Source organism: Bradyrhizobium sp. KZN70725, assembly GCF_055264925.1.
Genome location: NZ_JBUYWT010000016.1, coordinates 55,674 through 110,622, shown reverse-complemented (window position 1 = coordinate 110,622; position 54,949 = coordinate 55,674). Strand labels below are relative to the sequence as shown.

59 protein-coding genes (2 of these 59 only partly in view) are annotated in these 54,949 nt (G+C 64.3%); 32 read left to right on the top strand and 27 right to left on the bottom strand.

All coding sequences use genetic code 11. The features are described 5' to 3' along the window. The 7 genes from ACZBJS_RS17850 to ACZBJS_RS17820 all read left to right on the top strand — a co-directional run. Positions 1-232, top strand: the end of a protein-coding gene (locus tag ACZBJS_RS17850) for an enoyl-CoA hydratase/isomerase family protein (protein ID WP_168858655.1). 575 nt of this gene lie to the left of the window's left edge; the window shows 232 of its 807 coding nt (coding positions 576-807); the start codon falls outside the window, past its left edge; its stop codon occupies positions 230-232. Positions 233-273: 41 nt separating this feature from the next. Beyond that, complete coding sequence (locus tag ACZBJS_RS17845; RefSeq protein WP_316397487.1) at positions 274-2,142, top strand: AMP-binding protein; 1,869 nt, start codon at positions 274-276, stop codon at positions 2,140-2,142. Positions 2,143-2,273: 131 nt separating this feature from the next. Next, positions 2,274-3,401 (top strand): acyl-CoA dehydrogenase family protein, encoded by a 1,128-nt coding sequence (locus tag ACZBJS_RS17840; RefSeq protein WP_316397486.1) that lies wholly within the window; start codon positions 2,274-2,276, stop codon positions 3,399-3,401. A 117-nt stretch (positions 3,402-3,518) separates the two neighbouring features. Further along, a complete protein-coding gene (locus ACZBJS_RS17835) occupies positions 3,519-4,766 on the top strand; it encodes an acyl-CoA dehydrogenase (RefSeq protein WP_076832542.1) in 1,248 nt (415 codons plus the stop codon). A gap of 133 nt (positions 4,767-4,899) precedes the next feature. Further along, on the top strand, positions 4,900-6,150 hold the full coding sequence (locus ACZBJS_RS17830) for an acyl-CoA dehydrogenase (protein ID WP_057016278.1): 1,251 nt from the start codon (positions 4,900-4,902) through the stop codon (positions 6,148-6,150). Positions 6,151-6,250: 100 nt separating this feature from the next. Beyond that, positions 6,251-6,964, top strand: coding sequence for a nitroreductase (locus ACZBJS_RS17825; protein ID WP_057016277.1), 714 nt, complete (start codon positions 6,251-6,253; stop codon positions 6,962-6,964). 75 nt (positions 6,965-7,039) lie between these two features. Next, positions 7,040-7,450, top strand: coding sequence for a hypothetical protein (locus ACZBJS_RS17820; RefSeq protein ID WP_057016276.1), 411 nt, complete (start codon positions 7,040-7,042; stop codon positions 7,448-7,450). A 213-nt stretch (positions 7,451-7,663) separates the two neighbouring features. Here ACZBJS_RS17820 and ACZBJS_RS17815 read toward each other — a convergent pair whose 3' ends face one another. After that, a complete protein-coding gene (locus ACZBJS_RS17815) occupies positions 7,664-8,662 on the bottom strand; it encodes a helix-turn-helix transcriptional regulator (protein WP_316397482.1) in 999 nt (332 codons plus the stop codon). A gap of 82 nt (positions 8,663-8,744) precedes the next feature. Here ACZBJS_RS17815 and ACZBJS_RS17810 point away from each other — a divergent pair, with 82 nt between their 5' ends. After that, positions 8,745-9,392, top strand: coding sequence for a glutathione S-transferase family protein (locus ACZBJS_RS17810; protein ID WP_168857591.1), 648 nt, complete (start codon positions 8,745-8,747; stop codon positions 9,390-9,392). Between the two features lie 14 nt (positions 9,393-9,406). Next, positions 9,407-9,841, top strand: a complete 435-nt coding sequence (locus tag ACZBJS_RS17805) for a DUF6157 family protein (RefSeq protein WP_057016273.1) — start codon at positions 9,407-9,409, stop codon at positions 9,839-9,841. Positions 9,842-10,040: 199 nt separating this feature from the next. On the opposite strand, the gene ACZBJS_RS17800 is transcribed toward ACZBJS_RS17805, so the two are convergent. After that, positions 10,041-10,826, bottom strand: a complete 786-nt coding sequence (locus tag ACZBJS_RS17800) for an enoyl-CoA hydratase/isomerase family protein (protein WP_076832869.1) — start codon at positions 10,824-10,826, stop codon at positions 10,041-10,043. Between the two features lie 14 nt (positions 10,827-10,840). Further along, positions 10,841-11,953: a cyclic nucleotide-gated ion channel gene (locus ACZBJS_RS17795; protein ID WP_057016272.1), complete on the bottom strand. Its 1,113-nt coding sequence runs from the start codon at positions 11,951-11,953 to the stop codon at positions 10,841-10,843. Positions 11,954-12,270: 317 nt separating this feature from the next. Between ACZBJS_RS17795 and ACZBJS_RS17790 the strand changes: the two genes are divergently transcribed. Beyond that, complete coding sequence (locus tag ACZBJS_RS17790) at positions 12,271-12,939, top strand: Crp/Fnr family transcriptional regulator (RefSeq protein ID WP_016847460.1); 669 nt, start codon at positions 12,271-12,273, stop codon at positions 12,937-12,939. Between the two features lie 29 nt (positions 12,940-12,968). After that, entirely contained in the window at positions 12,969-13,838 is an 870-nt protein-coding gene (locus ACZBJS_RS17785) for a DUF6537 domain-containing protein (protein WP_082653713.1), read from the top strand. A gap of 115 nt (positions 13,839-13,953) precedes the next feature. On the opposite strand, the gene ACZBJS_RS17780 is transcribed toward ACZBJS_RS17785, so the two are convergent. From ACZBJS_RS17780 to ACZBJS_RS17770, 3 genes are read right to left on the bottom strand one after another with little or no spacing between them, the layout of a single operon-like run. Beyond that, the gene (locus tag ACZBJS_RS17780) at positions 13,954-14,172 is read right to left on the bottom strand and encodes a hypothetical protein (RefSeq protein ID WP_057016270.1); all 219 of its coding nucleotides are present in this window, start codon (positions 14,170-14,172) and stop codon (positions 13,954-13,956) included. A 51-nt stretch (positions 14,173-14,223) separates the two neighbouring features. Continuing rightward, positions 14,224-14,436: a hypothetical protein gene (locus tag ACZBJS_RS17775; RefSeq protein WP_316397474.1), complete on the bottom strand. Its 213-nt coding sequence runs from the start codon at positions 14,434-14,436 to the stop codon at positions 14,224-14,226. 25 nt (positions 14,437-14,461) lie between these two features. Continuing rightward, on the bottom strand, positions 14,462-14,653 hold the full coding sequence (locus ACZBJS_RS17770) for a hypothetical protein (RefSeq protein ID WP_016847464.1): 192 nt from the start codon (positions 14,651-14,653) through the stop codon (positions 14,462-14,464). A 307-nt stretch (positions 14,654-14,960) separates the two neighbouring features. Here ACZBJS_RS17770 and ACZBJS_RS17765 point away from each other — a divergent pair, with 307 nt between their 5' ends. The 3 genes from ACZBJS_RS17765 to ACZBJS_RS17755 all read left to right on the top strand — a co-directional run bounded on the left by ACZBJS_RS17765 (position 14,961) and on the right by ACZBJS_RS17755 (position 16,594). After that, positions 14,961-15,167, top strand: a complete 207-nt coding sequence (locus ACZBJS_RS17765) for a hypothetical protein (RefSeq protein WP_057016269.1) — start codon at positions 14,961-14,963, stop codon at positions 15,165-15,167. Between the two features lie 92 nt (positions 15,168-15,259). Continuing rightward, entirely contained in the window at positions 15,260-15,622 is a 363-nt protein-coding gene (locus ACZBJS_RS17760) for a PRC-barrel domain-containing protein (protein WP_316397473.1), read from the top strand. Between the two features lie 210 nt (positions 15,623-15,832). Continuing rightward, positions 15,833-16,594, top strand: coding sequence for a Crp/Fnr family transcriptional regulator (locus ACZBJS_RS17755; protein ID WP_057016268.1), 762 nt, complete (start codon positions 15,833-15,835; stop codon positions 16,592-16,594). A 256-nt stretch (positions 16,595-16,850) separates the two neighbouring features. On the opposite strand, the gene ACZBJS_RS17750 is transcribed toward ACZBJS_RS17755, so the two are convergent. Then, positions 16,851-18,260 carry a TAXI family TRAP transporter solute-binding subunit gene (locus ACZBJS_RS17750; protein ID WP_057015986.1) on the bottom strand — a complete coding sequence of 470 codons (1,410 nt, stop codon included), beginning with the start codon at positions 18,258-18,260 and terminating at the stop codon, positions 16,851-16,853. On the opposite strand from ACZBJS_RS17750, the gene ACZBJS_RS17745 reads away from it, so the two are divergent. The 3 genes from ACZBJS_RS17745 to ACZBJS_RS17735 all read left to right on the top strand — a co-directional run bounded on the left by ACZBJS_RS17745 (position 18,259) and on the right by ACZBJS_RS17735 (position 19,612). Further along, on the top strand, positions 18,259-18,498 hold the full coding sequence (locus ACZBJS_RS17745) for a hypothetical protein (protein WP_316397470.1): 240 nt from the start codon (positions 18,259-18,261) through the stop codon (positions 18,496-18,498). The two genes, ACZBJS_RS17750 and ACZBJS_RS17745, sit on opposite strands and share 2 nt — an antisense overlap. A gap of 187 nt (positions 18,499-18,685) precedes the next feature. Beyond that, positions 18,686-19,039, top strand: a complete 354-nt coding sequence (locus ACZBJS_RS17740) for a DUF3307 domain-containing protein (protein WP_016847469.1) — start codon at positions 18,686-18,688, stop codon at positions 19,037-19,039. 171 nt (positions 19,040-19,210) lie between these two features. Continuing rightward, the gene (locus ACZBJS_RS17735) at positions 19,211-19,612 is read left to right on the top strand and encodes a hypothetical protein (RefSeq protein ID WP_316397468.1); all 402 of its coding nucleotides are present in this window, start codon (positions 19,211-19,213) and stop codon (positions 19,610-19,612) included. A gap of 7 nt (positions 19,613-19,619) precedes the next feature. Here ACZBJS_RS17735 and ACZBJS_RS17730 read toward each other — a convergent pair whose 3' ends face one another. Together ACZBJS_RS17730 and ACZBJS_RS17725 are read right to left on the bottom strand one after the other, a co-directional pair. After that, entirely contained in the window at positions 19,620-19,946 is a 327-nt protein-coding gene (locus tag ACZBJS_RS17730; RefSeq protein WP_057015988.1) for a YkgJ family cysteine cluster protein, read from the bottom strand. After that, positions 19,946-20,644 (bottom strand): helix-turn-helix transcriptional regulator, encoded by a 699-nt coding sequence (locus ACZBJS_RS17725; protein WP_229191038.1) that lies wholly within the window; start codon positions 20,642-20,644, stop codon positions 19,946-19,948. The genes ACZBJS_RS17730 and ACZBJS_RS17725 overlap by 1 nt, the downstream gene beginning before the upstream one ends. Positions 20,645-20,850: 206 nt before the next feature. On the opposite strand from ACZBJS_RS17725, the gene ACZBJS_RS17720 reads away from it, so the two are divergent. Together ACZBJS_RS17720 and ACZBJS_RS17715 are read left to right on the top strand one after the other, a co-directional pair. After that, the gene (locus ACZBJS_RS17720) at positions 20,851-21,084 is read left to right on the top strand and encodes a hypothetical protein (protein ID WP_225160897.1); all 234 of its coding nucleotides are present in this window, start codon (positions 20,851-20,853) and stop codon (positions 21,082-21,084) included. Positions 21,085-21,148: 64 nt separating this feature from the next. Next, positions 21,149-21,880, top strand: a complete 732-nt coding sequence (locus ACZBJS_RS17715; protein ID WP_316397466.1) for a glutathione S-transferase family protein — start codon at positions 21,149-21,151, stop codon at positions 21,878-21,880. 75 nt (positions 21,881-21,955) lie between these two features. Here the strand turns inward: ACZBJS_RS17715 and ACZBJS_RS17710 are convergent, their stop codons facing one another. Next, positions 21,956-22,591 (bottom strand): pyridoxamine 5'-phosphate oxidase family protein, encoded by a 636-nt coding sequence (locus ACZBJS_RS17710; protein ID WP_316397464.1) that lies wholly within the window; start codon positions 22,589-22,591, stop codon positions 21,956-21,958. A 118-nt stretch (positions 22,592-22,709) separates the two neighbouring features. Here ACZBJS_RS17710 and ACZBJS_RS17705 point away from each other — a divergent pair, with 118 nt between their 5' ends. Then, on the top strand, positions 22,710-23,600 hold the full coding sequence (locus ACZBJS_RS17705) for a LysR family transcriptional regulator (protein WP_463438940.1): 891 nt from the start codon (positions 22,710-22,712) through the stop codon (positions 23,598-23,600). On the opposite strand, the gene ACZBJS_RS17700 is transcribed toward ACZBJS_RS17705, so the two are convergent. Both ACZBJS_RS17700 and pobA read right to left on the bottom strand, forming a co-directional pair. After that, a complete protein-coding gene (locus ACZBJS_RS17700) occupies positions 23,597-24,052 on the bottom strand; it encodes a PaaI family thioesterase (protein ID WP_057015993.1) in 456 nt (151 codons plus the stop codon). The two genes, ACZBJS_RS17705 and ACZBJS_RS17700, sit on opposite strands and share 4 nt — an antisense overlap. 265 nt (positions 24,053-24,317) lie before the next feature. Continuing rightward, a complete protein-coding gene (gene pobA, locus ACZBJS_RS17695) occupies positions 24,318-25,487 on the bottom strand; it encodes a 4-hydroxybenzoate 3-monooxygenase (protein WP_463438939.1) in 1,170 nt (389 codons plus the stop codon). Between the two features lie 268 nt (positions 25,488-25,755). Between pobA and ACZBJS_RS17690 the strand changes: the two genes are divergently transcribed. The 9 genes from ACZBJS_RS17690 to ACZBJS_RS17650 all read left to right on the top strand — a co-directional run bounded on the left by ACZBJS_RS17690 (position 25,756) and on the right by ACZBJS_RS17650 (position 34,862). Beyond that, positions 25,756-26,778, top strand: a complete 1,023-nt coding sequence (locus ACZBJS_RS17690; RefSeq protein WP_076832508.1) for a TRAP transporter substrate-binding protein — start codon at positions 25,756-25,758, stop codon at positions 26,776-26,778. A 172-nt stretch (positions 26,779-26,950) separates the two neighbouring features. After that, positions 26,951-27,517, top strand: coding sequence for a TRAP transporter small permease (locus tag ACZBJS_RS17685; protein WP_057015996.1), 567 nt, complete (start codon positions 26,951-26,953; stop codon positions 27,515-27,517). A 6-nt stretch (positions 27,518-27,523) separates the two neighbouring features. Next, positions 27,524-28,840, top strand: a complete 1,317-nt coding sequence (locus tag ACZBJS_RS17680; RefSeq protein WP_057015997.1) for a TRAP transporter large permease — start codon at positions 27,524-27,526, stop codon at positions 28,838-28,840. Between the two features lie 4 nt (positions 28,841-28,844). Next, on the top strand, positions 28,845-29,306 hold the full coding sequence (locus tag ACZBJS_RS17675; RefSeq protein WP_076832505.1) for a DUF3237 domain-containing protein: 462 nt from the start codon (positions 28,845-28,847) through the stop codon (positions 29,304-29,306). A gap of 331 nt (positions 29,307-29,637) precedes the next feature. Beyond that, positions 29,638-30,432, top strand: coding sequence for a crotonase/enoyl-CoA hydratase family protein (locus tag ACZBJS_RS17670; protein ID WP_316397458.1), 795 nt, complete (start codon positions 29,638-29,640; stop codon positions 30,430-30,432). Continuing rightward, positions 30,429-32,300 (top strand): feruloyl-CoA synthase, encoded by a 1,872-nt coding sequence (locus tag ACZBJS_RS17665; RefSeq protein WP_463438938.1) that lies wholly within the window; start codon positions 30,429-30,431, stop codon positions 32,298-32,300. The genes ACZBJS_RS17670 and ACZBJS_RS17665 overlap by 4 nt, the downstream gene beginning before the upstream one ends. Positions 32,301-32,320: 20 nt before the next feature. Continuing rightward, entirely contained in the window at positions 32,321-33,082 is a 762-nt protein-coding gene (locus ACZBJS_RS17660) for an SDR family NAD(P)-dependent oxidoreductase (protein ID WP_168857600.1), read from the top strand. A gap of 62 nt (positions 33,083-33,144) precedes the next feature. Further along, positions 33,145-33,564: an acyl-CoA thioesterase gene (locus ACZBJS_RS17655; protein ID WP_316397456.1), complete on the top strand. Its 420-nt coding sequence runs from the start codon at positions 33,145-33,147 to the stop codon at positions 33,562-33,564. A gap of 146 nt (positions 33,565-33,710) precedes the next feature. Then, a complete protein-coding gene (locus ACZBJS_RS17650) occupies positions 33,711-34,862 on the top strand; it encodes an ABC transporter substrate-binding protein (protein WP_463438937.1) in 1,152 nt (383 codons plus the stop codon). A 125-nt stretch (positions 34,863-34,987) separates the two neighbouring features. Here the strand turns inward: ACZBJS_RS17650 and ACZBJS_RS17645 are convergent, their stop codons facing one another. The 4 genes from ACZBJS_RS17645 to ACZBJS_RS17630 form a co-directional block, all read right to left on the bottom strand. Then, complete coding sequence (locus tag ACZBJS_RS17645) at positions 34,988-35,383, bottom strand: endonuclease domain-containing protein (RefSeq protein ID WP_316397454.1); 396 nt, start codon at positions 35,381-35,383, stop codon at positions 34,988-34,990. 241 nt (positions 35,384-35,624) lie between these two features. Then, positions 35,625-36,356: an ABC transporter ATP-binding protein gene (locus ACZBJS_RS17640; protein ID WP_057016004.1), complete on the bottom strand. Its 732-nt coding sequence runs from the start codon at positions 36,354-36,356 to the stop codon at positions 35,625-35,627. After that, positions 36,353-38,122 (bottom strand): branched-chain amino acid ABC transporter ATP-binding protein/permease, encoded by a 1,770-nt coding sequence (locus ACZBJS_RS17635; RefSeq protein ID WP_316397452.1) that lies wholly within the window; start codon positions 38,120-38,122, stop codon positions 36,353-36,355. Before ACZBJS_RS17635 ends, ACZBJS_RS17640 begins: the two co-directional genes overlap by 4 nt. A 5-nt stretch (positions 38,123-38,127) precedes the next feature. Next, on the bottom strand, positions 38,128-39,168 hold the full coding sequence (locus ACZBJS_RS17630) for a branched-chain amino acid ABC transporter permease (protein ID WP_316397450.1): 1,041 nt from the start codon (positions 39,166-39,168) through the stop codon (positions 38,128-38,130). A gap of 179 nt (positions 39,169-39,347) precedes the next feature. Here ACZBJS_RS17630 and ACZBJS_RS17625 point away from each other — a divergent pair, with 179 nt between their 5' ends. Further along, positions 39,348-39,866, top strand: coding sequence for a MarR family winged helix-turn-helix transcriptional regulator (locus tag ACZBJS_RS17625; RefSeq protein WP_028336531.1), 519 nt, complete (start codon positions 39,348-39,350; stop codon positions 39,864-39,866). A gap of 90 nt (positions 39,867-39,956) precedes the next feature. On the opposite strand, the gene ACZBJS_RS17620 is transcribed toward ACZBJS_RS17625, so the two are convergent. Continuing rightward, positions 39,957-40,442, bottom strand: a complete 486-nt coding sequence (locus tag ACZBJS_RS17620) for an adenosine-specific kinase (RefSeq protein ID WP_076832491.1) — start codon at positions 40,440-40,442, stop codon at positions 39,957-39,959. 314 nt (positions 40,443-40,756) lie between these two features. On the opposite strand from ACZBJS_RS17620, the gene ACZBJS_RS17615 reads away from it, so the two are divergent. Further along, positions 40,757-41,926: a saccharopine dehydrogenase family protein gene (locus ACZBJS_RS17615; protein ID WP_463438936.1), complete on the top strand. Its 1,170-nt coding sequence runs from the start codon at positions 40,757-40,759 to the stop codon at positions 41,924-41,926. A 51-nt stretch (positions 41,927-41,977) separates the two neighbouring features. On the opposite strand, the gene ACZBJS_RS17610 is transcribed toward ACZBJS_RS17615, so the two are convergent. Continuing rightward, entirely contained in the window at positions 41,978-42,703 is a 726-nt protein-coding gene (locus ACZBJS_RS17610; protein WP_168857608.1) for a phosphorylase family protein, read from the bottom strand. Between the two features lie 212 nt (positions 42,704-42,915). Between ACZBJS_RS17610 and ACZBJS_RS17605 the strand changes: the two genes are divergently transcribed. Continuing rightward, positions 42,916-44,145, top strand: a complete 1,230-nt coding sequence (locus ACZBJS_RS17605) for a GNAT family N-acetyltransferase (protein WP_375166581.1) — start codon at positions 42,916-42,918, stop codon at positions 44,143-44,145. Here ACZBJS_RS17605 and ACZBJS_RS17600 read toward each other — a convergent pair. From ACZBJS_RS17600 to ACZBJS_RS17560, 9 genes are all read right to left on the bottom strand, one after another. Beyond that, entirely contained in the window at positions 44,142-45,425 is a 1,284-nt protein-coding gene (locus tag ACZBJS_RS17600; protein ID WP_463438935.1) for a glycerate kinase type-2 family protein, read from the bottom strand. The genes ACZBJS_RS17605 and ACZBJS_RS17600 overlap by 4 nt on opposite strands. Before the next feature lie 22 nt (positions 45,426-45,447). Beyond that, entirely contained in the window at positions 45,448-46,680 is a 1,233-nt protein-coding gene (locus ACZBJS_RS17595) for an ABC transporter substrate-binding protein (RefSeq protein ID WP_316397442.1), read from the bottom strand. A 264-nt stretch (positions 46,681-46,944) separates the two neighbouring features. Next, positions 46,945-48,171: an ABC transporter substrate-binding protein gene (locus ACZBJS_RS17590; RefSeq protein WP_463438934.1), complete on the bottom strand. Its 1,227-nt coding sequence runs from the start codon at positions 48,169-48,171 to the stop codon at positions 46,945-46,947. Positions 48,172-48,325: 154 nt separating this feature from the next. Further along, positions 48,326-49,552 (bottom strand): ABC transporter substrate-binding protein, encoded by a 1,227-nt coding sequence (locus ACZBJS_RS17585; protein ID WP_076832477.1) that lies wholly within the window; start codon positions 49,550-49,552, stop codon positions 48,326-48,328. 280 nt (positions 49,553-49,832) lie between these two features. Beyond that, complete coding sequence (locus ACZBJS_RS17580; RefSeq protein WP_057016012.1) at positions 49,833-51,059, bottom strand: ABC transporter substrate-binding protein; 1,227 nt, start codon at positions 51,057-51,059, stop codon at positions 49,833-49,835. Between the two features lie 118 nt (positions 51,060-51,177). Further along, entirely contained in the window at positions 51,178-52,407 is a 1,230-nt protein-coding gene (locus ACZBJS_RS17575) for an ABC transporter substrate-binding protein (RefSeq protein ID WP_028338101.1), read from the bottom strand. Between the two features lie 29 nt (positions 52,408-52,436). Then, complete coding sequence (locus ACZBJS_RS17570) at positions 52,437-53,453, bottom strand: branched-chain amino acid ABC transporter permease (protein ID WP_057016013.1); 1,017 nt, start codon at positions 53,451-53,453, stop codon at positions 52,437-52,439. 2 nt (positions 53,454-53,455) lie between these two features. Beyond that, positions 53,456-54,334: a branched-chain amino acid ABC transporter permease gene (locus ACZBJS_RS17565; RefSeq protein WP_028339071.1), complete on the bottom strand. Its 879-nt coding sequence runs from the start codon at positions 54,332-54,334 to the stop codon at positions 53,456-53,458. Positions 54,335-54,347: 13 nt separating this feature from the next. Continuing rightward, a protein-coding gene (locus tag ACZBJS_RS17560; protein WP_038384532.1) for an ABC transporter ATP-binding protein crosses the window boundary here: on the bottom strand, positions 54,348-54,949 show its 3' portion. 112 nt of this gene lie beyond the right edge of the window; 602 of the gene's 714 nt are visible here — the last part of the coding sequence; its start codon lies off the right edge, out of view; the stop codon is at positions 54,348-54,350.

The window sequence follows — 54,949 nt, the reverse complement described above, 5'->3', positions numbered from 1 at the left end:
CGCCGATCTTGATGCTGCGGCCAATCCTTATGTCGAGGCGATGATGACGGCCTCGCCGGTCGGTCTCCGCCTCTCGAAGGAATGCATCAACATGAGCGTCGATGCCGGCTCGATCGAGGCCGTGATTGCGATGGAGGATCGCAATCAGGTGCTGTGCAGCCGCTCGGAAGATTTCCAGGAAGGCATCAGGGCCTTTCTCGAGAAACGAAAGCCTGTCTATATCAGGCGCTGAGAACAGATCCTCAAAAGGACAAGAATTCCGGGAGACGCAAAATGGATGGAGACGCGGCGATGCTGACGAAACCTGCCTTTCGCAAGGTGGATTGGCTCGCACGTGACATCGCGGTCGAGCGGCGCGGTGACGGCACCGTCGTCCTGAAGTCGCGGATTCCGCTCCAGGCCTACGAGACGCATATTCCGGCCTATCTCGCCAAATGGGCGGCGCAGGCGCCGGAGCGGATCTGGCTCGCGCAACGCGGTGGTCCCGACCGGCAATGGCGCAAGGTGTCCTATGGTGAAGCCAAGCGCACCGTCGATGCGCTGACGCAAGGCCTGCTCGATCTCGGCGTCGGCGACGGCCGGCCCGTCGCGATCCTCTCGGGCAATTCTATCGAGCACGCGCTGATGACGCAGGCCGCGATGCAGGCGCGGCTGCCGGCCGCGCCGGTGTCGCCGGCCTATTCGCTGATGAGCCAGGATCATCTCAAGCTCAAATACCTGTTCAACCTGATCAAGCCGGCCGTCGTGATGGTGCAGGACGGCCCGACTTTCGAGAAGGCGCTCAAAGCGATCGATCTCACCGGCATCACGGTCGTCCACGTCCTGCGTCCCTGCGAGGGCATCACGAGCGCGGCCTTTGCCGACCTCGCGGCAACGCCGGTGACGGCTGCGGTCGGCGAGTCCATCGCGAAGATCACGCCCAGGACCGTCGGCAAGCTGCTGTTCACCTCGGGCTCGACCGGCATGCCCAAGGCCGTCATCAACACCCAGGAGATGATGTGTGCCAACGCGGCGATGATGATGCAGGTGCGCCCGCGTGAAACGGAGGGACCGATCGCGACGGTGCTCGACTGGATGCCGTGGAATCACACCATGGGCGGCAACGCCGCGTTCAATCCGGTGCTGGTCGATGGCGGCACGCTCTATATCGACGACGGCCGGCCGATGCCGGGCCAGCTCGAGGAGACCATCAGGAACCTGCGCGAGGTGTCGCCGACCTATTACGCCAACGTGCCGGCCGGCTATGCGGCGCTCGCCGCCGCGATGGAGAAGGACGAGGCGCTGTGCGCGAGCTTCTTCAAGAACCTCTCGATCATGGCCTATGGCGGCGCCCGGCTGCCCGACGATCTCTATGACCGCATGCAGGCGCTGGCGGTGAAGACCACGGGCGAGCGCATCGTGTTCTACACCGGTTGGGGCTCGACCGAGACCGCGCCGACCTCGACCGGCACCTATTGGGACACCGAGCGCGTCGGCCTGATCGGCCTGCCGTTCCCTGGCGTCGAGCTGAAGATGGTGCCGTGCGGCTCGAAATATGAATTGCGGCTGCGCGGCGTCAACGTCACGCTAGGCTATTTCGGCCAGCCGGACCTCACGGCCAAGATGTTCGACGAGGAGGGCTTCTACTGCATCGGCGATGCCGGCGTGTTCGTGAACCCCGAAGACCCGCTGCAGGGCATCATCTTTGCCGGCCGGGTGGTCGAGGATTTCAAGCTGACCACCGGCACGTTCGTGCATGTCGGCTCGTTGCGCACCGATGCGATATCAGCCGCGACGCCGGTCGTGCATGACGCGCTGGTTGCGGGGCAGGACCGTGAGTTCATCGGCCTGCTGTGCTGGCCGAACCTGCACGCCTGCCGCCAGCTCGTCGGCAATGCCGATGCCAGCTACGAGGACGTGATCCGGCATCCCGAAGTGCTTGCCTGCCTGAAGAAGGGTTTGCAGGCGCACAATGCGTCCACCACCGGCAGCAGCATGCGTATCGCGCGTGCGATGCTGATGGTCGAGCCGCCGTCGATCGACGGCAACGAGCTCACCGACAAGGGCTACATCAACCAGCGCGCCGGCCTCGAACGCCGCGCCGCACTGGTCGAGAAGCTGTATGCCGGCAAGCCCGGCGACGACGTGATCATCTTGAACTGATCCTACGAAAGCAAACGCGTCATTTCGGGGCGCGCGAAGCGTGAACCCGGAATCCAGAGGTTCCTTACGTCGAGATTCCGGGTTCGATGCTGCGCATCGCCCCGGAATGACAGCAAGAAAAGGTAAGCGCCATGAATTTCGATTTCTCCGACGAACAGAAGCAGATGCGCGACGAGGCGCGGAAATTCCTCAGCGAACAGTGCCCGCCGAAAGCCGTGCGCAAGGTGCTCGACGGCAAGGCGCCTTACGACAAGGCGCTGTGGAAGGGCCTCGCCGAGATGGGCTTCCTTGGCGTTGCGATCCCGGAACAGTTCGGCGGTGCGGGCGCCGGCCATCTCGAGCTCTGCGTGATCGCGGAGGAAATGGGCCGCGCGCTGGCGCCGGTGCCGTTTTCCTCCACCGTCTATCTCGCCGCCGAAGCGATCCTGATCGCAGGCAGCGACGCGCAGAAGCAGAAGTGGCTGCCGAAGATCGCCGCGGGCGAAGCCATCGGCACGCTGGCGCTGTTCGAAGGCAAGGGTAACCCGTCGCCGAAAGCGATCAAGCTCACGGCCAATGGCGGCGTGCTCAACGGCGTCAAGAAGCCGGTGCCGGATGGCGCGATCGCCGATTTCGCCGTTGTCGCCGCGCGCACCGGCTCGAGCGGACGCGAGTCCGATATTTCCGTGTTCATCGTCGATCTCAAGGCCGGCGGCGTCGAGGTCAAGTCGCTCACCAACATCGACCTGACCCGCGGCCAGGCCGAATTCACCTTCAAGGATGCGAAGGCCGAGCCGCTCGGCGCTACCGGCGAGGGCTGGAGCGTCATCTCCCAGGTGCTGGATCGCGCGGCCGTGTTGACGGCATTCGAGCAGGTCGGCGGCGCCGACCGCGCGCTGGAGATGGGCCGCGACTATGCGCTTGATCGTATTGCCTTTGGCCGTCCGATCGGCTCGTTCCAGGCGGTCAAGCACATGCTGGCCGACATGTATGTGTCGGCGACGCTGGCGCGCTCAAATTGCTACTACGGCGCCTGGGCGCTCTCGACCAATGCCGGCGAATTGCCGGAAGCCGCCGCCGCCGCGCGCATCAGCGCGACGCAGGCGTTCCAGCACTGCGCCAAAAACAACATCCAGGTTCATGGCGGCATGGGCTTCACCTGGGAGTTCGACTGCCACATGTACTACCGCCGCGCCAATGCGGTGGCGCTCGGTCTCGGCAGCCTGTCCTATTGGGAAGACGCGCTGATCGACCGCATGCGCAAGAAGAACGCGGCGTAACGATACGATTCGTCATTCCGGGGCGCGCGTAGCGCGAACCCGGAATCCAGAGGTTGGGAATCGAGATTCCGGGTTCGATGCTGCGCATCGCCCCGGAATGACGGAAAGAAAGCCACCATGAATTTCGATGACACCCCGCAGGAGGCCGCATTCCGCGCCGAGGCGAAAGCCTGGATCGCGGCCAATGCACCGAAGCAACATGAGGACGAGCTGCGCAAGGCCTCGCTCGGCCGTGTTGCGCTCAAGGGCGCCAACATTCTCGAGGTTGCGAAGGCCTGGCAGAAGAAGAAGGCCGATGCCGGCTGGGCCTGCCTGCACTGGCCGAAGGAGTATGGCGGCCGCGGCTCGTCGCCGATCGAGCGCGTGATCTGGCAGCAGGAGGAGGGCCCGTTCGGCCGCCTTAGCTCGATGTTCATCATCGGCCACGGCATGTGCGGCCCGACCATGATGGCGTTCGCCGGCGAGGAGCAGAAGCGCAAATATCTGCCGCCGCTTGCCTCCGGCGAGAAGATCTGGTGCCAGCTGTTCTCCGAGCCGGCCGGCGGCTCCGACGTCGCCGGCCTGCGCACCCGCGCCGAGAAGCATGGCGACGAGTGGGTGATCAACGGTCAGAAGATCTGGACCTCGGGCGCGCATTATTCCGACTACGGCATCTTGCTCACCCGCACCGACCCGACCGTGCCCAAGCACAAGGGCCTCACCATGTTCTTCCTGGACATGAAGAGCCCGGGCGTCGAGGTCAGGCCGATCAAGCAGGCGAGCGGCGCCTCCGACTTCAACGAGGTCTATTTCACCGACGTGCGCATTCCGGACTCGCAGCGGCTCGGCAATGTCAATGACGGCTGGAACGTGTCGCTGACCACGCTGATGAACGAGCGGATGTCGATCGGCGCCGGTGTCGCCACCGGCTTTCCCGAGCTGTTCGACTTCTGCAACAGCCTGATGCTGGAGGACGGCCCCGCGATCGAGAACCGCGCGGTGCGCTCCAAGCTCGCCAACTGGGCCGTGAAGGCGAGCGGGCTGAAATACACCAGCATGCGCGCGATCTCGGCGCTGTCGAAGGGCGAGCGTCCGGGACCGGAGAATTCGATCGGCAAGCTGGTCGCCGGCTCGATGATCCAGGACGTCGCGACCTATGCGCTCGATCTGCAGGGCGCGGCCGGCGCGCTGAACGGGATTGAGGATGCCGAGGTCGCCGGCAAATTCCAGGCGATGCTGCTGCGCGCGCCGGGCACCCGCGTCGAGGGTGGCACCGACGAGATCATGCGCAACATCATCGCCGAACGCGTGCTGGGCCTGCCCGGCGACATCAGGGTCGACAAGGACGTCCCCTTCAACAAGATCCCGACCAAGGGAAGAGCTTAACCGTCGTTCCGGGGCGGCGCGAAGCGGCGAACCCGGAACTCGAGCGACATAACTTCTAGATTCCCCGATGCGCAACCGCGCATCTGAGGTTCGCGCTGCGCGCGCCCCGGAATGACAAAGAAAAGGAGCCGCCATGAATTTCGATGACACGCCGCAGGAAGCCGAGTTCCGCGCCATCGCCCGCAACTGGATCGCGGCCAATGCGCCGAAGGAGTTCGAAGAGGAGCTCTCGAAGTCGTCGCTCGGCCGTATCAGGCTCGCCAGGCACGACATGGTCGAGGTCGGCAAGGCTTGGCAGAAGAAGAAGGCCGAGGGCGGCTGGGCCTGCTTGCACTGGCCGAAGGAATATGGCGGCCGCGGCGCCACCCCGATCGAGCGCGTGATCTGGCAGCAGGAAGAGGGCGTCTACGGCAAATTGACCCAGCCGTTCCAGATCGGCGAGGGCATGTGCGGCCCGACCGTGATGGCCTGGGGCAGCGAGGATGCCAAGCGCCGCTATCTGCCGAAGCTCGCCTCCGGCGAGGAGATCTGGTGCCAGCTGTTCTCCGAGCCGTCGGCCGGCTCCGACGTCGCGGGGCTGCGCACCCGCGCCGAGAAGAAAGGCGACAATTGGGTCGTCAACGGCCAGAAGATCTGGACGTCAGGCGCGCATTACTCCGACTACGGCCTCCTGATCGCGCGCACCGATCCGAATGTCCCGAAGCACAAGGGCCTCACGATGTTCTTCCTCGACATGAAGAGCCCCGGCGTCGAGGTGCGGCCGATCAAGCAGGCCAACGGCATGCAGGAGTTCAACGAGGTCTATTTCACCGACGTCGTAATCCCGGACAGCCAGCGGTTAGGGGCGGTCGGCGAGGGCTGGAGCGTGTCGCTGACCACGCTGATGAACGAGCGCATGTCGATCGGCGCGCGGCTCGCCACCGGCGTGCCCGAGATGTTCGAGTTCTGCTCCAATTTGATGCTGGAGGACGGTCTTGCGATCGACGATCCGGCGGTGCGCTCCAGACTTGCGAGCTGGGCGGTGAAGGCGAGCGGGCTGAAATACACCAGCTACCGCGCCATCTCGGCGCTGTCGAAGGGCGAGCGACCGGGCCCGGAAAACTCCATCGGCAAGCTCGTCTCCGGCCTGATGCTGCAGGATATCGCGACCTATGCGATGGACCTTGAAGGCGCGGCGGGCAGCCTCACCGGCACCGATGAGGAGCAGGCCAACGGCCAGTTCCAGCAGATGCTGCTGTCGTCGCCCTCGATGCGCATCGCCGGCGGCACCGACGAGATCCTGCGCAACATCATCGCCGAGCGCGTGCTGGGCCTGCCCGGCGACATTCGCGTCGACAAGGATGTGCCCTACAACAAGATCCCGACCAAGGGGCGGGGTGGTTAGTCGTCATTCCGGGGCGATGCGAAGCATCGAACCCGGAATCTCGAGATTCCGGGTTCACGCTTCGCATGCCCCGGAATGACGAAAAAAGAGGATATATATCATGGACGCGAAGACACCGAACCCGCGCTACGCGACCGAGGACCGTATCGGCGCGCTCGAGGAATTGCTCAACGAGCGCTACTCGGTGCGCGCGTTCCAGCCGCGCGAGGTGCCGCGCGAGGTCATCGAGCACATTGTGTCGACCGCGCAGCGCACCGCATCCTGGTGCAACAGCCAGCCTTGGCAGGTGCTGATCGTCTCCGGCGAGGCCAAGGAGCGGTTTCGCAAGGCGATCTATGCCGAGGCGTCGCGCGGCCTCGGCGAGGATTACGACTTCACGCCGCCGCGCGAATATGTCGGGGTCTATTTGGAGCGCCGCCGCGAAAGCGGTTTCCAGCTCTACAACACGCTCGGCATCGCGCGCGGCGACAAGCCGGCCTATGCAAAACAGGCGCTGGAGAACTACAATTTCTTCGGCGCGCCGCACATTGCCGTGATCCACACCAATGAGCCGCTCGGCATCTATGGTGCGATCGACTGCGGCGGCTATGTCTCGAACTTCATGCTAGCGGCGCAGGCGCTCGGGCTCGGCACCATCCCGCAGGCGGCGATCGCGCGCCATTCCGGGCTGATCCGTCGTCATTTCAACCTGGCCGACGATCGCCGGGTTGTCTGCGGTATCTCGTTCGGCTATGCGGATCACGCGCAAAAGGTGAACAGCTACCGCACGTCGCGCGCGACCGTGGAAGACACTGTCACATTCGTCGATGTATAATTTCCTCAAGGCGGGAAGGTCGGTTCACTCCCCGCCGAGGACAAGAAAAGCTACAAAGAAACGACAAGAACAAAAATGGCGAATAACGCCTCCCTGACGCCGGCTGAGATCAGCTGGCAGCTGCACCGTCTGCCTGCACTCGAGCGCGACGCGTTCATCGCCGCGCATTACCTGGGACAGGGCGTTGCCTGGAAGACCCGCTTCTTCGACGCGATCGACTGGGGCGCGGGCTCGGTGCTGCAATTCAGCTTCCTGCAACGCGGCTGGCATCGCCATTCGCGGCTCGACAATCCGATCTATGCCTATATCGACATCGAGCAACATCCGGAAACCCGCGGCCTGCGTCGCGGCCGGCGGATCGATCTTGAGGGCACGATCAAGGGCGTCGACTTCGTGACCGGGATTACGCTGACGCTGGAGCGGTTCGAGATCCTGCCGGTCAATTTTTTCGACCGCTTCGTGATCAGCTCCGACAGCCGCTACTAGCAAGCAGCGAACCGCAGACTCTGCTCCACCTCGCCCCGCGCGCGGGGAGAGGTCGGAACGCATCGTTAGATGCGTTCCGGGTGAGGGGGCTCAGCAAGCGCAGCTATCACCGTATGCGCGGAGACAGCCTCTCACCCCAACCCTCTCCCCGTAAGAACGGGGCGAGGGAGCGCACTGCTCCTGCGGCTCCATTCAACCCAATCTCATTACGCTTCAGCGTCCCGCCACCGCGCGGCGGGCTGGCGCGTCGGCATAGCGCGCGGCCATCGCGCCCGTCAGCTCGGCCATCTTCTCGCGCAACTCTAACGGCGCGACCACTTCGGCCTCGGCGCCGAGCCGCAGCAGCTCGGTCGCCGCATGCCACACCGTCTTGCCGACCGGCATGGTGGCGAGCCGCCAGCCGTCGGCGTCGGTGCCATCAGTGAGCCGCATCCGCGCCTTCACGTAAGGGTGGGCCAGCGCATCGAACAGTTTCAGCCCGAGCGGCGACAGCCGCACCGTTGCCTCGTTCGGATGCAGCTCGGCCTCCAGCCGCTCGATCGAGGCGCGCCAATAGGCGGCGAGGTCGAACTCCGCCGGCCACGCGAACGGCGTCTCCAGCGCGGTGCAATCCAGTACGCGCGCGACGCGGTAGGTGCGCACATTGCCGTCGACGAGGCCGGCGAGATACCAGCTGCCGCCCTTCAGCACGAGGCCGAGCGGCGCCACGCGCCGCCGCTTCTCGGCTTTCCAGCTCTGGTAGCGGATCTCGAGCATGGTCTCGCGCAGCACGGCGCCGGCGATAGCGCGCAGATGCTCCGGCTCCTCGGTCTCGCCGAACCAGCCGGGCGCGTCGAGATGGAAGCGCTGCTGCATCCCTCTCGCGTTGGGCCGCAGGTTCTCCGGCAGCGCCGCCATCAGCTTGGTTTGCGCCGCCACCATCGCGGCATCGAGGCCAAGCGCGGCGGCGGGCCCCGGGAGACCGGCCATGAACAGCGCCTCGGCCTCGCCCTGCGACAGGCCGTTGAGCCGGACGCGATAGCCGTCGAGCAGCCGATAGCCGCCCTCGGCACCGCGGTCGGCATAGACGGGAACGCCGGCGGCGGCGAGCGCGTCGATGTCGCGGTAGATCGTGCGCACCGAAACCTCGCAGGCCTCCGCAAGCTCAGGCGCGGTGACCTGCCCCCGCGCCTGCAGGGTGGTGAGGATGGAAAACAGCCGGCTCGCGCGCATGGCTGGATCATACCTGACACAAGATGTCAGGTATAGGCGGACATAAGGAGGCCATGCCCCCGACGGCGCAAGGAGACCCGCCATGACCACCACCACCGACCGCGTCACGCTGTATTATTCGCCGCAAAGCCGCGCCACCGGCACCCGCGTGCTGCTGGAGGAACTCGGCGCGCCGTATAACCTGCACGTTCTGAACATGAAGGCCGGCGAGCAGCGCAAGGACGCCTATCTCGCCATCAATCCGCTCGGCAAGGTGCCGGCGATCCGCCATGGTGACGCGCTGGTCACCGAGCAGGTCGCGATCTTCATCTATCTCGCCGATCTGTTTCCGCAGGCCGGCCTGACGCCGGCGCTGAACGATCCGCGCCGCGGCCCGTATCTGCGCTGGATCGCCTATTACGGCGCATCGTTCGAGCCGGCCGTGATCGACCATTTCATGAAGCGCGAGCCCGCGCCGATCACGCAGTCGCCCTATGCCGATTACGACACCATGCTGGGCGCGCTGGAATCGCAGCTGGCAAAGGGGCCCTATCTGCTCGGCGAAGAGATCACGGCGGCCGACATCCTCTGGGGCATCGCGCTCTCTTGGACCATGATGTTCGGCATCGTGCCGAAAAGGGACGTGTTCGTCCGCCATGCCGAGCGCATCGCCGCGCGCCCGGCCTTCCAGCGGATATCGAAGGCCGACGACGAGATGGCGGCGCAGCATGCCGCGGCCGCCGGGGTGTGATACGGATCGGGCCGATGGCGAAAGTCCTGCACAGCACCAACTGCTTCAACACCCTGATCCGCGTCGCGGAGGACTGCCCGGCGCAGCGCGGCGAGGAGCCGCAGTTGCGCGGCGGCCAGCCGACGGTTGCCGTGCTGCAATACCGGATGATCGCGGGCGCGCCCTACAAGTACACCTCCGACGATGTGGTGTTCGCGACGTCGGCGGCCGGCCGCGTGCTCGATGCGAAAGCAGCGAAGAAGGCGCGCAGCCTCGCCCGCGAGACGTTCTTCTCGCGCGGCCAGGCCTGCATGCGCGCCTCGCCGCTCGGCAAGCGTTTCGGCTGGGGTGTCCATGCCGACGCCGAGGGCCGCATCGCGCTCTACGCCGTCGACAGCAAGCGCTACCAGGCACTCGCCGCGGATCCTGACATCGCGCAGGTCCGCGCGATGCGGTCGAAGCGGGCGTGAAGAGGCACTGCTCTCATCCTCCCCTGGAGGGGGAGCATCGGTTCGCATGCAATGCGAACCGAGGTGGGGTGATCTCTCCACTCGGGCACCGTTCGTGCTGAGAGATCACCCCACCCCGTCTCACATTCCGCTGCGCTCCATGTGACCCGACCCTCCCCCTCCAGGGGAGGGTGAAGGGAGTGTGCCGTGCGACCAATCGCTAAAACCGCGGCGCCCGCTTCTCGGCGAAGGCCTTGATGCCTTCCTTGATCTCGTCGCCGCGCATGCTGTCGCGGTGGCGGGCGTCGGCGGCGGCTTCATCCAGTGCGCCGCGGGCGAATTCGTTGATTGCGCGCTTCATGCCGGCCATCGCCTTGGGCGCGTTGCCCGCCAAAATCGTCGCGAGCTTGTCGACTTCCTCGTCGAGCAGGTCGAGCGATACCATCGCGGTGAGATAGCCGATCCGCAGCATCTCCGGCGCCGATATCTTCTGCGCGGTCAGGAACAGCATCCTGGCGTTGTCGACGCCGAGCCGCGTGACGTAGCGCTGGATGCCGCTCTTGTAATAGTGCAGCCCGAGCCGCGCCGCCGGCATGAACATCTCGGCGGTATCGACGCCGATGCGGAAGTCGCAGGCGAGCGCGAGGTCGGTCGAGCCGCCATAGACCCCGCCATTGAGCCGGCAGATCGTCGGCACGCTGAGATCCTCGAGGCGGTTGACCACGACCTCGAACGCCGAACCCGCGCTCTGTTGTTCGCTGGCGCTCACCGCGCGCTCGGCGACGGAGTTGAGGTCGTAGCCGGCGGAGAATGCGCGGCCGGTTCCGGTCAGCACCAGCACGCGGATCGCGGGATCGGCCTCGATCCGGTCGAACAATGTCAGCAGCTCGCCGAGGTCCTCGGCCTGCAGGCGGTTGAGATGCTTCGGCCGGTTGAGGCGGATCGTTGCGCGTGCGCCCGCGATTTCGAGCACGGGTCCGCTGGCGGTGTCGGCCGCGTCAGCCATCTTGGTCTCCATCATTATTGATTCTCACGTTCGCGCCGCTTGGCCTCGGCGTCGATGGTCTCGGCGAGATCGGGATGCCTTGCCATCAACAGGCGGAAATCGACCAGGTCAAGCACCAACAGCCTGGTCACCTTGCTGGTCGAGACGCTGGCGCCGCGCTTGGTGTTGCCTAGCAACGCCATCTCGCCGAAGAACTCGCCTTCGCCAAGCTTCACCTTGCGCCCGGGCAGGTCGACCTCGACCTCGCCGGCGGCGACGAAATACATGCAGTCGCCATTGGTGTCCTTGCGGATGATCATGGTGCGCGGCGGCAGGTCCATGGTCCGCAGCATTTGGGTGACGTCGGCGATCGCGGCCGGGCCGAGATGCGCGAAGAACGGCACCTTGCTGACGGTCTCCCAGGTTCTCAAGAAATTGTCGCGGCGGGTTTCGGCGGCAAAACCGGTCGCCAGGATACCGGTCCACAGCCCGAACACGCCGAGGCCCGAGATCATCACCATGGCGGCGACCACGCGGCCGAGCGGGGTGATCGGCACCACGTCGCCGTAGCCGGTCGTGGTCAGCGTCACCACCGCCCACCACAGCGCCGCCGGCACGCTGCCGAAGGTCTGCGGCTGGACGTCCCGCTCCAGGAAATATTCCGCAACGGAGGCCAGGAACACCACCATCAGGAAGATCACGAGCACGCTGAGCAGCGGCCCGGACTCCACCACCAGCACGCGCCGGAGCTGGCGCAGGCCGGGAATGCCTGGCACCACCTTGAGCACCCAGAGCACGCCGAGCAGCCAGGCGGTTTTCGGCTCGACTCCGGACAGCAAGGCCACCGGCACGGCCAGCGCGCCGATCGCGTCGACCACGCCGGCGCTGGACAGCGCGTAGAACCAGAATTTGCCCTGCCGGCCCATGTGGCGCAGCCGCACCAGCCATTCGAATACGAAATAGGCAAGGCAGGCCCACAGCAGCGCATCCACCCAGCGCGGCGCCGCGTCATGGGCCGGCGCGACCGTCAGCAGCGTCATCATGGCGACACCGGCCGCGACGGCGACATAGGCCGCCGTGGTCATGTTGCGGCCGGCGGTGGCGGAAACGAAGCGCGTCAGGGCCGGAAGGACGAGCCGCTTGGACATCGGAACGGAGCTTGCCTGTCGATGAATTGCTGGAATTGAGGCCCTGCGAACGGCAGAGCCGATGTCACAACGTGCCTCTCCCGGTTGAGGCCGTCAACGCGCAGGCCATGGCGGGATGCTCGCGGCGGAAGACCGATCAGTTGGACGAAAGGCCTAACCATGTTGGCCCGATTTTGCGCCCGCGAATGTGAGAAATCGGACAAAACGTCGCTTTTTCCCCGTATATCAGGGATGCTGGTCGCCGATGCGACCTTGGCCGGAATGAAGCGACTAATAAGGCGATCTTATTCACTTCTTGAGAAATTGGTTGGTTTCCGATGGATACCTCACATCTCGCGGAGCACGCAGGCGCCGCCGGCAGTTTCTTCGCATCGATCTTCGTGGTTGCCACGCTGTCGATGCGGACCATGATCCCGTTGCGCGTCTTCGCCATCCTGACCAACATCATCCTGATCGCGACCGCCGTCCCGACCCACAATTACGCGACGCTGATCCTGCATGCCGTGCTGCTGCCGGTGAACACCTATCGGCTGCACCAGATGCTGCAACTGGTCCGCAACGTGAAGAAATCGGTCAACAGCGATCTGTCGATGGAATGGCTGAAGCCGTTCACGACGGAACGCAAATGCACCGCGGGCGAAGTCCTGTTCTACAAGGACGAGAAGGCCGACAGCATGTTCTACATTGTCAGTGGCCGCTTCCGCCTGGTCGAATCCGGCATCGAGCTGCCGGTCGGCGCCCTCGTCGGCGAGTTCGGCATGCTGTCGCCGTCGAACACGCGAACCCAGACGCTGGAGTGCGTCGAGACCGGCATGGTGCTGTCGGTGACCTATGACCAGGTCGAGCAACTCTACGTCCAGAACCCGGCGTTCGGCTTCTACTTCCTGCGCCTCGCCAGCGCCCGCCTGTTCCAGAATATCTCGACGCTCGAGCAGCAGCTCGCGCAGCACGCCACCCCACAGGTCGCGGAGCCCAAACCTGCATGAGCCCCGTGACGAGTTCTGGAGGCGCCGCAGTGGCGGATGACGACGGTCTCCTGGCTTCGCTCCGTTACCTCTTTGCCGATATCATCGGCGATGAGGACGAGGGGCCGCCGGTGCTGCCCGACGCCTGCCCGGACCATCTCGGGCCGGCCGTCACCAAGGCCATCGATCTGTTGATCGCCTATCAGAGCACGAGCTATGCCCAGCTCTATATCGACCGGCTCAAGCGCTTCGTCGGCCGCCGCGGCGTTGACGACGCCCTGCTTGCCGAGATCGCCCGCCTGATGGCGGAGCGCATGGCCTATGAGGACGCGATCCGCATCGCGCAGCTCAAGCTTGGCGAAGTCAGTGCGGTGGGCGGCCTTGCGGCGCGCTCGGCCGACGACGTCAAGAAGTTTCGCCTTGACGAGTTGATCGACGCCCTGCCGGCGGTGGTCGCCGATCCGGTGCTCGGCGTGCTGGATCAGTTCGGCTGGCGGCGTCGCCGGGTCTCGATCCGCTTCAGCGCGAACAACCGCTTCAGCGTTCGCCGGCTCAGGATCGAAGCGGGCCTGAAGCGCTGGCGGCTGTTCTCGGGACGCTATGCCAGGGAGCGCGTCTGGGTCGAGCGCTGGCTGCACATGATCGACCGCAGCCTGACCAAGCAGCCGAGCGCCGCCCCGGCGGTCGTGCAGACCGCGACCATGATCCAGGGTTACGGCGATCCCTACCGCCAGGGCATCGCGGACTGGCACGTGATCATCGACGGGCTCGCCAAGCCGACCTTCGACGGCGTGCTCGTGCTCCCCGACCTTGCCGGCGCCATTGCGGAAGCGCGCGCTGCCACCATGCCCGATCCGCGGCAGGCAGCGCTGAAGCGCAAGATCGCGGAGATCCGCGCTCGGGCGCCGGCGGTGTCGTAAGAACCTTCGCCGTCATTGCGAGGAGCGAAGCGACGAAGCAATCCGGTTCCCCGCTTGCGGCGCTGTGGATTGCTTCGCTTCGCTCGCAATGCAGCGGGGAATCTGCCGAAGCTATCTACTGCTTGATGTGCGGCGGCTCGTCGTAGCCGCGACGGCTGGAATAAAACAACAGGCCCATCAGGCCGATGCAGACCGCGGCCAGAAGCGCAATGCCGATCGTAAACACCACGATGCCATAGGTCGGCACCGGAGCATCCACGGTCAGGCCTTCATAGGCGTAGGCGCCGACGGCGGCCAAAAAGGCCAGCAGGCCGATACTGATTGCAATGCGCATGCGTAGCTGCCTCTGCTGAGGGCCGAGGGCAACAGGCACTTGCGCCGGTTTTCACGCCGCGGCGGTAGCCTTGGCCAGCGCCTGCCGTCCGGCTTCGGTCAGCTCGGAAAGCGTCGTCCTGCCGCACTTGGCGCATTTGATGATGTATCGGGCAACGCGGCGGCGGGTGTCATGTTCCTCGCCGTGAGGTGCGTCTGCGCAAACGCGATCGAGCGCAACGTTCATGGCGAAGAGCGTGCGTGAGTCAAACCGTTCCTCGATCATCGCAGCTCTCCTTTGCGACTCGCGGCTACTTGCGGAACGTCAGCCATTCGCTGACTTCCATCACCGTCTCGGTCTGTCTGGCCTTCTTCATCAGCATTTCGCGTTCCCGTCCCGGCGGCAGCTTGCGTGCCGCAATGCGCGAATCTTCGGCGAATTTTTGCAAGCGGTTTTCGAACGATCCGGGAGGCCGCGACCTGTTGCGCTTCTTCTTGATCATGCCGTCTCCGAGCTGGAACCAGCAATACTAGGCTTGTTCCCCGGATGCCGTCGTTAACCCATGACATCGGTCGAATTGAAAAAACGCGCGCCGGAAATTGCGACCCAAAATCGGGACCTGAGATCGCGACCCGGGATCGCGAAGATCGCAGGAACGATCTTCGGCGCTCTGCGTAACACCCGTGCGTTCGCTGCTTTGCTCCCCGAAAGGCGGTGGACCACTCCGGTGACGGGCCTCGGCGAATTTGATCGCCGGGGCCCGCATGTCTTCAGGCAAGGCAGCCAAGGCAACAAGAAGGACATAAGCAGTGGCACATTCCAATCAGGGTATCGTCAAAGACGACAAGGGGCAGGAGCAGCCGGCCGACAAGCAGCGCGCGCAGGCCGCGCACAAGACCGACCCGCGAAAGTCGAATGCGCGCGAAGCGACGCGTGATCCGAAATTGAACGATGCCGACAAGACACCGGGATCCGGCATGACATCGGACGACCGGGGCGATCCTCCAACGGGCTGAACGGCGTTCTGCTTTTGCAGCAATCGCGGCAATGCGGCAGGAACGATGACCCGGGTTGACCGTTGGCGTCGAGGGATCAATGGAGAATCGACATGGCGATGGACGAGAAGGAGATCGGAAACCTGATCGGCAGCGACAAGGTCGAGGGCACCGCGGTCTATGGCTCCGACGAGCGCAAGATCGGCTCGATCGAACGGGTGATGATCGACAAGAAGAGCGGGCGGGTGTCTTACGCCGTGCTCGGTTTCGGCGGCATTCTCGGTCTCGGCAACGACCATTATCCGCTGCCCTGGCAGTCGCTCAAATACGATACGAGGCTGGGCGGCTATATCACCGGCGTCACCGAGAGCCAGCTGCGCGGCGCGCCGAAATACGGCAGCGAGCGCGAGTGGAATTGGTCCGATATCGGCACCACGCGCGCGGTGAACGACTACTACGGCGTGCCGTTCGTCTGAACGTCCCTTAGACGTCCCCCTGAGCCGGGGACCCGTATTTCACCGGTGGTACCACGGGGCGCCGAGGTGTGCGTGATGCTCGGGGATGTAACCGTCGCATCCTTGGGACGTCTGTACACTAGTGAACATACCTCAATAACTGTGCAAGGTAACATACGTAATTGAAGTCGGTCCTGCAGTTGCCCGATTAAACATGCGGGAGACCAATCGTTGGCGTCGCTAGTCCGGAAATTGGAGCAGTTTGCACGGCTTTCGCCGGTAGACCAGGTTCTTCTCAATCGCGCGTCTACCGAGCGCGTCCGCCATTTTGGTCCGCGGGTCGACATCGTCCGCGAGGGCGAGAAGCCGAAGGACGTCCATCTGATCCTGTCCGGCTGGGCCTATCGCTACAAGCAGCTCGAGGACGGCCGGCGTCAGATCGTGGCCTTCTTCCTGCCCGGCGACATTTGCGATGTGAACGTCTTCATCCTGCGCGAGATGGATCATTCGATCGGTACCGTCACCGCAGTGTCGATCGCCGACCTCTCCCGCGAATTCTTCGACAAGGTCGCAGCCGGACATCCGCGCATCGTGACCGCGTTCTGGTGGGAAACCCTGGTCAACGCGGCGATCCAGCGCGAATGGACCATGAGCCTCGGCCAGCGAACGGCGCTGGAGCGGATGGCCCATCTGCTGTGCGAGATCTGGCTCCGGCTGCGTGCCGCAGGCCTGACCCAGGGCGACAGCTGTGATTTCCCGCTGACCCAGGGCGATCTCGCCGATGCCACCGGGCTCTCCAAGGTTCACGTCAACCGAACGCTGCAGGAATTGCGCGCCGGCGGCCTGATCGTACTCAAGGGAAAGACCCTGGTCGTCCCCAATCTCGAGCGGCTGATGCAGGCCGGCCTGTTCAACCCGAACTACCTGCATATGGATCACGAGGGACGGCAGCTCGACGCCGCTGCGACGCCGACAGACGCGGCGGTCGGGTGATAAGCGCTGCGCTCCGGTGCATGTCGAGAGCGTGCCGATGTATGGTTCACCGGCCGTTCAACATACGCGGTGTCGTCCTGGGGAAAGCCAGGACCCATTACCCCAAGTCTCAATTGTTGCGCGATGCTGGGGCCGCGATCCCGTTCATCAGCGAAAGCGGTGGTAATGGGTCCTGGCTTTCGCCAGGACGACAGTGGTGCATGCGGCGCGATCGCAGGGACGACAGTTGTATCTGTGGCGTGACCAACGGCTTGGTTCACCCATTGGCCGCCTTCACCACCACGAGGTTCTCGTCCGGCGTCGCCGGGTGGCGCTTGAGGTGATCGCGGCGCAGTGCGATCTCGTCGCGGACCAATTCGTAGCCGAGCTTGAACGTGTCCATTCCGTCGCCGGAAACGGTGCCGTCGCGCAGGCCGGTCACCGCGCCGCGCAGGATCGCCTCGAGCTCATCCTGCAATTCGTCGAGATGCTCGGCGCAAGTGGCGTGCTCGACGCGCTCGCCGATGTCGAGGATCCTGCCCGCCAGCTCGCTGGCCTTCTCCGGTGCGACGCGGGTGATCTTGGTGTAGATCGCGGCGAAGATCGAGCCGATGATGCTGAGCGCGGCGGCGCCGAGATACATCACGTCGCTGTAGCGATCCATGAACGACTTGGTATCGTCGTTGATGTATTCGGCGGCGCCCTGATGGGCGACGATGAAGGCGTCCTTGTCGGTCGCCGCCGGCTCGATCTTGGAGGCAAAGCCGTCGTCGAGCGCGAGCTCCGACTTGTTCTCATAGATGATGCGCGCGAGCTCGGCGGCTGTCGTCGTGGACATCGAGGATTGCGCGACCAGCAGCCATTCCAGCCCGATGGTGTCGACCTCGTCATCGGGGATCGCCGGCGAGGACGACAGCATGCCGGTCGAGACCGTCTCCTCCGAAATCGCCGGGTATTTGCGCGCCAGCGCCTTGGCCGCGTCGATCGCATTCAGCGTGAAGCCGCCGGCGCGCTTGGCATATTGCTCGTAGGTCTTGTCCTTCACGATCTTCGAAGCATGCTCGATTGCGATCACGGCGGCAAAGCCGGAGGCGAACAGCTTGTCGAAAGGTGTGTTCGGCGGCGCCTGCTGTACCCGCTGCGCCGCGTCGGGGCTGTCCGCAATCTCGAGCGCGCTGCGGACGAAATTGACGCTGTTCTCGCCGTCGCCGACGACCGCGATCCGCTTCTTCTTGAGCTCGCTCAGCGATTTGATCTTCTTGCCGCCGGGGCTGAGCACCAGCACCACGTCATGCTCGAGGATCGCGATGGCGCGGGCACGCGGCGGCACCCTTGCGTCGGTACGCAGGATGGCAAGCGAGGCGTCGCGGCGATCGAATTGCGCCAGCGCCCTGGCGTTGTCGGGGTTCGGCGCGATCTTCAGCCGCAGCCGCGACGAATTGTTCTTCAGCACGGTGGCGAGCTTGGCGGCGAATTTCGCCTCCGGGCCCTTGGCATCGCCGACCGCGAACACCAGCAATTCGGAATTGCGCAGCCAGAGCCGGCCGCCGATCACGGTGACCGCGCTCAGGAGCAGCGTCAGCAGGGTGAAGACGATGATCTGCGCGCGGTTGGTCTTGACGACCGGTTTGGCGACCGGAGGGCTCGGCGGCGGCAGCGGCGCAGGCGAGGGGGCTTCGGCACTCATGGCTGATTACCTGGCTCATCACCCGTCCGGGACGGCCCGTTGCCGCGACCCGATCGGCGCGGCGCTGCCCGGTGAATCCGTAAATGGCTATAAAAGAAAGAAAATTTCCTATGTTGCCGACGATATACCTCCCCGGGGGGAATGCAAACCGGCCGCCGGCCGTAACCTTAATCTCGGCCGGCCTGCGCCGCGATGCCACATGACCATTGCCACTATCGACGGTCGGACCGAGATGTGATTTTCGAGGAGGCGCAGGTGCATTCCGGCGCCGGAGATGTCATAAATGAGACACGCTTCGGTTTGCGGAATTGTGCTGACGGCCTGACCCGGATTTCTTGCAATCACATTCATCGAAGTAAAAGGGCGTCAGCTTGTTGTTTCCCTCCATGTCATCGTCGGTGTCGGTTGGTGCCCTGGTGGGATGGATGTTGCTTCTCACCGCAAAGCACATCATCGCCGACTTCATGCTGCAGAACGCCTGGATGGCAATCGGCAAGGACCAGAAGACCGGTTGGGCGCTGCCGCTGCTGGCGCACTGCCTGGTCCATCTCGCGGTCGCGCTGGCGCTGATCCTGGTGGTGGCGCCGCGGTTCTGGTATGTCGCCTTCATCGACTTCGTGATCCACATCATCGTCGATCGGGCCAAGGGCATCTGCGCCTCGCATTTCGGCGTGACGCTGGAATCCGGCCACCCCTGGTTCTGGACCCTGATCGGCGTCGACCAGGCGCTGCACCACCTCACCGGCTTCGCGCTGTCGATCTACATGGCCGCGAACTGAGCGGCTCGCGCGCACCTTTCCTCCCGTCCTGAACCACGAATCCAGCCGGGTTGCGGCGGGCGGATGTGATTCGCGCGCAACGGGCAAGACCCTCCGGAAGCGACCGGAGGCCGTGGTTAACCTTTCGTTAGAGGATTACGCGGCATCTTCCCGATCGAGGGGGATTTGCAAATGTTTTCAAGCCGCGACGCCTTCGAGAACGATGCCTGCCCGGTGGCCGACGATCTGCTCGGCCAGATGTATCGCGCCAATCCGAACGGGCTCTCGTTGCTGGTTGCCAATGTCGCGCCCGATGTCAGGGCGAGGCTCGCGCTGTTCTGCTATCGCCGCAGCCATCTGCACGCGCTCGCGGTCGCGATCGCGTCGAGCTGCAGCGAGTGGGAGCTGGCGAATTCGGGTGGCCGTGTCGGCTCGACGCTCTACGCGCTGTCGCGCGAGCCGGCCCGCACCGCGACCGTTTCGCATGGTGGCCGCAAGCCGATCACGCTGTCGACCAAGCCGCTGACGACCTTCGCGCCGATCGTCGATGACGAACTCGACGACGAGGACGTCAGCGACAGGGTCACGGCGTAACGTCTGGTTAGATCGGCTGCGCGCTCGCGATGAGCGGCAGCCCGTGCCGGCGCCGCGCCATCGCGCATTCCGCGTCGCCCGGCTGGCAGGTCCGGCATACTTCCGGCCGCACCGCATAGACCTCGCAGCGCGTTGCTTCTCCGACCCGGCCCGCTAGCGCCGAGCAGCGATCGCCCTCGCAGCGCATGCCTGATTGTCGCGCGTTGACGAATTGCGGTGGGATCAGATCGAGCTGCGCGTCGTCCTCGATGGTGAAGCGCGGCCAGTTCTCCGAATAGCTGCAGCAGGCGCCGCAGGACTGGCAGGGGCTTGTGTCGGTCGCGTTGTCGGCCATCAGGTGTCCCTCGGCGCTTCCCAGACCAGGCTGCGCCGCCAGCGCGCCCTGAGCAGGTCGCGCCGCTCCGGATACTTCTCGTCGTGATAGACCGCCGTGACCACGCGGTCGGTGCGGAAGCTGCGGAAATCCTTGCGCAGCTCGCACCAGGCGGCGAGCAGCCGCACCGCCTCGTGATAGCCGACCGCGATCGGCCAGATCGTGCGCTCGCTATCGCGGCCATGCTCGTCGCGATAGTTCAGCGTGATCTTCTTGCCCTCATGGATCTGGCTGCGGGTCCTGACCATGTCGATGCGGTCGGGCTCCCGGTTCCAGGCCGAGCGGGCCCGGCTCGCCGGCTCCAGCACGAACGGCCGCAGCCGGTCGGGCACGGTCTCGGCGATCTTGGCCATCAGGTCCTCGGCCGCGCGCGCCAGCGCGGGATCGGCGTGGCCGACCACCCATTGCGCGCCGAGCACGCAGGCCTCGATCTCGTCGGGTGTCAGCATCAAGGGCGGCAGGTCGAATCCCTTCTCCAGGATGTAGCCCATGCCGGCCTCGCCGCGGATCGGCACCCGCTGCTCGATCAGGCTGGCGATGTCGCGATAGACCGTCCGCTTCGACGTCTCGAGCTCGGCTGCGATTGCATCGGCGGTCAAAGGCTTACGGGTGCGGCGGAGCACCTGGATGATCTGAAACAGCCGGTCGGCGCGTCTCATGGCAACTCTCTCGATCGCTCTCTTGGCACGTGTCTTGTCGAGTGTCTCGGTAGCGGTTTTGGCAGCCGTCTTGACGAGTGTCTTGACGGGTCTCGTCGTCTCTCGGTGCGCAGGCTTTTCTGGGTCCCGTCCGGCTACTGCTGACAGCATGTTGGCAGCAGGTGGGGGCTAATCAGGACAACACCTCAAGTGAAGGGAATTTGTCCATGACGAATCTTGACGAACTCGGTTTCCGGCAGGCGCAAGGCTTTGCGCTGGAACAGCTGGTCACGGTCTACTCCACTTCCGGCGACCTGCGCTGGGCCCTGGTCGCGCTGATCGCACAGTCGATCAGCACGGTCTGGTCCTACGGGCGGGCACGGCTGGTCAAGCGCGTTCGCGGGGCGGTTCGCCGCCTCGCACCCGTCGGCCCGTTCGACAGTGAATGCCACTACTGCTGACACCATGCTGGCAGCAGGGGACGGCTAGCTTCAATTCACGACCACCGGCGATCGGGAGCTTCATATGATTACGCTTTTTGGCTTTGGCACGGGCTTCGGCTTGCCGGAAATTAGCCCCTTCGTGACCAAAACCGAGGTCCAGCTCAAGATGGCCGGGCTCGACTATCGCAAGGAGAAGGCGATGCCGCCGGCCTCTCCCAAGGGCCAGCTGCCGTTCATCGTCGACGACGGCGAGACGATCGCCGATTCGACCTTCATCCGCGCCCATATCGAGGGCAAATACGGCTTCGATTTCGACGCGCCGCTCAGCCTGCAGGCGCGCGCCCAGGCCTGGGCCTTCGAGCGCATGATCGAGCATCACGTCTACTGGGCGCTGGTCGGCGCGCGCTGGGTCGACGACACCAATTTCGCCAAGGGGCCCGCGCATTTCTTCGACGGCGCGCCCGACCATATGCGCGACAAGATGCGCGAGGACGCCCAGTTCCGCGTTGCCGAGAACTATCTGCTGAGCGGGCTTGGCCGTCACGGACCGGACGAAGACGTCGATCTCGCGATCCGCTCGCTGTTCGCGCTGTCTGTGCAGCTCGGCGACAAGCCGTATCTGATGGGCGATGCGCCGTGCGGCACCGATGCCACCGCGTTCGGCGCGCTGGCGGGAATCCTCACCCCGTTCTTCGATTCGCCGCTGCGCGAGCGCACCGAGAAGTTCGACAATCTCACCGCCTATGTCGGCCGGATGATGCGGCAATACTATCCGGAATTCGCCTGGGCGCCGCTGCAGCGGCAGGCGGCCTAAAGCGCGATCGCGCTTTAGGTTTAGTTCGGGGCATGATCCTTTCGGAAAACCGCTTCGCACTTTTCCGGATCATGCCTAAGCCGGCGCGGCAGGAGCGCGCTCGCCCTTCAATGCGGCGAGCTCCGCCTCGAGCTCGGCGATGCGCTGGTCGCGCGAGGCCAGCGCTGCCGCCACATCGGCCGCGTCGAACTTTTGCGGAATGTGCTGCGGGCAGTTGGTGTCCCACGCCGTGACCTTGAACAGGATCACCTGCTCGGGCCGCGCCCGGTAGCCCTGCGGCATCAGCGTGCGGGTCAGCGCCGGATCGTCCTCCACCACCTTCGCCTCGCCCCACAGCTTGACGCGGCGGCGGTGCGCGTAATCCATCACGAAGATATAGGCCTTGGCATTCTCCGAGAGATTGCCCTGGGTGATGAACTGGCGATTGCCGCTGTAGTCGGCGAACGCGATGGTGTGCTTGTCGAGCACCTTGATAAAACCCTTCGGTCCGCCGCGATGCTGGATGTAGGGCTGGCCGTCGGCCGAGGCGGTCGCGAGATAGAAGCTGTTCACCTCGCCGAGGAAGCCGGCGAGGTTCTCGTCGATCTCGCTGCGCCAGCCGCCATGTGCCTCGACTTCGGCGTAGGTGGCGCGTGAGCCCTTGCGGGTCTGGATCGCCTTCACCGCCGGACTGAATGCGACGTCGCTCGCATAGCTGTGACCATCTGACATCGGAGCCTCCCGTGACGGGCGCCTGAGTGGTTGTCCTCGCCGCTTAAGATGGACATTCCAAGATCGTAAGCAATCTTGTGCATTGACACTTCACTGTTGCCGATTATGCAATAGTGCCATGGACCGGATCGACGCCATGCAGGCCTTCGTCGCGGTGGCGGACCTCGAGGGGTTCGCCCCCGCCGCCCGCAAGCTCGGCCTGTCGCCGTCCGCCATCACGCGGCTGATCGCGGCGCTGGAGGAGCGGCTCGGCGCGCGGCTGCTGCAGCGGACGACGCGGCAGGTGACGCTGACGGACGCCGGCTCGCGCTATCTGGAGCGGGCGCGCCGGATCCTCGCCGATGTCGAGGAGGCCGAGGACGCGGTGGAGAACGAGCGCACCCGCCCCGAGGGGCGGCTGGTGATCTCGGCACCGTTCGGCTTCGGGCGGCTCCATGTCAGCCCGGTGGTGAGCGCCTATCTGAAGCGCTATCCCGGCGTCGGCGTTGACCTGCGGCTGTCGGACCGCAGGATCAATCTGGTCGAGGACGGCGTCGACCTCGCGGTCAGGCTCGGGCACCTGCCGGATTCGACGCTGGTGGCGCGGCATGTCGGCCGGATGCGCCGCATCGTGGTGGCGTCGGCCGGCTATCTCAAGCTTCGCGGCAGGCCGAAGCGGCCGGCGGACCTCACCGCCCACGACACGATCCAGTTCGGCGCCATGACCGCGACGCCGGATTGGCGCTTCATGGAGGATGGCCGCGAAGTCCGCATCACCCCTACGCCGCGCTTCACCAGCAACAGCTCGGACGCCGCCATCCAGTACGCCGAGCAGGACGGCGGACTGACCCGGGTGATGGCCTACCAGGCGGCCGAATCGCTGAAGGCGCGGCGGCTCCAGATCGTGCTCGCCGAGTTCGAGCAGCCGGCTGTGCCGATCCACGTCGTCTATCCGACGACGCGGCTGTCGGCCAAGGTGCGGACCTTTATCGATCTCGTGACCGAGGTCACCGACTGGTATTTCGACTAGCTCACCGGCGGCTTCTTCGGCACCACGCGGAAGGTGCCGTTGGCGCGCGCGATGGTCACCCCGTCGGCCTTGATCAGGCTCTGCGCGAAGCAGATCGTGCTGCCGGTCTTGATCACGTCGCTCTCGATCGCGAGCCATTGCCCGACCTTGGCGGAGCCTACGAAATCGACCGCGAGCGAGATCGTCACGAACGAGGTGGTCCAGCCGGTCGCCTGGCCGCAGCTATAGCCCATCGCGTTGTCGGCAAGGGCTGCGATCAGGCCGCCATGGATCAGGCCGCGGCCGTTGGTATGCGGCCTCGCCAGCCGCAGGCCGATGATGACGGCACGCTCGGTCTTCTTCTGGTAAAGCGGCTCCCAGGGCTCGGTGAGCGGGCTCTTGCGGAACAGCGGCTCGAAGCCTTGAGGGACGTCTTGGGGATTGTCGGGCACGACTTGCGTATCGGTGGTCATCTGAAGCTCGCATATGACGTTGGGTTGACGCCATTGAACGCGATGTCGATGACGGTTTCACCGCCTACAAAGTTTTAAACGGGATTTGCACGGCTGTTTGAAGCGGCCCGGCTCGTCATCACCCGCGAAAGCGGGTGATCCAGTATTCCAGAGACCGCACCGCATGAATCGAGAAGCCGCGGCGTACTGGATACCCCGCATGCGCGGGGTATGACGACGGAGATTGCGAAGAGGATGCTGCTCGACAAAAGCATCCGCGACTTATCTAGAACGGCAGCCCCACATAATTCTCCGCCAGCGAGGTCGAGGCCGCCTTCGAGCTGACGAGGTAGTCGAGCTCGGCGATCTGGATGCGCGCGGCGAATTCGCCCTCGTCGGGGAATTTGTGCAGCATCGAGGTCATCCACCAGGAGAAGCGCACCGCCTTCCAGACCCGCGCCAGCGCGCGTCCCGAATAGGCATCGATGCCGGCGGAGGATTTCTCGTCGTAGTATTCGCGCAGCGCCTGCGACAGATAATGCACGTCGCTGGCGGCAAGGTTGAGGCCCTTGGCACCGGTCGGCGGCACGATGTGCGAGGCGTCGCCCGCCAGAAACATGCGGCCGAACCGCATCGGCTCGGCGACGAAGCTGCGCAGCGGCGCGATGCTCTTTTCGATCGAGGGGCCGGTGACGATCTCGTCGGCGGCCTTCTGGTCGAGGCGCCACTTCAATTCGTCCCAGAACCGCTCGTCCGACCATTGGTCGACATGATCGTCGAGCGGGCACTGCACGTAATAGCGGCTGCGGTGGGACGAGCGCATCGTGCACAGCGCAAAGCCGCGCTCGTGGTTGTTGTAGATCAGCTCCGGCGAGACCGGCGGCGTCTCCGAGAGGATGCCGAGCCAGCCGAACGGATACACCCGTTCGTAGCTGGTGATCGCCGACGCCGGCATGCTGGCGCGGCTGATGCCGTGGAAGCCGTCGCAGCCGGCGATGAAGTCGCAGGCGATCTCGTGGGTGACGCCGTCCTTGACGTAGCTGACGCGCGGATGATCGGTATCGAAACCAAGCGGCTTGACGTCGGCCGCCGAGTAGATCGAGGTCAGGCCGGCCTCCTTGCGGGCATTCATCAGGTCGAGCGTGACCTCGGTCTGGCCGTAGATGGTCACGGTCTTGCCGGTCGAACCATGCAGGTCGATGCGGTGCCGTGCGCCGCCGAACGCCAGTTCGAGACCGTGATGGACGAGGCCCTCCTGGTGCAGCCGGGCAGCGGCGCCGACGCTCTCGAGCAGCGACACGGTGCCTTCCTCGAGCAGCCCGGCGCGAATCCGCCCCAGCACATAGTCCGGGGTCTGCCGCTCAAGAATGATGTTGTCTACGCCGAAAGTATGAAGTAGTTGCCCAAGCAACAGTCCGGCCGGACCTGCACCAATGATTGCTACTTTTGTCCGCAATACCTTGTCCTCCCGATCGGATAGGCTTTTAGCCGGTGCCCGCGCCGGCAACTTGCCAAGGCAACTATATCATATAACGATTTTGGCAAGGCGGATTTGCGCGGGAGCCGCGCGTTCGCCGCAGCGCAAGATGCGGTGGCGCGGGACCGGGCGGAGGGTGCGACGAGGCGTCCGCCCGCCGGATTTCATCTTGAATATCCGCGCGAATTAGATAACATGTTAAGTAATGAGCCGGGCACGAAGCCCGTCCTGGAGAGGAGGAGACGTGATGAGGAAGACAATGTTGGCGGTGTTGATGGCCGCCGCCATCGTGCCGGCCGCGGGACCTGCCGTCGCGCAGGACAAGACCGTCAATCTCAAGGTGTCGCTATGGGTGCCGCCGGCGCATCCGCTGGTGCCCGCGACCCAGGCCTGGGCCGCCGACATCGAGAAGGCATCGGGCGGCACCATCAAGGTCACCGTGTTTCCGTCCGAGCAACTCGGCAAGGCGTTCGACCATTACGACATGGCGCGCGACGGCATCGCCGACGTCACCTATGTCAATCCTGGCTATCAGCCCGGCCGTTTCCCGATCGCGGCCGCCGGCCAGCTTCCGTTCACCTTCTCCGACGGCAAGAAGGGCACGCTGGCGCTGAACGAGTGGTATCACAAATATGCGCCGACCGAGATGAAGGACACCAAGCTGTGCTTCGCCTTCATCCACGATCCGGGCGCGCTGCACGGCAAGAAGAAGATCGTGCTGCCGAGCGACCTCTCCGGCGTCAAGGTGCGTCCCGCGCAGAGCACCATCGGCGAGATGGTGAAGATGTTCGGCGGCACCAATGTGCAGGCCTCCGCGCCGGAATCGCGCGACGCGATCGAGCGCGGCGTGGCCGACGAGATCACCTTCCCCTGGGGCTCGATCTTCCTGTTCGGCATCGACAAGGTGGTGAAGTACCACATGGACGTGCCGCTCTATTCGACGGTGTTCACCTACAACATGAACCTCGCCAAATATAATTCGATGTCGGCTGCCCAGAAGAAGGTGATCGACGATCACTGCACGCCGGAATGGGCCTCCAAGGTCACCGACCCCTGGACCGATTTCGAAGCCAATGGTCGCACCAAGATGAAGGCGCTGGAAGGCCACGAGGTCTATCCGCTGACTTCGGATCAGCTCGCCGAGTGGAAGAAGGCGGTCAAGCCGCTGCGCGACAGCTGGGCCGAGGCGGTGAAGAAGGCCGGCGGCGATGCGGCAAAGATCGATGCCGATCTGCAGGCCACGCTGAAGAAGTTCGAGGCGGGGATCTGATCCCGCTCCCCTTCACCTCTCCCCGATTGCGGGGAGAGGTCGGATCGCATCGTCAGATGCGATCCGGGTGAGGGGGTACAGGTCTCACCGCATTCACGGCTCGTGGAAGCAGCCCCTCACCCCAACCCTCTCCCCGCAAGAGCGGGGGAGAGGGAGCTCATCGAAGCAACGCATGACGCAATCTGCCGAAGTTTCCCAAGACGGCGCGATCACCGGCCCACCCGAGCCGGCGCGCAAGAATTTCATGGATCGCTTCATCGATTCGATCGAATGGGTCGCGGCCTTCTTCGTTGGCGTCGTCGCGCTCAACACCTTCACCGCGGTGTTCATGCGCAAATTCTTTGCGGTGACGATCCCCGACTACTACAATTTCGGCCAGTTCCTGCTCGGCATCCTGATCTTCTGGGGAATTGCGGCGACGAGCTATCGCGGTACCCACATTACGGTGGATCTGGTCTGGGCCAATGCCTCGCCGCGCTACCAGCGCTGGATCGACATCTTCGCGACGCTGGTGCTGCTGTTCGTGGTGAGCGTGCAGACCTACACGCTGGTCGACAAGGTGATCGACACCAGGAACAGCCATATCGTCACCATGGATCTCGGCGTGCCGGTCTGGCCGTTCTTCCTGGTGTCGTGGATCGGCGACGTCTCCGCGGTGCTGCTGATCGCGATCCGCACCTACCGCCTGATCTTCCATCCGGAAGATATCCATGACGCCAAGATCAAGACCGCGGAGTAGACGGCCATGAGTCTCGACCTCAGTCCCGAGACCGTCGCCGTCATCGGCTTTGTCAGCCTGTTCGTGCTGATGCTGCTCCGTGTCCCCGTCGGCATGGCGATGGGCCTTGTCGGCATCACCGGCTTTGGCTATCTCACCGGCTTCGCGCCGGCGCTCAAGCTGGTCGGCCAGACCACGATGCGCACGGTGACGGATTATTCCTTCGGCGTGATCCCGATGTTCCTGCTGATGGGCGCCTTCGTGTCGGTCTCGGGAATCAGCCGCGAGCTGTTCCGCGCCGCCAACACCTTCGTCGGCCATTGGAAGGGTGGGCTCGGCATTGCGACGATCGCCGCCTGCGGCGGCTTCGCCGCGATCTCCGGCTCGTCGGTCGCGACCGCCGCGACCTTCTCGGCCGTCGCCTATCCCGAGATGCGCCGCTTCGGCTATCCGCAATCATTCGCCGCCGGCGTGATCGCGGTTGGCGGCACGCTCGGAGCGATGCTGCCGCCGTCCACCGTGCTCGCGGTCTACGGCATCATCACCCAGCAGGACATCGGCAAGCTGTTCATCGCGGGCGTGGTGCCGGGCCTGCTCGCGATCCTGATGCATATGATCACGATCGGCATCATCGGCGTGACGCGGCCCGCTTTCCTGCCGGCGGGAAAGAAGGCGTCGTGGCACGAGCGCTTCGTTGCGCTGCGCGACGTCTGGTCGCCGCTGCTGCTGTTCCTGTTCGTGATCGGCGGGCTCTATGGCGGCTTCTTTGTCCCGACCGAAGCCGGCGCGGTCGGCGCGGTCGGCGCCTTCATCATCGGTATCCTCCGCGGCAAGCTGACCAGGGACGGCATCCTGCAATCGCTGCTGCAGGCGACGCGCACCGCGGCCGCCGTGTTCACGGTGCTGATCGGCGCGCTCTGCTTCGGCTATTTCCTCACCATCACCCAGACGCCGCAGCACGTCACCGAATTCCTCACCGGGCTTGGCATCGGCCCCTATGGCGTGCTGGCGCTAATCCTCCTGATGTATCTGGTGCTCGGCTGCCTGATGGACGCGATGGCGATGGTGATCCTCACCGTCCCGATCGTGTTTCCGGTGGTGACCGCGCTCGGCTTCGATCCGATCTGGTTCGGCATCATCATCGTCATGACGGTCGAGCTCGGCCTGATCCATCCGCCGGTCGGTATGAACGTGTTCGTGATCAAGAGCGTCATCAAGGACGTCAACATGTCGACGATCTTTGTCGGGGTGCTGCCGTTCGTCATCACCGACCTGATCCGGCTGGTGATCCTGATCCTGTTCCCGCTGCTTGCGACCTGGCTGCCGCAGCGCATGATTGGTTAGGCCTATGAATCCCGAGCTTGAGACCAGATACGTCTTCACCATCACCGCCCGGATCGCGGAGGTGACGTCCGCCGGCGACATCGGCACCGGCGTCCGCCGCATCATTCCGATCATCGGCGGCGAGGTGAAGGGCGAGAAGGTCAACGGCAAGGTGCTGGCGTTCGGTGCGGACTTCCAGATCATCCGGCCCAATGAGCTGATCGAGCTGGAGGCGAAATATGCGTTCGAGACCGACGACGGCGCCGTCGTCTATGTCGAGAACAAGGGCATCCGCTTCGGGCCGGTCGAGCTGTTGCAGAAGCTGAAGCGCGGCGAGCCGGTCGACCCGAAGCTGATCTATTTCCGCACCGTGCCGAAATTCGAAACTGGCGCCGAAAACTACCGCTGGCTGATGCAGCACATCTTCGTCGGCTCCGCCGCCCGCCACGCCGACCGCGTCGTGATCGACGTGCATCAGGTGCTGTAGCTTCGCACACTTGCCGTCTCACCCGCCGGGATCCGCCACACATTCGGTGTCGTCCCTGCGAAGCAGGACCCATACTCCGCGGTCTGTGCCGTGAACGGGACTGGTCGTTCCGCCGTCGCGCAGCAATAACCGTTTGTGGTTATGGGTCCCCGCTTTTCGCAGGGACGACGGGTGGAGGGAGCCGCGCGTATCAACTCCATCACCGTCACCCTGAGGAGGCCGCGCAGCGGCCGTCTCGAAGGGTCGATGGCCACCAGCCGTGCGCGCCCATATTGACTCTCCCGCTAATCGTTATAAAACATAACTATTCTGAACGGGAAACAATAACGCCATGGGAAACGCTGCCGACGAGGGAGACGCTTCGCTGCTCAGGATCGAGACGCGAGGGGCGGTGCTGACGGTCGGGCTGAACCGTCCCGCCAAGCGCAATGCGCTGAACGACGGCATCATCCTGGCGCTGCGGGATTGCTTCTCCGCGATACCGGATGCGGTCGGCGCCGTCGTCATCCATGGCATCGGCGATCACTTCTCGTCCGGCCTCGACCTCTCCGAACTGACCGAGCGCGACGCCACCGAGGGCCTGGTGCATTCCCAGATGTGGCACCGCGTGTTCGACCGCATCCAGTATTGCCGCGTCCCTGTCATCGCCGCACTGAAGGGCGCGGTGATCGGCGGCGGACTGGAGTTGGCTTGCGCCGCGCATATCCGCGTCGCCGAGCCGTCGGCCTATTTCGCGCTGCCCGAGGGCCAGCGCGGCATCTTCGTCGGCGGCGGCGGATCGGTGCGGTTGCCGCGCCTGATCGGCGTGCCCAGGATGGCGGACATGATGCTGACCGGGCGGGTCTATTCGGCGACCGAGGGCGCCGCCTACGGCTTCTCGCAATACCTCACCGAGGCCGACGGCGCGCTGCCGAAAGCGCTGGAGCTTGCCGAGCGCGTCGCCGCCAATGCGCCGCTGACCAACTTCGCCGTGTTGCAGGCGCTGCCGATGATCGCCGAGGCCAATCCGCAGACCGGCCTGTTGATGGAATCGCTGATGGCGACGGTGGCGCAGAGCGACAAGGAAGCCAAGAAGCGCATCCGCGCGTTTCTTGATCGCAAGACCGCCAAGGTAAAGCCGACATGAGCGCCGCGCCGTCTGCGAACACTGCGAGCGCGCATCCGCTGCGCCCGATCTCGTTCGGCAATCCCGACGTTACCGTCGAGCGCCGCGACGACGGCACCATCTATCTCCGACCGAAGCTCAGCCTCGCCGATTTTCCGGTTCGCCTCACCGATCGCCTGCACCACTGGGTAAAGGCCGAGCCGAACCGCGTGTTCATGGCCGAGCGTGCCCCCGGTGGCGGCTGGCGGCAAATCACCTACGCGCAATTGCTCGAGTCTATCAGGCGCATCGCCTCCGCATTGATCGCGCGCGGATTGTCGGCCGAGCGGCCGATCGTGATCCTGTCGGGCAATTCGATCGATCATGCCTTGATGGCGCTCGGCGCGCTCTATGCCGGCGTTTCGTTCTGCCCGGTGTCGCCGGCCTATTCGCTGGTGTCGCGCGACTATGGCAAGCTCAGCTTCGTCATCAAGCTCCTGACGCCGGGCCTCATCTTTGTCGACGATGCCGACAAGTTCGCCGACGCGCTGCGTGCCAATATCGGACCCGATGTCGAGATCGCCGCGAGCCGCGGCACCGTGCCCGGCCGTGAGGTGACGCGCCTTGCCGGTCTCCTGGCGACGCCGGAAGACCCGCGCCTCGATGCGACCCATGCGGCAATCGGTCCGGACACGATCGCGAAATTTCTGCTGACGTCGGGGTCGACCGGCAATCCCAAGGCCGTCATCAACACCCAGCGCATGATCTGCGCCAACCAGGTGATGCTGCGCGAGACGCTCGCATTCCTCAAGGACGAGCCGCCGGTTATCGTCGACTGGCTGCCGTGGAATCACACCTTCGGCGGCAATCACAATGTCGGGCTGACGCTCTATAACGGCGGCTCGATGTATCTCGATGAGGGCAAGCCGATGCCCGGCGGCATCGAGGAGACGGTGCGTAACCTGCGCGAGATCTCGCCGACGGTCTATTTCAACGTGCCCAAGGGCTATGAATCGCTGCTGCCCTATCTGCGCGACGACGCCGGTCTGCGGGCAAGATTCTTCGACCGGCTGCATGCGATGTTCTTCTCGGGCGCCGCGCTGTCGCCGTTCGTCTGGAACAGCCTCGATGCGCTCGCCGTGCAGGAGAAGGGCTATCGTGTGCCCATGCTGACCGGCCTCGGCGCCACCGAGACCTCGCCGTTCTTCATGTCGGTGCGCCCGGATACCAGCCGCTCCGGCCATGTCGGGCTTCCGGTGTCGGGCAATGACGCGAAGCTCGTTCCGAACAACGGCAAGCTCGAGGTCCGCGCCAAGGGCCCGAACGTGACGCCGGGCTACTGGCGGCAGCCCGAGCTGACCGCCAAGGCGTTCGACGAGGAGGGCTTTTACAAGTTCGGCGACGCGCTGAAGCCTGCCGACGCTGGCGATCTCGATGCCGGTTTCGATTTCGACGGCCGCATCGCCGATGATTTCAAGCTGGCGAGCGGCACCTGGGTCAGCGTCGGACCGTTGCGGGCGCGCTTCGTCGGCACCTGCGCGCCGCTGGTGCGCGACGTCGTGATCGCGGGGCTCAACCGCGACGAGCTCGCCGCGATCGTGATCCTCGATCTCGACGGCTGCCGCCTGATCAATCCGCAGCTCGCCTCTGGCGATATCGCGGCCGCGGCCAATGATCCGCTGGTGCGGGCGGCCTTCAGCGAGCGCTTCGCGCGCGTGCTGGCCGGCGCAACCGGCTCGTCGAACCGGATCGCGCGCGCGATCCTGCTCGATACGCCGCTGTCGATCGATCGCGGCGAGGTCACCGACAAGGGCTCGATCAACCAGCGCGCGGTGCTGGAGCATCGCACGGACATCATCGAAGCGCTCTATGCGCCGGTGCCGCCGGCATCGGTGATCACGTCAGTCTAGTTCTCGAACAGGAGAAAGCCATGCAGTTGAAGGACCAGGCCGCCATCGTCACCGGCGGTGCATCGGGATTGGGCGCTGCGACCGCGCGCGGTCTCGCCGCGCAGGGCGCCAAGGTCGCGGTCTGCGACCTCAACGCCAAGCTCGCCGAGAGCGTCGCGGCGGAGATCGGCGGCATTCCCGTCGTCTGCGACGTCGCCGATGCTGCGGCGGCCGAGGCCGCGGTGGCCGCCGCCGCCAAGGCGCACGGCCCCGCGCGCGTGCTGGTGAACTGTGCCGGCATTGGGGTGGCAAAACGCGTGATCGGTCGCGAGGGGCCGATGGCGCTGGGCGACTTCGACAAGGTGATCAAGGTCAATCTGATCGGCTCGTTCAACATGCTGCGGCTTGCGACCGCTGACATGGCCAAGCTCGAGCCGCTCACAACCGGCGAGCGCGGCGTCGTGATCTCAACGGCCTCGGTCGCGGCCTATGACGGCCAGATCGGGCAGGCGGCCTATTCGGCATCGAAGGGCGGCATCGTCGCGATGACGCTGCCGATCGCGCGCGAGCTCGCGCAATTCGGCATCCGCGTTCTGACCATCGCGCCCGGCCTGTTCATGACGCCCCTGCTGGCCGGCCTGCCGCAGGAAGCGCAGGATTCGCTCGCCGCCGCGATCCCGTTCCCGCGCCGGCTCGGCCAGGCCGACGAGTTCGCCTCGCTGGCGCTGCACATGATCGACAACCCCTATCTGAACGGCGAAGTGGTGCGGCTCGATGCCGCGCTCCGGATGGCGCCGCGCTGAAGCATGATCCGGAAGAGCATGAACGCCCTTCCGGATCGCTCATGCTCGATCGAGGATAAACCATGTTCGTCAATCGGCGCGACGTGCAGATCCAGTGGGGCGATTGCGACCCCGCCAACATCGTCTATTACCCGCGCTACTTCGCGATGTTCGACGACTCGACCTCGATCATGTTCGAGGCCGCCGGCTATTCGAAGCAGGACCTCGTCCACAAATACGGCCTGGTCGGCATTCCCATGGTCGACACGCGGGCGAAATTTCACATCCCATCGACCCATGGCGACTGGATTACCATCGAGAGCCGGATCGAGAGCATCAAGCGCTCGAGCTTCGAGGTGGTGCACCGCGTGTTCAAGGACGAGGCGTTGGCGATCGAGGCGTTCGAGACCAGGGTGCTGGTCGGCCGCCACCCGGACGATCCCGCCAAGCTGAAATCGGCGCCGTTTCCGCAGGAGATTATTGACCGCTTCATGAAGGGCTGACTCGCACCCCCTCATGACTCGACTTTCGGAGCATGATCCTCTCGGAAAACCGGTTTCCACTTTTCCGGATCATGCTCTAAAGAAGGGGCTGAATTGGCCCGCAAAACCGGTTTAAACCCAAAAAACTTAACTGCAGGGAGGAATGAATGAGGAAGGCCACTCTCGCCGCCGCGGTGCTCGCGGCAGCCATCGCGCTGCCGGGCGCGCCCGCACTGGCGCAGACCAATGAAATCACCATCGGCATCTCGATCTCGACCACGGGGCCCGCCGCGGCGCTCGGCATTCCCGAGCGCAACGCGCTCGATTTCGTGCCGAAGGAGATCGGCGGCGTACCGCTGAAGCTGATCGTGCTCGACGACGGCGGCGATCCGACGGCCGCGACCACCAACGCGCGGCGCTTCGTCACCGAGTCCAAGGCCGACATCATCATGGGCTCCTGCACCACGCCGCCGTCGATCGCGGTGTCGACGGTCGCCAACGAGGCCGGCATCCCGCATTTCGGCCTCGCGCCGTTCCCGATCAACGAGGCGCGCATGAAGTGGTCGGTCGACCTGCCGCAGTCGATTCCGATCATGGGCAAGGTGCTCTACGAGCACATGAAGGCGCACAACATCAAGACCGTCGGCTATATCGGCTATTCGGATTCCTACGGCGACCTCTGGGTCAACGACTTCAAGGCGCAGGCCGTGCCGATGGGCTTGACCATGACCGACGAGGAGCGCTTCGCGCGTCCGGATACCTCGGTCGCCGGCCAGGTGCTGAAGCTCGTCGCCGCCAATCCCGACGCCATCCTGGTCGGTGCTTCCGGCACCGCCGCGGCGCTGCCGCAGACCGCGCTGCGCGAGCGCGGCTACAAGGGTCTGATCTACCAGACCCACGGCGCCGCCAGCATGGACTTCATCCGCATCGCCGGTGCGGCCGCTGAAGGCGTCATCATGTCGGCCGGCCCGATCATGTCGCCGGAAACCCAGCCCGACAGCGCGCTGACCAAGAAGCCCGGCCTCGCGCTGAATACGGCCTATGAAGCCAAGTACGGCGCCAACAGCCGCAGCCAGTTCGCCGGCCACTCGTACGATGCCTTCGAGGTGATGAAGCGCATCATCCCGGTGGCGCTGAAGACCGCCAAGCCCGGCACGCCGGAATTCCGCGAGGCGATCCGCAAGGCCTTCATCTCCGAGAAGGAGATCGTCGCGACCCAGGGCGTCTACAACTGGACCGAAAAGGATCGCTACGGCCTCGACGACCGTTCGCGCATCCTGCTGACGGTCAAGGACGGCAAATTCGTCCCGGCGATGTGAGCTGGACGCAATCTCTGAAACGAAGAAGCCGGTCCCGATGGGGCCGGCTTTTTCTCACCCTCCCCTGGAGGGGGAGGGTCGCTTCGCATCGCAAGTAGCGATGTGAAGCGGGGTGGGGTGGTGGTCTATCGCCGCCGGTAGTGCTTCAGCGGCACAGCTTCCGCTTCGCGAGCGCCATAGAGCTCGACATAGATCGGTTCGAGCACGGCATTCAAATCCTCACTGACCTCCGAATTCCAGAACCTGACGACGCGATATCCTTCCCGCTCCAGCCACTCTTGTCGCGCACGATCGCGCTTCGCCACTTCATCGTCGTTGTGGTGTCCACCGTCCAACTCGACGATGAGTCGCTTGGCCGAGCAGAAGAAATCGACGACGTAAGGGCCAATCGGTGCCTGCCTTCGAAAATGCGTTCCGTCCGTTGGCAGCTCTCTCAGCGCGCGCCACAAGATTCGTTCATGCGGCGTCGTGTTGGCGCGCAGCTTCTTCGCGGCGGCTCTGCGGATTGATGTTGAGACCATTTGTGTGGCTTCACCCCACCCCGATCGCACCCGCGATGCTGTGCATCGCGCGCGCAATCGACCCTCCCCCTCCAGGGGAGGGTGAAGTGGGAGCGCAATCCTTGCGCGAATGCAAGCGCGGTCAGAAATCATTTCCCGGAAGGCGCACCTGCCTTCATCCTTCCCTGGAGGGGGAGGATCGCCGCGCATGTAATGCGCGGCGAGGTGGGGTGACGGTCTCTCCGCGGTGGAGTTGCGCGTCCTAAATCGCGCTCTCGCCTTCGTGCTGGAAGCCGAGATAGCTCGCGGCGACGCCCTTGTTGGCGGCGATCTCCGTCGCGGGGCCTGACAGCACGAACTCGCCGAGCTCCATGACATAGGCGCGGTCGGCGATCTGCAATGCGGCCTGGGCGTTCTGCTCGACGAGGAGCACCGAGACGCCGGCGGCGCGGAGCTCGCCGACGATGCGGAAGATGTCGGCGACGATGATCGGAGCGAGGCCGAGGCTCGGCTCGTCCAGCATCAAGAGCTTCGGCGCGCCCATCAGCGCGCGGCCCATCGCCAGCATCTGCTGCTCGCCGCCGGACAGCGTTCCGGCAAGCTGCTTGCGCCGCTCCTTGAGCCGCGGAAACAGCGTGTAGACCCGCTCCAGCGAGGCGGCCGCGACGGCCTTCGCGATCCGGAACGCGCCGAGCTCGAGATTGTCCTCGACATTCATTGTGCCGAACAATTCGCGATGCTCGGGCACCAGGCTGAGGCCGGTGGCGACGCGGTCCTCGATATCGAGCGGCGCCATGTCGACGCCGGCGAAGCTGGTGCGCCCCTTCAGCGGCAGCACGCCCATGATGGCGTTGAGCAAGGTGGTCTTGCCGGCGCCGTTGGCACCGATGATGGTGACGATCTCGTTCTGGGCGACGTCGAGCGAAACGCCGCGCACCGCCTCGACCTTGCCGTAGGAGATGTGAACGTCGGTCACCGATAGCAGCGCACTCATGCGGCGGCTCCGAGATAGGCCTTGATCACGTCGGGATTGCGCTTGATCGCGGCCGGCGTGCCCTCGGCGATCTTGGTGCCGAAATCCAGCACCACGATGCGGTCGGCGAGATCCATCACGAACCCCATGTCGTGCTCGACCAGCAGCACCGACATGCCGCCGTCGCGCAATTGCCGGAGCAGCGCGGCCAGCCGCTGCTTCTCCATGTGGCGCAGGCCGGCGGCCGGCTCATCGAGCAGCAGCAGCATCGGATCGACGCACAGCGCGCGGGCGATCTCGACGATGCGCTGCTGTCCGAGCGACAGCGAGCCCGCGAGCTGGTCGATCTGGTCCGACAGGCCGACGCGCGCGATCTGCCGCGCGGCTTCCGCCAGTAGCTTCGACTCGTCGGCGCGGTCGAGCCGGAGCATGCTGGAGATCGCGCCGGAATTGCCGCGCAGATGCGCGCCGATCGCGACGTTCTCCAGCACGGTCATGTCGGGCACCAGCTTGACGTGCTGGAAAGTTCTGGAAACGCCGAGCTTGACCACCTCCTGCGGCGGAGCGTTCGCGACCGCGTTGCCGAGCACGGAGATCTTGCCGCTGGTTGCGGTCAGGACGCCGGTGATCAAATTGAAGGTCGTGCTCTTGCCAGCGCCGTTCGGGCCGATCAGCGCGACGATCTCGCGGGCGTTGACGTCGAACGAGACGTCGTTGACCGCGAGCACGCCGCCGAACTGCTTGCGCGCCTTGTCGATGTGCAGAAGGATCGGAGACGTTCCGGGCGCCCGTTCGCGGTGCTCCAGCTTCACGGACGTGTCCGGGGTCTTGCGGGCGGGCTTGAACGGCAGCCGCGACATCAGCCAGGGCCAGACGCCCTGGGGCGCGAGCTGCAGCAGCAGCACCAGCATGATGCCGAACACGATGGTCTCGAGCTGGCTCTGGCCGCCGAAGATGTAGGGCAGGTAGCTCTGCAGCACCTCCTTGAGGATCACGACGATGCCGGCGCCGAGCACGCCGCCCCAGACGTAGCCCGCGCCGCCGACCACGGCGATGAACAGATACTCGATGCCGGCCTGCGCGCCGAACGGCGTTGGGTTGGCGGCGCGCTGGAAATGCGCATACAGCCAGCCGGACAGGCCGGCCAGCACCGCGGCATAGATGAACACCAACAGCTTCGCGCGGGGCGTCTGCACGCCGAACGCTTCCGCCGCAACATGGCCGCGCCGCAAGGCGCGGATCGCGCGCCCGGTGCGGGAGTCCAAGAGGTTCATGGTCAGCAGCGCGGACAGCAGCACCGCGACCCAGATCGCGTAGTAGATCGCATCCGGGCTCAGCATCTTGAACGAGCCGATCGACAGCGGGGGAATGCCGGAGATGCCGTCGTTGCGGCCGAGGAATTCGAGCTTGCTGAACAGATAGAACAGCCCGATGCCCCAGGCGATGGTGCCGAGCGGCAGATAATGGCCGGATAGCCGTACCGTGACGATGCCGAGCAGCACGGCGGCGATGCCGCTGACCAACAGCGAAGCCGGCAGCGTCAGCCAGGGCGAGACGCCGTAGGCGGTGGTCAGCACCGCCGTGGTGTAGGCGCCGAAGCCGCAGAACGCGGCCTGGCCGAACGAGGTCAGGCCGCCGACGCCGGTGAGCAGCACGAGGCCCATCGCGACCAGCGCGGCGAGGCCGATATTGTCGAGCAGCACGATCCAGAACGGCGGGATGCCCGGGACAAGCGGAATCACCGCCATCACGAGCGCGAAGATGATGAGGGGAAGGCGCTGCGCCATCGCGCTCAATCCTTCTCTTCTTCGACCTCGGGCGCCGCGAGGGAGCGCAACACGAGCACGGGGAGGATCAGCGTGAACACGATGACTTCCTTGAAATTGCTGGCGTAGAACGATGAGAAGGCCTCGACGATGCCGACCACGATGGCGGCGACCGCGGTCAGGGGATAGCTGACCAGGCCGCCGATGATGGCGGCGATGAAGCCCTTCAGGCCGATCAGGAAACCGGTGTCGTAATAGAGCGTGGTGATCGGCACGATCAGGATGCCGGAGATCGCGCCGATGACGGAGGCGAGCAGGAACGCGATCTGGCCGGACAGCGTGGTGCGAATGCCGACCAGGCGGGCGCCGAGGCGGTTGACCGCGGTGGCGCGCAGCGCCTTGCCGGTCTTGGTGTAGCCGAAGAACAGCCACAGGGCGACGATGAAGCCGATCGTCAGGCCGTAGACCGCAAGGCTCTGCCCGGTGAAGCGCAGCGGGCCGGCGGTTACTGCGGCATTCGACAGCGCAGGCGCGCGCAGGCCTTCGGCGCCGAAGAACACCAGGCCGAGGCCCTGCAGCGCCAGATGGCAGCCGACCGAGGCGATCAGCAGCACCAGCACGGAAGTGTGCGCGATCGGCCGGAACGCGATGCGGTAGAGGAACAAACCGATCGCCGCCACGATCAGGAGCGCGAGCGCGATGTTGACGGCGATCGGCGTGCCGGGACCGACCAGCGCGTAAATCAGACCGAGCAGCGCGACGGGAAAGGCGATGTTGAGCGCGACCGAGCGGATCACCAGCCGCGCATGCAGCGCGTTACGGGCGAAGAACAGGTCGAGGGCGAAGGCGACGAGGCCCATCGCGACCGCAAGCCGCGCTGTGCCGGGCACCTGGCCGGTCGCCAGCATGGCGTAGCTCAGCGCGCCGTAGGTGACGAATTCGCCCTGCGGGATCAGGATCACCCGCGTGACCGCGAACACCAGCACCAGGGCCAGCCCCAGCAGTGCGTAGATCGCGCCATTGGTGATGCCGTCCTGCAGCAGGAACAGCATGATCGTTGTGTTCAAGGCCGAGCGCTCCCCCTCAAGCGTCGGACCGCCTCAACCGGTCGTGCCGGTCAGGTCGGCCGATATCGGCTGTTGAAAGCTGCCGACATTTGATATAGTCCATAACAATTATTAGATATAATCTCAAGGTCCCCGAGTGTCGTGCGGGATTCTTGTAGCGGGATTGCGAGCCTGGAGCGATGACTGTTTCCAAGACCGCCACCGATGCCCTCCGTTCGTCGCGGGCCCTGCGCAGGGAACCGGCCGATTCTGCCGGGGACGACAGCATGCTGCAACTGGGCGAACTGTCCGGATTGCTCGGCTATTCGTTGAAGCGCGCGCAGCTCAGGGTCTTCGAGGACTTCCTGCGCTGCGTCGCGCCGCTGCAGCTGACGCCGGCGCAGTTCTCGGTGCTGCTTCTGCTCGACAAGAATCCGGGCCGCAACCAGACCGAGATCGCCAACACGCTCGGGATCCTCAGGCCGAATTTCGTCGCGATGCTCGACGCGCTGGAGAGCCGCGACCTTTGCGCGCGGATGCGCTCCACCAACGACCGCCGTTCCCACATCCTCGTCCTGACCGACAAGGGCCGCGCCGTGCTGGCGCGCGCCAAGAAGCTGGTCGCCAACAAGCACGAGGCGCGGCTGATCGAGGTGCTCGGTCCGGCCAACCACGCCGCGCTGCTGGAGATGCTGGCGAAGCTCGCGCAGGAGTTTTGAGAGAGCGCGACGGCCCGTCCGCTCGCAATGACGCGTTGGGTTGATACATATCCAGCATGCGGGCGCCGCCAGGCGGCGAACCATCGCGGTCTAAAGCTTGTAGCCGATGTTCCGCAGCAAATCCTTCCGCCACGCAATGTCGGCGTCGGTTTCGACACCCAGCGGCGAGGCGCCATCCACCACGCCGAGCACGCCGCGCCCGAGCTCCGTCTGCGCGACGATCACCTGTGTTGGATTGGCCGTCGAGCAATAGATGCGGCAGACCTCCGGCACTGCGCGCACCGCCGGGAGCACATTGACGGGAAAGAACCCGTCGCCGAGGAAAATCAGGAAGGTGTGACCGGCGCCGATCGCCAATGCGTTGTCGCGTGCCAGGGCGAGCGAGGCGTCGTCGTTACCGGAGCAGCGCACCAACCGCTTGCCGGAGGCCTCGCAGAAAGCCAACCCGAAGCGGATGCGCGGAACCGTGCCCACCAGCGCTTCGTGAAGGTCTTCCACGGTCTTGATGAAATGCGACTGGCCGAAGATGAAGTTGGTCTCATCCGGCTTGACGATGGGCACCACGGTGAGTTCCATGGCTTCGCTCCTGCACGCGAACTCCCCAATCCATGGTAGGCCGTCGGAGGGCGTTTGCAAGCGGCCACAGGCGCTCAAATGTGCCGGCTGTTGCTTCGGCTCACGCCGACCAGCGTCCGTACTCACGATGGCTCTCAAGGGGGGACCGGAAATCGCCGGGAGGTTGCGCGCCGAAGGGCGGCAATTGTGGTATCGTCCGTCAAGCGCGATGGCCCGTATGTTGCCCGGCCCCTCGCAAATGGCCGCGAAGCGTACCGAGCGTTGCTAACGGATCTGAAGGGAGCGCTTCCGGGGGCTCGAGGAGGATCAACGCCGTGAAGCGGGACTTCGACCTCATCGTCTATGGCGCGACGGGTTACACCGGGGGTCTCATCGCCGAATATCTGGCGACATCCTATCGCGGCGACGATGCTCCGTCCTGGGCAATTGCGGGACGCTCGACCGACAAACTCCAGAAAGTGCGTGCCGACATCGGCGCACCGGACGATTTGCCGTTAGTGAAGGCGGATGCCGCCGAGCCGGCCAGCCTGCGTTCGATGTGCGAGCGCGCGACCGTGGTCGTCACCACGGTCGGGCCCTATCAGCTTCACGGTCCCGAGCTAGTGGCGGCATGCGCGGCCACCGGCACGGCCTATGTTGATCTTTGCGGCGAACCGGGCTGGATGCGGGGTATGATCGACGCCCATCACGAAGAGGCAAAACGGACCGGCGCGCGCATCGTCTTCTCCTGTGGCTTCGATTCCATCCCGTTCGATCTCGGTGTGCTCACGTTGCAGGAGAAGGCGCGCGAGAAATTCGGACGCGCGGCGCGGCGGGTGAAGGCCCGTCTGCGCAAGGTGAGGGGTGGCATGTCTGGCGGCACCGCGGCGAGCGCTCAGGCGACGCTGGCCGCCGCGGCGCGCGACCCGGCCCTGATCCGGCTGCTGACCGATCCCTTCGCGTTGACGCCGGGCTTCACTGGGCCGTCTCAGCCGTCGGGCCTCGTCCCCGAATATGACACGAGCATGCACGCGTGGCTCGTGCCGTTCCCGATGGCGCCGATCAACACCAAGAACGTGCACCGCACGAACTTCCTGTTGGGCCATCCCTACGGCAGGGACTTCGTTTATGACGAGATGATGGTGGCGCCGGGACTTGGGGACATCGCGAGCGTGACGACGGAGACGTTCGCCACGGTGGTGTCCTTGTTCGGGACCGGCGGTCTCAAACGCGGCGCAGGCCCGACCCGGGAAGCGCGCGAGAGGGGCTTCTACGACATCTTCTTTCTGGGCGAGGTGCCGGATGGCGGACGGGTCGAAGCCGTTGTCACCGGCGACGGCGATCCAGGCTATGGCTCGACAAGCAAGATGATCACCGAAAGCGCTCTCTGCGTCGTGCGTGACGTGCAGGGTGAGGGCGGCATCTGGACGCCGGGCGCGCTGATGGGGCCGGCCTTGCGCAAGCGTCTAAAGGAGCGCGCCGGCCTCACTTTCAATGCGCGTTGAGGTCACGCACGCAGTCGGCAGGTATAGCAGCCCGTTCGGCTAAAAAAGCGACTAGAGGGCGATCATACGATCGTCCGCTACGATACTTGAACTTGGCTCCGACTCTTCTGCTTGCAAGGAAGGCAACCCTAATCCAGGGCCAAGCAATTGACGGCAGCGAAGCAGTGCCGCAAATCCGGACAGTGCGTCGAGACTGGTCCGAAGCAGCATCGGTAACTCGCTCGGCTGTTTCATTGTCGCACGGACCAGCGCGGCGAGATCGATCGTCCCGTTTGCACGCACTGCGGACAGGGCGGCGGCAGGAAGCTGCCGACCGGCCGGATCCATGATCACGCGGACGGCAGTCATAGGGAGGCCGCGCGCTGCAGCGACACTCGCCGCCACATGGGATTCGTTATCGACCGCCAGCGCGCCTGTACTCATATGCAGCGAGCGCTTCGCTTCTGGATGCATGGCGACCGTGGTCACACCAGCAATAGGGCCATAAATCGAACCGGGGATGAGTCGAAGCAAGGCTTGCGACCAGTCTCGATCAGTGAAGAGCTGAATCGTTTCCGAAACGATCGTCGATGCTACGACGCATGCGCCTGCCGGGAGGTCGGGCGAAAGGCCGCCCGCGACGCCAAAGCTGATAAGACCGTAGCAATCCTCAGCAATTGCCGACGCGAGAGACTCCGCGAGCGTGCTGCCATCGCCACTGCAGATCGCCTGCGTATGCAGGTCTGCAGCGATCCGCGCCTCAAATGCAAGTCCCGTGACTCCAATCACCGCTGCCATGAGTCCGCTCCCCGGATGCCGCGCTGGACGGCGAGTGTCCGCGCATGCGGGTCGTATCAGGAGTGTTCTGCTCCAACGCCAAATCGCAAATGACTAACGAGTTAGTTTCTGACGGATATGTTAGCTGCTTTGTTTTGGCGCCGTGATAAATGCTGCCTAGGGCCGGGATCCGTGGCGAGCGTGAGATCGTGCCGGAAGCTGCAACAGCGCACTTGACGAGCCAAATCGGCGACCTCACGAGACGCGTGCCGATGCAATGTCCGCCGCGTCTCCAAGTCATCGTGCGGAACGATTTGGAGCGTTGTCCGCGCTGGCAGTTCGCCTTCGCGAGCGAGCGCAAGGATCATCGATACTATGAGTTGGTCGAGGATACCCTTCATCCCGAGTTCGATTACCGGTATTTCCTCATCAAAGATGCGGTTGATCAGGTTTGTGCTGTACAGCCATTCTTCCTAATGGACCTGGATTTGCTGGCCGGTGCGAGGCCGCGGTTTGGCGTACTCATCGACGCCATTCGCCGGATGTGGCCAGGTTTGATGCGCGCCCGTGCGCTCATGGTCGGGTGCGTCGCAGGGGAAGGTCATCTTGACGGGGACGAGGCCTGCCATCGAGGCTGCGCGGAACTGCTGGCCTCTACGATTGCAATACATGCTCGCAGGCTCGGGGCGCGGCTGATCGTGCTCAAAGAGTTTCCGGCGCGATACCGACCAATCCTCGACTGCTTGATCGCTCACGGCTTCACCCGCATCCCCAGCCTGCCCATGATCAGGCTTTGCATCGATTACGCCAATTTCGATGACTATATGAATCATGCGCTCAACAGCGCAACCCGCAAGAAACTTCGCAAGAAGTTTGAGGCGACAGCGCGGGCCTCTCCATCCGTCGAGATGAACGTCGTCAACGACGCGACGCCGGTGATCGCGCAGATCTATCCATTGTATTTCCAAGTCTATCAGCGTTCGAAACTGCACTTCGAGAAGCTGACGGAACGATACTTCTGCGACTTGGGGCGGCGGATGGGGGACAAGGTCCGCTTCTTCCTCTGGCGTCAGAACGAGCGGATCGTCGCGTTTGCCGCATGCATGGTACATGGTGACGCGATCTATGCGGAGTACATAGGTCTCGACTACGATGTCGCCTTAGACCTGCACCTCTATCATTATGTGTTTCGCGACATGGTGAGCTGGGCAATCGCCAACGGGTACAAATGGTTTCGCAGCAGCGGGCTGAACTATGATCCAAAGCTGCACCTGAGGCACTTGCTTGATCCGATCGACTTATACGTTCGGCACACCTCCGCGCCGATCAACTCAGTGTTGAAGCGCATTTTGCCGGTGCTCGAGCCGACGCGATATGACGAGACGCTTGCGAAGTTTCGTAACTATCAGGAGCTTTGGGCGCAGCCCGAGACTGGCCTTGGGTCCGTCAAGGATACGGCCTAATCCACCAAAATCACCCGCACGTCATTGACGTTGGTCAGCGTCGGTCCGGTCAGCAACAAATCCCCGGTCTGGGCGAAGAACCCCGTCGCATCGTTGTTCTCGAGATAGGCCTTCGGATCGAGGCCGATCGATTTCATCTTCGCGAATGTCGCCTGGTCGATCACGGCGCCGGCCGGGTCGGTCGCGCTGCCGGCGCCGCCGTCGGCGCCGTCGGTATCGGCGGCCAGCGCTGAGACGTCGGGCGTATCCTTCAGCAGGCCGGCCAGCGCCAGCGCGTATTCCTGGTTGGGGCCGCCGCGGCCGTTGCCGCGCACCGTCACCGTCAGCTCGCCGCCGGCGATGATCGCGACCCGCTTGCCTTCGCTGCGCGCCTTCAGCGCCAGCCGCGCATGCGCGGCCGCGATCTCGCGGGCCTCGCCTTCGAGATCGGCGCCGAGCGCGATGGTCTCGTAGCCGGCGTCCCGCGCGACCTTCACCGCGGCGTCGATCGAGGCCTTCGGCTTTGCCAGCAGTTCGAATGTCGCCCGCGCGAAGACGGCATCGCCGGGCTTGCAGCTTTCGTTCGCGGGATCGTCGAGCGCGCGGCGGACCGCGTCGTCGATCGAGAGATTGTATTTGGCGACCAGTGCGCGGGCGTCCGCCAGCGTGGTCGGATCCGGCACCGTCGGCCCGGAGGCGATCGCGGAGGGATCGTCATGCGGCACGTCCGATATCGCCAGCGTGACGATCTCGGCCGCGTGCTGGCCGGCGCGCGCCAGCCGTCCGCCCTTGATGCGCGAGAGATGCTTGCGCACGGTGTTCATCTCGCCGATCGGCGCGCCGGAGCGCAGCAGTGCGCGGTTGACCTGCTGCTTCTGGGTAAAGCTCACGCCGTCGACCGGCGCGATCCAGTTCGCCGAACCGCCGCCGGTCAGCAGCACCAGCAGGAGATCGTCCGGGGTCGCGGTCGCGGCGAGCCGCAGCGTGTCGTCCGCCGCCTTGAGCCCGGCCTCGTCGGGCACCGGGTGGCCGGCCTCGACCACCTTGATACGGCGGGTCGGCACGCCATGGCCGTGGCGGGTGGTGGCGATGCCGACCAGCCGCGACGGATCGAGCTCGAGCGCGTCGAGATAATGCCGCTCGGCCGCCGCGGCCATCGCCGCGGCGCCCTTGCCTGCGCAGAGACAGATCACCCGTCCCTTCGGCACCGGCCGCAGCCGCGACGCCAGCACGACGTCGGGATGCGCAGCCGCCACAGCGGCATCGAAGATCGAACGCAGGAAAGGACGACGGTCGGTCATGGTTGTGCCTTATGTAACGCGGTCAGTGTCCGCCGACTTCGCCGCTGATGACGTCGCCGAACAATTGCCAGCGCTCGCCCTTGAACTGCATCAGCTGGAGCTGTTCGATCGGCTGGAAGTCGGCAGGCCCGGTCGACAGCGTCACGCCGGGCAGCAGGCCGCCCTGCGCGAATTGCTTCAGGCTCGCCGCCTGCTTCATCACATTGGCGCGGGTGAGGTCGTCACCGCAGCGGCGCAGCACCTCGACCATCGTGGTCGCCATGTTGTAGCCGGTCATCGCCGAGGCATCGACGCGGTTGGTGTCAGGCATGTATTTGGCGAGCAGTTCGTCGAACGCCTTCATGCCGGCGTCATCCTTCCACTGCGGATCGCTGGCGTCCTTGGCGTAGGCGGCCGAGATCACGCCCTGCGCATTGTCGAGGCCGGCCGGACGCATCACGGTCGCGGTGGAGGCCGAGACGTTGGAGACGATGGTCACCGGCTTCCAGTTCATCTCGCCGAGCTTCTTGATCGCCTGGGCGCCGAATTTCGGCGTGGTGAAGAAGACGATGACGTCGGGATTGGAGGATTTCAGCCGCACCACATGGGAATCGATCGTCGGCTCGGCGACTTCATAGCTCTCCTTGGCGACGACGCGCGCGGGATCGCTGGCGAAGCCGTCTTCCAGGCCCTTGAGGTAGTCCTTGCCCATGTCGTCGTTCTGGTAGAGCACCGCGACCTTGGTGGCGGGCTTTTCCTTGAGCAGATATTTCGCGTAGATCCGCGACTCGCTCTGGTAGCTGGGCAGCCAGCCCATGGTCCAGGGGAAGGCCTTCGGATCGTTCCACTTGGTCGCGCCGGTGGCGACGAACAGCTGCGGTACCTTCTTGGCGTTGAGATATTTCTGGATCGCGGTGTTGGAGGCGGTGCCGAGCGTGCCGAACAGGAACAGCACCTCGTCGCTCTCGACCAGCTTGCGGGCCTGCTCGACGGCCTTCGGCGGCGAGTAGGCGTCGTCATAGGAGACGAAAGTGATCTTGCGCCCGTTGATGCCGCCGTCGTCGTTGACCTTCTTGAACACCGCGGCCATCGCCTTGCCGACCACGCCATAGGCCGACGCCGGGCCGCTATAGGGCACGATGTTGCCGATCTTGATCTCGGTGTCGCTCGCACCGGTGTCGTATTTCTTCTGCGCCCATGCGGCATTGCCGGTCGCGGCGGCGACGGCGAGGCCGAACAGGGCGGTTGCGACACGGTGTCGGATCGGCATCGGCATGTCCCGAAATCTCCTTGTTGTTGCCGCCGCGCAAGGGCGTCGGTTTCTTGTCGGGTTTCTTGCCGGTTTACCTAGCGTATTGCCGGGCAAAGTGTAAGCGGGCATTGCCCGGGCCGGCCTGCGAGCAGGCCATGGCTTTGTATTCTGGTTTCCGACGCGTCTTCTTCGCGCGAACCGGTACCCGCTTCGCCCGGAAATGCGCCAACAAAAAGCCCCCTGCGAGGGTATCGCAGGGGCCATTCCCGGTCGGGAGGCGGCGGGAGATCAGCCGCCGACGTCGGCGCTGATGACCTCGCCGAACAGTTCCCATTTCTCGCCCTTGAACTTCATCAGCTGCAGCTGGCTGATCGGCGCGAAATCGTTCGCCGCGGTGTTGATCTTGACGCCAGGCAGCAGCACCTCGGTGCGGAAGTCCTTCAGGCTTGCGGCCTGCTTCATGATGTTCTCGCGGGTGAGGTTGTCGCCGCACTGCTTCAGCACCTGGACCAGCGTCTGCGCCACGCCGAAGCCGACCACGGTGCCGCCGTCGAGCTTGTCGCCTTCGGGGAAGTCCTTGGCCATGAAGGCGTAGAACTCCTTCATGCCGGGGTCATTGTCCCATTGCCTGTCGGAAGCGTCCTTCAGGTAGGCGGCGGAGATGATGTCCTGCGCGTTCTCGAAGCCGGCCGGCTTGATCACGCTGCCGACCGATGCCGACACGTTGTTGAGGAAGTGGGTCGGCTTCCAGCCGATTTCGGCGACCTTCTTGATTGCCTGGGCCGCGAATTTCGGCGTCGCGATGTCGATGAAGACGTCGGCGTTGCTCGCCTTCAGCTTGACGATGTTGCTGTCGATGGTCGGCTGGGAGGTCTCGAAGCTTTCTTCGGCGACGATCATGCTGGCGGCCTTCTGGCCGAGCCCGTCCTTCAGGCCCTTCAGGTAGTCCTTGCCGTAATCGTCATTCTGGTAGAGCACCGCGATCTTGGCGTTCGGCATGTTCTTCAGGATGTACTTGGCGTAGATCTGGGTCTCGCTCTGGTAGTTGGGCTGCCAGCCCATGGTCCAGGGAAAGTCCTTCGGGTCGTTCCACTTGGTGGCGCCGGTGGCGACGAACAGCTGCGGCACCTTCTTGGAGTTCATGTATTTCTGGATCGCCGAGTTCGACGGCGTGCCGAGCGAGTTGAAGATCAGCAGCACCTCGTCGCTCTCGACCAGCTTGCGGGCCTGTTCCACGGCCTTCGGCGGCGAGTAGGCGTCATCGTAGGAGATGAAGTTGATCTTGCGGCCATTGATGCCGCCGGCGTCGTTGACCTTCTTGAAATAGGCGGCCTCGGTGCGGCCGATGACGCCATAGGCGGACGCCGGGCCGCTGTAGGGCATGATGTTGCCGATCTTGATCTCGGTATCGCTGGCGCCGGTGTCGTATTTCTTCTGGGCAAGCGCAGCGCTGCCGGATGTCGCGACGAGCGCGAGCGCGGCCCCGAGGACCGCAAGTTTTTTGGTAGCGGACATCTATGTCTCTCTCCCTGTTTGTCATGTGTCTCGGCCTCTTGCTTGGAGAGCTCTTTATTTGGCTGCAGTGATTATCATTTTAGGCGGTTCGCCTCAATGAGAAGCCCCTGCGGCAAACGCCGCAGGGGCGGTATCTTTGGTCGACCTTCCCGGCCTAACCGCCGACGTCGGCGCTCAAGACTTCGCCGAAGCGCTCCCAGGTCTCGCCCTTGAAGCGGATCAATTGCAGTTGCGAAAGCGGCGCGAAATCGGTCGCCGAGGTGTTGACCTTGACGCCGGGCAGCAGGCCGCCGGGCTCGTAATCGCGAATGCTGGCCGCCTGCTTCATGATGTTCTCGCGGGTCAGATTGTCACCGCAGGCCTTGAGCACGTGGACCAGGCCCTGCGAGACGATATAGGCGTACATCACGGAGGCATCGGCCCGGTTCGCTTCCGGATAGTACTTATCGAGGAATTCGTTCCAGGCGATCATCGCCTTGTCGGTCTTCCACTGCGCGTCGGTCGGATCCTTGAAATATTGCGACGAGACGATGTCCTGGGCGTTCTCGAAGCCCGCGGGCTTGATCACGCTGCCGATCGATCCGGAGACGTTGTTGAGGAAGTGCAGCGGCTTCCAGCCGAGCTCGGCATTCTTCTTGATCGCCTGTGCGGCGAACTTCGGCGTCGTGATGTTGAAGAATACGTCGGCGCCGGAGGCCTTGAGCCTGACGATGTGGGAGTCGATGGTCGGCTCCGTCACCTCATAGCTGTCCTCGGCGACGATCATCGACGCGGCCTTGGCGCCGAGCCCGTCCTTGAATCCCTTCAGATAGTCCTTGCCGTAGTCGTCGTTCTGGTAGAGCACCGCGATTTTGGCATCCGGCTTGTTCTTCAGGATGTACTTCGCATAGATGATGGACTCGCTCTGGTAGTTGGGCTGCCAGCCCATCGTCCAGGGGAAATTCTGCGGGTCGTTCCACTTGGTGGCGCCGGTGGCGACGAACAGTTGCGGCACCTTCTTCTGGTTCATGTATTTTTGGATCGCCGAGTTCGGTGGCGTGCCGAGCGAATTGAAGATCAGCAGTACCTCGTCGCTCTCGACCAGCTTGCGCGCCTGCTCGACCGTCTTCGGCGGAGTGTAAGCGTCGTCGTAGCTGATGAAGGTGATCTTGCGGCCGTTGATGCCGCCCTCGGCGTTGATCTTGCGGAAATAGGCCTCCTCGGTCTTGCCGATCACGCCATAGGCTGAGGCCGCTCCGCTATAGGGCATGATGTTGCCGATCTTGATCTCGGTGTCGGAGGCGCCGGTGTCGTATTTCTTCTGGGCAAGCGCCGCGCTGCCGGATGCGGCGACGAGCGCAAGCGCAGCAGCAAATGCCGTCAATTGTCGTATTGCAGACATGCCGTTTCTCTCCCTGATTGCCGATGATGTGTCGCGGCCCCCTGTTTCGAGGGCTCATTATTGGTCGTAAAAACTATCATCTTACCTGGGGTGTCTCAATGAAAAGCCCCTGCGGCATTGCCGCAGGGGCTGCGTCTTTAGTCGACCACCCTCAAGGCGGGCCGCTGCTCAAAAATCCGCCAACGCGTTCGCGTGTGCGTGGAGCCAACCGCGGAGATTGCTGTCGAGTAAAGCGACGCTGTTGAGTTGAGCGAGCGGATCGAACAGACCGACGTGACGATCAGTTGCTCAGATTGCTCGAAATGATGTCCCCGAACAGCTCCCACCTTTCGCCCTTGAACCGCATCAGGCGCAGTTGCTTGATCGGTGCGAAATCGGTGGCCGAGGTGTTGATGCTGATGCCCGGCAGCAGCGTGCCGGGGACGAAATCCTTCAGGCTTGCGGCCTGCTTCATGACATTGGCGCGGGTGAGGTCGTCACCGCACATCTCCAGCACCTTCACCATGGTCTGTGCGGCGGCGTAGCCGAACGAAGTGGCGCCGTCGAGCTTGTTGGCGTCGGGATAATTCTTCTTGAGGAAGGCGAGGAATTTTTCCATGCCGGGATCCTTGTCCCACTGCGGATCGGCGCCGTCCTTGAGATAGGATGCCGATAGGATACCCTGCGAATTCTCGAAGCCCGCCGGCTGCATCACGCCGCCGACCGACGCCGAGACATTGGCGACGATCTGCAACGGCGTCCACGCGATCTCGGCGGCCTTCTTGATCGCCTGTGCCGCGAATTTCGGCGTCGTGATGCTGACGAAGGTGTCGGCACCGGTGGCCTTCAGCTTGACGATGTGGCTGTCGATCGTGGGCTCGGATGTCTCGTAGGCCTCCTCGGCGACGATCATCGATGCCTTGTCGCCGAAGGCGTCCTTCAGGCCCTTGAGGTAGTCCTTGCCGAAATCGTCGTTCTGGTAGAGCACGGCGACCTTGGCGTCGGGCTTGTGCTTCATGATGTATTTTGCGTAGACCCGCGCCTCGTCCTGGTAGGACGGCTGCCAGCCCATGGTCCACGGATAATCTTTCGGGTCGTTCCACTTCGAGGCGCCGGAGGCGATGAACAGCTGCGGCACCTGCTTCTCGTTCATGTATTTCCGGATCGCCGCATTGGTCGCGGTCCCGACCGAGCCGAACAGCAGCAGCACTTCGTCGTTCTCGACCAGCTTGCGCGCCTGCTCCACCGTCTTGGGCGGCGAGTAGCCGTCATCGTAGGAGATGAACTTGATCTTGCGGCCGTGGATGCCGCCGGCATCGTTGATCATCCTGAAGTAGGCGGCCTCGGTCTTGCCGATCGTGCCATAGGCCGAGGCGGGGCCGCTGTAGGGCATGGTGTTGCCGATCTTGATCTCGGTGTCGCTGGCCCCGGTGTCGTATTTCTTCTGCGCCAGCGCGACATTGCAGCTCGTCAGGATCAGAGCGAATGCGGACAACAGCGCCGTCAGGGACGGACGTGCGGCAGTCATGGTTTCCCCACCTCGGGTTCTTTGTTTGGAGTATTCAATACCATCGGCGCGGGGCGTCAACAAAAAGCCCCCGCGACGGATATCGCGGAGGCTGTTGTTTTATTCCCGCAGTGCAACGTCACTCGGAGGGGACGTCGCCGGAAATGATGTCACCGAACAGCTCCCACTTCTGCCCCTTGAAACGCTGCATCTGCAGCTGGGCGATCGGGGCGAAGTCGGTGGCCGAGGTGTTGATCTTGACGCCGGGCAGCAGGGTGTCGGGCGTAAAGTCCTTCAGGCTCGCCGCCTGCTTCATGACGTTGGCGCGGGTGAGATCGTCGCCGCACATTTCGAGCACCTTGGCGAGCGTCTGTGCGGCGCCATAGCCGTACACATAGCCGCCGTCGGTCTTGTCGGCGCCCGGCATGTACTTGTCGAGAAACTCGGCCCACTTCTTCATGCCGGGGTCGTTGTTCCACTGTGTGTCGGCGCCGTCCTTGGCGTAGGCCGCCGACAGCACGCCCTGCGCGTTGTCGAAGCCCGCCGGCTGCATCACGCTGCCGACCGAGGCCGACACGTTGGTGATGATCTGCAGCGGCTTCCAGCCGAGCTCGGCGGTCTTCTTGATGGTCTGCGCGCCGAACTTCGGCGTGGTGTAGATCAGCAGCACGTCGGGATTGGCGGCCTTGATCTTGACGATGTGGCCGTCGATCGACGGCTCCGAAATCTCATAGCTCTCCTCCATGATGATGCTGGAGGCCGCCTTGGCGCCAAAGCCGTCCTTGGTGCCCTTGAGGTAGTCTTTGCCGAAATCGTCGTTCTGATAGAGGATCGCGATCTTGGCGTCGGGCTTCTCCTTCATCAGCCACTTGGCGTAGATCTGCGCTTCGCTCTGGTAGCTCGGCTGCCAGCCCATGGTCCACGGGAAGTTCTTCGGGTCGTTCCACTTGGTGGCGCCGGTCGCGACGAACAGCTGCGGGATCTTCTTGGAATTCAGGTATTTCTGGATCGCGGTGTTGGACGGGGTGCCGAGCGGGTTGAAGACGAGCAATACCTCGTCGCTCTCGACCAGCTTGCGCACCTGCTCGACCGCCTTCGGCGGCGAATAGGCGTCGTCATAGCTGACGAAATTGACCTTGCGGCCGTTGATGCCGCCGCGATCGTTGATCATCTTGAAGTAGGCTTCTTCGGTCTTGCCGATCACGCCATAGGCGGAGGCTGGTCCCGAATAGGGGATGATGTTGCCGACCTTGATCTCGGTATCGCTTGCGCCGGTGTCGTATTTCTTTTGGGCGAATGCGGCAGTGGACGTCGCGGCAACAGCGACGATCGCCGCGGAAATCGCGGCGATCCGAACGGTAGAAAGCATAATATCTCCTGGTTTGCTTCTATAGGCTGTCAGTTTTTCTTGAACTTTGCGGCCAGTTGCTGGGCAACGATCGCAACCTGCCTGGCGCCGTGCGGCACGAGGAAGATGACGAGGAACAGCAGCACGCCGAACACCGCGCCCGAAAGGCCCTTCGAAATACCCTCGGCGATGTTGGGCACGAAGATGATGAAGGCGGAGCCTACGATCGAGCCGGGCAGCCAGCCGACGCCGCCGACCACCATGCCGAGGAACAGCGAGATCGCGAGCTGGATGGTGTAGCCGTCGGGCGCCACGAACTGCACTGCGATGGCGCCGAGACCGCCGGCAACGCCGGTGATGCCGGCCGAGACGCCGAACGCCAGCGTCTTGTACAGCGCGACGTCGACGCCCATCGCGGAAGCCGCGATCTCGTTGTCGCGGATCGCCATGAAGGCGCGGCCGGAGCGCGAGCGCAGCAGGTTCACCGAAGCGATATAGATCGCGATCGTGACCACCAGCGTGAAGTAATACAGCCACATGTCCTGCCCCATCGGCAGGCCGAACGGCGCATCCGGCTTGGTGACCACGAGACCCTGCACGCCGCCGGTCCAGTGCTCGAAATAGCCCAGCTTCAGAAGCTGAGGCATCGCGGTGGCTAGCGCAAAGGTCGCGAGCGCCAGATAGACGCCGGATAGCCGCAGCGCCGGCTGGCCGAACAGGAAGCCGAAGGCGAAGCAGACGATGCCGGCGATCGGCAGCGTGAGGGCATAGTTCATGCCCACATGCTCCATCAGGATCGCCGAGGTATAGGCGCCGACGGCATAGAACGCGCTCTGGCCGAGCGAGAACTGGCCGCTTCCGCCGGTCAGGATGTTGAGCGCCAGCACCGCAAGGCCGTAGATCAGAAGCATCGTCATCTGGAAGATGATGAAGTTCTTCACGAACAGCGGGATCAGGACGAGCGCGGCGAGCACCACGAGCGAGGTGCCATAGCCGAGCGTCATGGCGCGCTTGGGAACGGCCTCGACGGCGGAGCCTTCTGTGACGATTTCTTCAGCGGCGCTCATGATCAAACTCGCTTCACGATGGCGCGGCCGAACAGGCCTGCCGGTTTCACGACCAGGACGACGATGATCAGCGCAAGCGCGATCGGAAGTTTCAGTTCATTGCCGACGCCGGGGATGTAGGTGCCGACGAGGTTCTCGAAGACGCCGACCAGGAAGCCACCCATGACGGCGCCGAACGGGCTCGACAGGCCGCCGAGCACGGCTGCGGCAAATCCATAGATCAGCACGCCGAGCATCATGTTAGGCTCGAGGAACACCACAGGTGCGATCATCATGCCGGCGATCGACCCGATCGAGGCGGCCATGCCCCAGCCCAGCGCGATCATCCACGAGGTGTTGATGCCGACCAGCCGGGCCGATTCCGGCAGCGATGCGGCGGCGCGCATCGCAAGACCGACCCGGGTGAAGCGGAAGAAGAAGAACAGCAGGAGCAGCATCAACAGCGTGATGCCGATCATGCCGGCCTGGTGGGTCGAGATCAGCTGGCTGCCGAGGAACGGTGAGGAACCGAACGGCGTCGGATACTGCTTGATGGTGAAGTCCCAGATCAGGCCGGCGACCGAGTTGATGATCGCGTAGAGCGCGATGAAGCCGGCGACGTTGGTCAGGATCGGCGCCTTCGCCAGCGGCTTGAACAGCAACCGCTCGATGACGATGCCGGCGGCGAACGAAAAGGCGACGGTGAGCACGAAGGCGCCCCAATATGGCACGCCCCATTGCATCAGCTGCCAGGACACGAAGGTCGAGAACATCGCCATTTCGCCCTGGGCGAAATTCAAATGGTCGATGGCCTGGTAGATCATGACCACCGCGAGCGCCATGCAGGCATAGATCGCGCCGGTGGCGATGCCGGCCAGGACCTGGTTGGCAAAAAGCTCCATTGTGCCAGCTCCCTCAGTAGCCGAGATAGGATTTGCGGACGTCTTCGTTGTTCGCGATGTCCTTGGCATTGCCCGACATCACGATCCGTCCGGTTTCGATCACGTAGGCCTGGTCGGCGAGCTCGAGCGCGAGCTGCGCATTCTGCTCGACCACCAGGATGGTCACCTTTTCCTCGCGATTGATCTTTCCGAGGATGCGGAACAGGTCGCGCACGATCAGCGGCGCGAGGCCGAACGACGGCTCGTCGAGCAGCATCAGGCGCGGCCGCAGCATCAGCGCGCGCGCCACCGCGAGCATCTGCTGCTCGCCGCCGGACAGCGTGCCGGCCTGCTGGGTGTAGCGCTGCTTCAGCACCGGGAAATGCTCGTACATCCGTTCGATGTCGGCGCCGATCGCCTTCTTGTCCGGGCGGCTGATGGCGCCGAGCTGCAGGTTTTCCTCCACCGTCATGTTGGTGAAGGTGCCGCGGCCCTGCGGCACGTGGGCGATGCCGAGGCGGACCACGTTTTCGGTCGAGCGCGTGCCGATCGGCTTGCCCTCGAACTCGATCGCGCCGGTGGAGCGCACCATGTTGCAGATCGCCCGCAGTGTGGTGGTCTTGCCGGCGCCGTTGG

Coding starts and splice junctions, on each gene's coding strand:
- ACZBJS_RS17845 (WP_316397487.1), top strand. CDS start 274: ATGGATGGAGACGCGGCGATGCTGACGAAACCTGCCTTTCGCAAGGTG.
- ACZBJS_RS17840 (WP_316397486.1), top strand. CDS start 2,274: ATGAATTTCGATTTCTCCGACGAACAGAAGCAGATGCGCGACGAGGCG.
- ACZBJS_RS17835 (WP_076832542.1), top strand. CDS start 3,519: ATGAATTTCGATGACACCCCGCAGGAGGCCGCATTCCGCGCCGAGGCG.
- ACZBJS_RS17830 (WP_057016278.1), top strand. CDS start 4,900: ATGAATTTCGATGACACGCCGCAGGAAGCCGAGTTCCGCGCCATCGCC.
- ACZBJS_RS17825 (WP_057016277.1), top strand. CDS start 6,251: ATGGACGCGAAGACACCGAACCCGCGCTACGCGACCGAGGACCGTATC.
- ACZBJS_RS17820 (WP_057016276.1), top strand. CDS start 7,040: ATGGCGAATAACGCCTCCCTGACGCCGGCTGAGATCAGCTGGCAGCTG.
- ACZBJS_RS17815 (WP_316397482.1), bottom strand. CDS start 8,662: ATGCGCGCGAGCCGGCTGTTTTCCATCCTCACCACCCTGCAGGCGCGG.
- ACZBJS_RS17810 (WP_168857591.1), top strand. CDS start 8,745: ATGACCACCACCACCGACCGCGTCACGCTGTATTATTCGCCGCAAAGC.
- ACZBJS_RS17805 (WP_057016273.1), top strand. CDS start 9,407: ATGGCGAAAGTCCTGCACAGCACCAACTGCTTCAACACCCTGATCCGC.
- ACZBJS_RS17800 (WP_076832869.1), bottom strand. CDS start 10,826: ATGGCTGACGCGGCCGACACCGCCAGCGGACCCGTGCTCGAAATCGCG.
- ACZBJS_RS17795 (WP_057016272.1), bottom strand. CDS start 11,953: ATGTCCAAGCGGCTCGTCCTTCCGGCCCTGACGCGCTTCGTTTCCGCC.
- ACZBJS_RS17790 (WP_016847460.1), top strand. CDS start 12,271: ATGGATACCTCACATCTCGCGGAGCACGCAGGCGCCGCCGGCAGTTTC.
- ACZBJS_RS17780 (WP_057016270.1), bottom strand. CDS start 14,172: ATGCGCATTGCAATCAGTATCGGCCTGCTGGCCTTTTTGGCCGCCGTC.
- ACZBJS_RS17775 (WP_316397474.1), bottom strand. CDS start 14,436: ATGATCGAGGAACGGTTTGACTCACGCACGCTCTTCGCCATGAACGTT.
- ACZBJS_RS17770 (WP_016847464.1), bottom strand. CDS start 14,653: ATGATCAAGAAGAAGCGCAACAGGTCGCGGCCTCCCGGATCGTTCGAA.
- ACZBJS_RS17760 (WP_316397473.1), top strand. CDS start 15,260: ATGGCGATGGACGAGAAGGAGATCGGAAACCTGATCGGCAGCGACAAG.
- ACZBJS_RS17745 (WP_316397470.1), top strand. CDS start 18,259: ATGGCTGATTACCTGGCTCATCACCCGTCCGGGACGGCCCGTTGCCGC.
- ACZBJS_RS17750 (WP_057015986.1), bottom strand. CDS start 18,260: ATGAGTGCCGAAGCCCCCTCGCCTGCGCCGCTGCCGCCGCCGAGCCCT.
- ACZBJS_RS17740 (WP_016847469.1), top strand. CDS start 18,686: ATGTTGCTTCTCACCGCAAAGCACATCATCGCCGACTTCATGCTGCAG.
- ACZBJS_RS17735 (WP_316397468.1), top strand. CDS start 19,211: ATGTTTTCAAGCCGCGACGCCTTCGAGAACGATGCCTGCCCGGTGGCC.
- ACZBJS_RS17730 (WP_057015988.1), bottom strand. CDS start 19,946: ATGGCCGACAACGCGACCGACACAAGCCCCTGCCAGTCCTGCGGCGCC.
- ACZBJS_RS17725 (WP_229191038.1), bottom strand. CDS start 20,644: ATGAGACGCGCCGACCGGCTGTTTCAGATCATCCAGGTGCTCCGCCGC.
- ACZBJS_RS17720 (WP_225160897.1), top strand. CDS start 20,851: ATGACGAATCTTGACGAACTCGGTTTCCGGCAGGCGCAAGGCTTTGCG.
- ACZBJS_RS17715 (WP_316397466.1), top strand. CDS start 21,149: ATGATTACGCTTTTTGGCTTTGGCACGGGCTTCGGCTTGCCGGAAATT.
- ACZBJS_RS17710 (WP_316397464.1), bottom strand. CDS start 22,591: ATGTCAGATGGTCACAGCTATGCGAGCGACGTCGCATTCAGTCCGGCG.
- ACZBJS_RS17705 (WP_463438940.1), top strand. CDS start 22,710: ATGGACCGGATCGACGCCATGCAGGCCTTCGTCGCGGTGGCGGACCTC.
- ACZBJS_RS17700 (WP_057015993.1), bottom strand. CDS start 24,052: ATGACCACCGATACGCAAGTCGTGCCCGACAATCCCCAAGACGTCCCT.
- ACZBJS_RS17690 (WP_076832508.1), top strand. CDS start 25,756: ATGAGGAAGACAATGTTGGCGGTGTTGATGGCCGCCGCCATCGTGCCG.
- ACZBJS_RS17685 (WP_057015996.1), top strand. CDS start 26,951: ATGACGCAATCTGCCGAAGTTTCCCAAGACGGCGCGATCACCGGCCCA.
- ACZBJS_RS17680 (WP_057015997.1), top strand. CDS start 27,524: ATGAGTCTCGACCTCAGTCCCGAGACCGTCGCCGTCATCGGCTTTGTC.
- ACZBJS_RS17675 (WP_076832505.1), top strand. CDS start 28,845: ATGAATCCCGAGCTTGAGACCAGATACGTCTTCACCATCACCGCCCGG.
- ACZBJS_RS17670 (WP_316397458.1), top strand. CDS start 29,638: ATGGGAAACGCTGCCGACGAGGGAGACGCTTCGCTGCTCAGGATCGAG.
- ACZBJS_RS17665 (WP_463438938.1), top strand. CDS start 30,429: ATGAGCGCCGCGCCGTCTGCGAACACTGCGAGCGCGCATCCGCTGCGC.
- ACZBJS_RS17660 (WP_168857600.1), top strand. CDS start 32,321: ATGCAGTTGAAGGACCAGGCCGCCATCGTCACCGGCGGTGCATCGGGA.
- ACZBJS_RS17655 (WP_316397456.1), top strand. CDS start 33,145: ATGTTCGTCAATCGGCGCGACGTGCAGATCCAGTGGGGCGATTGCGAC.
- ACZBJS_RS17650 (WP_463438937.1), top strand. CDS start 33,711: ATGAGGAAGGCCACTCTCGCCGCCGCGGTGCTCGCGGCAGCCATCGCG.
- ACZBJS_RS17645 (WP_316397454.1), bottom strand. CDS start 35,383: ATGGTCTCAACATCAATCCGCAGAGCCGCCGCGAAGAAGCTGCGCGCC.
- ACZBJS_RS17640 (WP_057016004.1), bottom strand. CDS start 36,356: ATGAGTGCGCTGCTATCGGTGACCGACGTTCACATCTCCTACGGCAAG.
- ACZBJS_RS17635 (WP_316397452.1), bottom strand. CDS start 38,122: ATGGCGCAGCGCCTTCCCCTCATCATCTTCGCGCTCGTGATGGCGGTG.
- ACZBJS_RS17625 (WP_028336531.1), top strand. CDS start 39,348: ATGACTGTTTCCAAGACCGCCACCGATGCCCTCCGTTCGTCGCGGGCC.
- ACZBJS_RS17620 (WP_076832491.1), bottom strand. CDS start 40,442: ATGGAACTCACCGTGGTGCCCATCGTCAAGCCGGATGAGACCAACTTC.
- ACZBJS_RS17610 (WP_168857608.1), bottom strand. CDS start 42,703: ATGGCAGCGGTGATTGGAGTCACGGGACTTGCATTTGAGGCGCGGATC.
- ACZBJS_RS17600 (WP_463438935.1), bottom strand. CDS start 45,425: ATGACCGACCGTCGTCCTTTCCTGCGTTCGATCTTCGATGCCGCTGTG.
- ACZBJS_RS17595 (WP_316397442.1), bottom strand. CDS start 46,680: ATGCCGATGCCGATCCGACACCGTGTCGCAACCGCCCTGTTCGGCCTC.
- ACZBJS_RS17590 (WP_463438934.1), bottom strand. CDS start 48,171: ATGTCCGCTACCAAAAAACTTGCGGTCCTCGGGGCCGCGCTCGCGCTC.
- ACZBJS_RS17585 (WP_076832477.1), bottom strand. CDS start 49,552: ATGTCTGCAATACGACAATTGACGGCATTTGCTGCTGCGCTTGCGCTC.
- ACZBJS_RS17580 (WP_057016012.1), bottom strand. CDS start 51,059: ATGACTGCCGCACGTCCGTCCCTGACGGCGCTGTTGTCCGCATTCGCT.
- ACZBJS_RS17575 (WP_028338101.1), bottom strand. CDS start 52,407: ATGCTTTCTACCGTTCGGATCGCCGCGATTTCCGCGGCGATCGTCGCT.
- ACZBJS_RS17570 (WP_057016013.1), bottom strand. CDS start 53,453: ATGAGCGCCGCTGAAGAAATCGTCACAGAAGGCTCCGCCGTCGAGGCC.
- ACZBJS_RS17565 (WP_028339071.1), bottom strand. CDS start 54,334: ATGGAGCTTTTTGCCAACCAGGTCCTGGCCGGCATCGCCACCGGCGCG.